Origin of the sequence: Stenotrophomonas maltophilia, from assembly GCF_001676385.1 — a bacterium.
GTDB classification, from domain to species: Bacteria; Pseudomonadota; Gammaproteobacteria; order Xanthomonadales; family Xanthomonadaceae; genus Stenotrophomonas; species Stenotrophomonas maltophilia_J.
Map to the genome: position 1 here is coordinate 54,874 of NZ_LYVJ01000013.1, position 54,070 is coordinate 108,943.

At 66.1% G+C, this 54,070-nt stretch carries 54 protein-coding genes, 1 tRNA gene, 4 pseudogenes and 1 riboswitch (1 of these 60 cut by a window edge); of the genes and pseudogenes, 41 read left to right on the forward strand and 18 right to left on the reverse strand.

The features are described from left to right. Positions 1–32: 32 nt before the first annotated feature. Positions 33–866 (forward strand): AraC family transcriptional regulator, encoded by an 834-nt coding sequence (locus tag A9K58_RS16240; protein ID WP_065200323.1) that lies wholly within the window; start codon positions 33–35, stop codon positions 864–866. Positions 867–869: 3 nt separating this feature from the next. Here the strand turns inward: A9K58_RS16240 and crcB are convergent, their stop codons facing one another. Both crcB and A9K58_RS16250 read right to left on the reverse strand, forming a co-directional pair. Next, complete coding sequence (crcB, locus tag A9K58_RS16245; protein ID WP_065200324.1) at positions 870–1,262, reverse strand: fluoride efflux transporter CrcB; 393 nt, start codon at positions 1,260–1,262, stop codon at positions 870–872. Positions 1,263–1,343: 81 nt separating this feature from the next. Continuing rightward, positions 1,344–1,407, reverse strand: a riboswitch (Fluoride riboswitch). Between the two features lie 22 nt (positions 1,408–1,429). Further along, positions 1,430–1,831, reverse strand: a complete 402-nt coding sequence (locus tag A9K58_RS16250; RefSeq protein ID WP_065200325.1) for a helix-turn-helix transcriptional regulator — start codon at positions 1,829–1,831, stop codon at positions 1,430–1,432. 111 nt (positions 1,832–1,942) lie between these two features. Here A9K58_RS16250 and A9K58_RS16255 point away from each other — a divergent pair, with 111 nt between their 5' ends. Both A9K58_RS16255 and A9K58_RS16260 read left to right on the forward strand, forming a co-directional pair. After that, complete coding sequence (locus A9K58_RS16255; RefSeq protein ID WP_065200326.1) at positions 1,943–2,152, forward strand: helix-turn-helix domain-containing protein; 210 nt, start codon at positions 1,943–1,945, stop codon at positions 2,150–2,152. A gap of 351 nt (positions 2,153–2,503) precedes the next feature. Beyond that, positions 2,504–2,740 (forward strand): hypothetical protein, encoded by a 237-nt coding sequence (locus A9K58_RS16260; RefSeq protein ID WP_065200327.1) that lies wholly within the window; start codon positions 2,504–2,506, stop codon positions 2,738–2,740. A gap of 1 nt (position 2,741) precedes the next feature. Here the strand turns inward: A9K58_RS16260 and A9K58_RS16265 are convergent, their stop codons facing one another. Further along, positions 2,742–3,791 carry a 4Fe-4S dicluster domain-containing protein gene (locus tag A9K58_RS16265; RefSeq protein WP_065200328.1) on the reverse strand — a complete coding sequence of 350 codons (1,050 nt, stop codon included), beginning with the start codon at positions 3,789–3,791 and terminating at the stop codon, positions 2,742–2,744. After that, complete coding sequence (locus A9K58_RS16270; RefSeq protein ID WP_065200329.1) at positions 3,788–4,075, reverse strand: hypothetical protein; 288 nt, start codon at positions 4,073–4,075, stop codon at positions 3,788–3,790. Before A9K58_RS16270 ends, A9K58_RS16265 begins: the two co-directional genes overlap by 4 nt. Positions 4,076–4,254: 179 nt before the next feature. Between A9K58_RS16270 and A9K58_RS16275 the strand changes: the two genes are divergently transcribed. Both A9K58_RS16275 and hemN read left to right on the forward strand, forming a co-directional pair. After that, positions 4,255–4,695 (forward strand): group III truncated hemoglobin, encoded by a 441-nt coding sequence (locus A9K58_RS16275; RefSeq protein WP_065200330.1) that lies wholly within the window; start codon positions 4,255–4,257, stop codon positions 4,693–4,695. Positions 4,696–4,739: 44 nt separating this feature from the next. Beyond that, the gene (hemN, locus tag A9K58_RS16280) at positions 4,740–6,149 is read left to right on the forward strand and encodes an oxygen-independent coproporphyrinogen III oxidase (protein WP_065200393.1); all 1,410 of its coding nucleotides are present in this window, start codon (positions 4,740–4,742) and stop codon (positions 6,147–6,149) included. A 122-nt stretch (positions 6,150–6,271) separates the two neighbouring features. Here hemN and A9K58_RS16285 read toward each other — a convergent pair whose 3' ends face one another. The 3 genes from A9K58_RS16285 to A9K58_RS16295 all read right to left on the reverse strand — a co-directional run bounded on the left by A9K58_RS16285 (position 6,272) and on the right by A9K58_RS16295 (position 9,189). Then, on the reverse strand, positions 6,272–6,508 hold the full coding sequence (locus tag A9K58_RS16285; RefSeq protein ID WP_065200331.1) for a hypothetical protein: 237 nt from the start codon (positions 6,506–6,508) through the stop codon (positions 6,272–6,274). A 561-nt stretch (positions 6,509–7,069) separates the two neighbouring features. Then, positions 7,070–8,554: an XVIPCD domain-containing protein gene (locus A9K58_RS16290; protein WP_065200332.1), complete on the reverse strand. Its 1,485-nt coding sequence runs from the start codon at positions 8,552–8,554 to the stop codon at positions 7,070–7,072. Next, a complete protein-coding gene (locus A9K58_RS16295; protein WP_065200333.1) occupies positions 8,551–9,189 on the reverse strand; it encodes a hypothetical protein in 639 nt (212 codons plus the stop codon). Before A9K58_RS16295 ends, A9K58_RS16290 begins: the two co-directional genes overlap by 4 nt. A 471-nt stretch (positions 9,190–9,660) precedes the next feature. Here A9K58_RS16295 and A9K58_RS19945 point away from each other — a divergent pair. Next, positions 9,661–10,009: pseudogene (locus A9K58_RS19945) on the forward strand (hypothetical protein); the annotation flags it as partial. Between the two features lie 128 nt (positions 10,010–10,137). Here A9K58_RS19945 and A9K58_RS16300 read toward each other — a convergent pair. Next, positions 10,138–10,224 (reverse strand) — tRNA-Leu (locus A9K58_RS16300). Positions 10,225–10,355: 131 nt separating this feature from the next. Between A9K58_RS16300 and A9K58_RS16305 the strand changes: the two genes are divergently transcribed. The 4 genes from A9K58_RS16305 to A9K58_RS16320 all read left to right on the forward strand — a co-directional run bounded on the left by A9K58_RS16305 (position 10,356) and on the right by A9K58_RS16320 (position 14,463). Further along, positions 10,356–10,790 carry a BLUF domain-containing protein gene (locus A9K58_RS16305; protein WP_065200334.1) on the forward strand — a complete coding sequence of 145 codons (435 nt, stop codon included), beginning with the start codon at positions 10,356–10,358 and terminating at the stop codon, positions 10,788–10,790. A 142-nt stretch (positions 10,791–10,932) separates the two neighbouring features. Then, positions 10,933–12,219 carry a nucleotide sugar dehydrogenase gene (locus A9K58_RS16310; RefSeq protein WP_065200335.1) on the forward strand — a complete coding sequence of 429 codons (1,287 nt, stop codon included), beginning with the start codon at positions 10,933–10,935 and terminating at the stop codon, positions 12,217–12,219. A 55-nt stretch (positions 12,220–12,274) separates the two neighbouring features. Next, positions 12,275–13,897 (forward strand): FMN-binding glutamate synthase family protein, encoded by a 1,623-nt coding sequence (locus tag A9K58_RS16315; protein ID WP_065200336.1) that lies wholly within the window; start codon positions 12,275–12,277, stop codon positions 13,895–13,897. 104 nt (positions 13,898–14,001) lie between these two features. Further along, positions 14,002–14,463 carry a GNAT family N-acetyltransferase gene (locus A9K58_RS16320; protein WP_065200337.1) on the forward strand — a complete coding sequence of 154 codons (462 nt, stop codon included), beginning with the start codon at positions 14,002–14,004 and terminating at the stop codon, positions 14,461–14,463. 89 nt (positions 14,464–14,552) lie between these two features. On the opposite strand, the gene A9K58_RS16325 is transcribed toward A9K58_RS16320, so the two are convergent. Further along, positions 14,553–15,800 (reverse strand): TIGR03862 family flavoprotein, encoded by a 1,248-nt coding sequence (locus A9K58_RS16325; protein ID WP_065200338.1) that lies wholly within the window; start codon positions 15,798–15,800, stop codon positions 14,553–14,555. Beyond that, positions 15,787–16,221, reverse strand: coding sequence for an FKBP-type peptidyl-prolyl cis-trans isomerase (locus A9K58_RS16330; protein ID WP_065200339.1), 435 nt, complete (start codon positions 16,219–16,221; stop codon positions 15,787–15,789). Before A9K58_RS16330 ends, A9K58_RS16325 begins: the two co-directional genes overlap by 14 nt. A gap of 68 nt (positions 16,222–16,289) precedes the next feature. Between A9K58_RS16330 and A9K58_RS16335 the strand changes: the two genes are divergently transcribed. The 3 genes from A9K58_RS16335 (at position 16,290) to A9K58_RS16345 (ending at position 18,784) form a co-directional block, all read left to right on the forward strand. Beyond that, positions 16,290–16,655, forward strand: a complete 366-nt coding sequence (locus tag A9K58_RS16335) for a DUF6164 family protein (protein ID WP_065200340.1) — start codon at positions 16,290–16,292, stop codon at positions 16,653–16,655. 175 nt (positions 16,656–16,830) lie between these two features. After that, positions 16,831–17,598: a sulfurtransferase gene (locus A9K58_RS16340; protein ID WP_065200341.1), complete on the forward strand. Its 768-nt coding sequence runs from the start codon at positions 16,831–16,833 to the stop codon at positions 17,596–17,598. A 190-nt stretch (positions 17,599–17,788) separates the two neighbouring features. Next, complete coding sequence (locus A9K58_RS16345; RefSeq protein WP_065200342.1) at positions 17,789–18,784, forward strand: LLM class flavin-dependent oxidoreductase; 996 nt, start codon at positions 17,789–17,791, stop codon at positions 18,782–18,784. A 27-nt stretch (positions 18,785–18,811) separates the two neighbouring features. Here the strand turns inward: A9K58_RS16345 and A9K58_RS16350 are convergent, their stop codons facing one another. Together A9K58_RS16350 and A9K58_RS16355 are read right to left on the reverse strand one after the other, a co-directional pair. After that, positions 18,812–19,471, reverse strand: coding sequence for an exopolysaccharide biosynthesis protein (locus A9K58_RS16350; RefSeq protein WP_065200343.1), 660 nt, complete (start codon positions 19,469–19,471; stop codon positions 18,812–18,814). After that, positions 19,455–20,759: a hemolysin family protein gene (locus A9K58_RS16355; RefSeq protein ID WP_065200344.1), complete on the reverse strand. Its 1,305-nt coding sequence runs from the start codon at positions 20,757–20,759 to the stop codon at positions 19,455–19,457. Before A9K58_RS16355 ends, A9K58_RS16350 begins: the two co-directional genes overlap by 17 nt. 292 nt (positions 20,760–21,051) lie before the next feature. On the opposite strand from A9K58_RS16355, the gene A9K58_RS16360 reads away from it, so the two are divergent. Together A9K58_RS16360 and A9K58_RS16365 are read left to right on the forward strand one after the other, a co-directional pair. After that, the gene (locus A9K58_RS16360; protein ID WP_065200345.1) at positions 21,052–21,678 is read left to right on the forward strand and encodes a DUF47 domain-containing protein; all 627 of its coding nucleotides are present in this window, start codon (positions 21,052–21,054) and stop codon (positions 21,676–21,678) included. Between the two features lie 13 nt (positions 21,679–21,691). Next, positions 21,692–22,813, forward strand: a complete 1,122-nt coding sequence (locus tag A9K58_RS16365) for an inorganic phosphate transporter (RefSeq protein ID WP_065200346.1) — start codon at positions 21,692–21,694, stop codon at positions 22,811–22,813. A gap of 179 nt (positions 22,814–22,992) precedes the next feature. On the opposite strand, the pseudogene A9K58_RS16370 reads toward A9K58_RS16365, so the two are convergent. From A9K58_RS16370 to parE, 3 genes and pseudogenes are all read right to left on the reverse strand, one after another. Then, positions 22,993–24,479 (reverse strand): annotated as a pseudogene (locus A9K58_RS16370) (S10 family peptidase). A 108-nt stretch (positions 24,480–24,587) separates the two neighbouring features. Continuing rightward, entirely contained in the window at positions 24,588–25,166 is a 579-nt protein-coding gene (locus A9K58_RS16375; RefSeq protein ID WP_065200347.1) for a GNAT family N-acetyltransferase, read from the reverse strand. A gap of 133 nt (positions 25,167–25,299) precedes the next feature. Continuing rightward, positions 25,300–27,188, reverse strand: a pseudogene (parE, locus tag A9K58_RS16380) (DNA topoisomerase IV subunit B). A 159-nt stretch (positions 27,189–27,347) separates the two neighbouring features. On the opposite strand from parE, the gene A9K58_RS16385 reads away from it, so the two are divergent. The 8 genes from A9K58_RS16385 (at position 27,348) to truD (ending at position 34,731) form a co-directional block, all read left to right on the forward strand. Continuing rightward, a complete protein-coding gene (locus tag A9K58_RS16385; protein WP_065200348.1) occupies positions 27,348–27,581 on the forward strand; it encodes a hypothetical protein in 234 nt (77 codons plus the stop codon). 404 nt (positions 27,582–27,985) lie between these two features. After that, positions 27,986–29,650, forward strand: coding sequence for a CTP synthase (locus tag A9K58_RS16390; RefSeq protein WP_065200349.1), 1,665 nt, complete (start codon positions 27,986–27,988; stop codon positions 29,648–29,650). An 86-nt stretch (positions 29,651–29,736) separates the two neighbouring features. Continuing rightward, positions 29,737–30,567, forward strand: coding sequence for a 3-deoxy-8-phosphooctulonate synthase (gene kdsA, locus A9K58_RS16395; protein WP_065200350.1), 831 nt, complete (start codon positions 29,737–29,739; stop codon positions 30,565–30,567). Positions 30,568–30,827: 260 nt separating this feature from the next. Next, positions 30,828–32,120 carry a phosphopyruvate hydratase gene (gene eno, locus A9K58_RS16400; protein ID WP_065200351.1) on the forward strand — a complete coding sequence of 431 codons (1,293 nt, stop codon included), beginning with the start codon at positions 30,828–30,830 and terminating at the stop codon, positions 32,118–32,120. Between the two features lie 4 nt (positions 32,121–32,124). After that, the gene (ftsB, locus tag A9K58_RS16405) at positions 32,125–32,478 is read left to right on the forward strand and encodes a cell division protein FtsB (protein ID WP_065200352.1); all 354 of its coding nucleotides are present in this window, start codon (positions 32,125–32,127) and stop codon (positions 32,476–32,478) included. Further along, entirely contained in the window at positions 32,475–33,173 is a 699-nt protein-coding gene (ispD, locus tag A9K58_RS16410) for a 2-C-methyl-D-erythritol 4-phosphate cytidylyltransferase (protein WP_065200353.1), read from the forward strand. Before ftsB ends, ispD begins: the two co-directional genes overlap by 4 nt. A gap of 32 nt (positions 33,174–33,205) precedes the next feature. After that, a complete protein-coding gene (ispF, locus tag A9K58_RS16415; RefSeq protein ID WP_065200354.1) occupies positions 33,206–33,703 on the forward strand; it encodes a 2-C-methyl-D-erythritol 2,4-cyclodiphosphate synthase in 498 nt (165 codons plus the stop codon). Continuing rightward, entirely contained in the window at positions 33,700–34,731 is a 1,032-nt protein-coding gene (truD, locus tag A9K58_RS16420; RefSeq protein ID WP_065200355.1) for a tRNA pseudouridine(13) synthase TruD, read from the forward strand. The genes ispF and truD overlap by 4 nt, the downstream gene beginning before the upstream one ends. A 69-nt stretch (positions 34,732–34,800) precedes the next feature. Here truD and A9K58_RS16425 read toward each other — a convergent pair whose 3' ends face one another. Next, positions 34,801–35,340, reverse strand: coding sequence for a Smr/MutS family protein (locus A9K58_RS16425; RefSeq protein ID WP_065200356.1), 540 nt, complete (start codon positions 35,338–35,340; stop codon positions 34,801–34,803). 207 nt (positions 35,341–35,547) lie between these two features. Here A9K58_RS16425 and surE point away from each other — a divergent pair, with 207 nt between their 5' ends. Genes surE through A9K58_RS16445 form a run of 4 tightly spaced genes read left to right on the forward strand, consistent with a single transcriptional unit; the run spans position 35,548 to position 38,416 of the window. Next, positions 35,548–36,327: a 5'/3'-nucleotidase SurE gene (surE, locus tag A9K58_RS16430; RefSeq protein ID WP_065200357.1), complete on the forward strand. Its 780-nt coding sequence runs from the start codon at positions 35,548–35,550 to the stop codon at positions 36,325–36,327. After that, on the forward strand, positions 36,324–37,001 hold the full coding sequence (locus A9K58_RS16435) for a protein-L-isoaspartate(D-aspartate) O-methyltransferase (protein WP_065200358.1): 678 nt from the start codon (positions 36,324–36,326) through the stop codon (positions 36,999–37,001). The genes surE and A9K58_RS16435 overlap by 4 nt, the downstream gene beginning before the upstream one ends. Positions 37,002–37,019: 18 nt before the next feature. Beyond that, a complete protein-coding gene (locus tag A9K58_RS16440; protein ID WP_065200359.1) occupies positions 37,020–37,634 on the forward strand; it encodes a YqaA family protein in 615 nt (204 codons plus the stop codon). After that, complete coding sequence (locus A9K58_RS16445) at positions 37,631–38,416, forward strand: peptidoglycan DD-metalloendopeptidase family protein (RefSeq protein ID WP_065200360.1); 786 nt, start codon at positions 37,631–37,633, stop codon at positions 38,414–38,416. Before A9K58_RS16440 ends, A9K58_RS16445 begins: the two co-directional genes overlap by 4 nt. Positions 38,417–38,593: 177 nt before the next feature. Here A9K58_RS16445 and A9K58_RS16450 read toward each other — a convergent pair whose 3' ends face one another. Further along, positions 38,594–38,968 carry an Mth938-like domain-containing protein gene (locus tag A9K58_RS16450; protein WP_065200361.1) on the reverse strand — a complete coding sequence of 125 codons (375 nt, stop codon included), beginning with the start codon at positions 38,966–38,968 and terminating at the stop codon, positions 38,594–38,596. A gap of 13 nt (positions 38,969–38,981) precedes the next feature. Continuing rightward, the gene (gene yhbY, locus A9K58_RS16455; protein ID WP_019658872.1) at positions 38,982–39,287 is read right to left on the reverse strand and encodes a ribosome assembly RNA-binding protein YhbY; all 306 of its coding nucleotides are present in this window, start codon (positions 39,285–39,287) and stop codon (positions 38,982–38,984) included. 65 nt (positions 39,288–39,352) lie between these two features. On the opposite strand from yhbY, the gene rlmE reads away from it, so the two are divergent. The 14 genes and pseudogenes from rlmE to alaS form a co-directional block, all read left to right on the forward strand. Continuing rightward, positions 39,353–39,985, forward strand: coding sequence for a 23S rRNA (uridine(2552)-2'-O)-methyltransferase RlmE (rlmE, locus tag A9K58_RS16460; RefSeq protein ID WP_065200362.1), 633 nt, complete (start codon positions 39,353–39,355; stop codon positions 39,983–39,985). A gap of 69 nt (positions 39,986–40,054) precedes the next feature. Further along, entirely contained in the window at positions 40,055–41,989 is a 1,935-nt protein-coding gene (gene ftsH, locus A9K58_RS16465; protein ID WP_065200363.1) for an ATP-dependent zinc metalloprotease FtsH, read from the forward strand. 99 nt (positions 41,990–42,088) lie between these two features. After that, on the forward strand, positions 42,089–42,277 hold the full coding sequence (locus A9K58_RS16470) for a hypothetical protein (RefSeq protein WP_065200364.1): 189 nt from the start codon (positions 42,089–42,091) through the stop codon (positions 42,275–42,277). A gap of 192 nt (positions 42,278–42,469) precedes the next feature. Then, positions 42,470–42,973: a hypothetical protein gene (locus tag A9K58_RS16475; protein ID WP_065200365.1), complete on the forward strand. Its 504-nt coding sequence runs from the start codon at positions 42,470–42,472 to the stop codon at positions 42,971–42,973. A gap of 199 nt (positions 42,974–43,172) precedes the next feature. Then, complete coding sequence (gene folP / locus A9K58_RS16480) at positions 43,173–44,069, forward strand: dihydropteroate synthase (protein WP_065200366.1); 897 nt, start codon at positions 43,173–43,175, stop codon at positions 44,067–44,069. Then, a complete protein-coding gene (miaA, locus tag A9K58_RS16485; RefSeq protein ID WP_065200367.1) occupies positions 44,069–45,022 on the forward strand; it encodes a tRNA (adenosine(37)-N6)-dimethylallyltransferase MiaA in 954 nt (317 codons plus the stop codon). Before folP ends, miaA begins: the two co-directional genes overlap by 1 nt. A gap of 96 nt (positions 45,023–45,118) precedes the next feature. Further along, positions 45,119–45,394: an RNA chaperone Hfq gene (gene hfq / locus A9K58_RS16490; RefSeq protein WP_057498314.1), complete on the forward strand. Its 276-nt coding sequence runs from the start codon at positions 45,119–45,121 to the stop codon at positions 45,392–45,394. A 14-nt stretch (positions 45,395–45,408) separates the two neighbouring features. Next, complete coding sequence (gene hflX / locus A9K58_RS16495) at positions 45,409–46,719, forward strand: ribosome rescue GTPase HflX (RefSeq protein WP_065200368.1); 1,311 nt, start codon at positions 45,409–45,411, stop codon at positions 46,717–46,719. A gap of 100 nt (positions 46,720–46,819) precedes the next feature. Continuing rightward, positions 46,820–47,314 (forward strand): CinA family protein, encoded by a 495-nt coding sequence (locus tag A9K58_RS16500; RefSeq protein WP_065200369.1) that lies wholly within the window; start codon positions 46,820–46,822, stop codon positions 47,312–47,314. A gap of 34 nt (positions 47,315–47,348) precedes the next feature. After that, the gene (ubiB, locus tag A9K58_RS16505) at positions 47,349–49,031 is read left to right on the forward strand and encodes a 2-polyprenylphenol 6-hydroxylase (protein ID WP_065200370.1); all 1,683 of its coding nucleotides are present in this window, start codon (positions 47,349–47,351) and stop codon (positions 49,029–49,031) included. Between the two features lie 214 nt (positions 49,032–49,245). Then, positions 49,246–49,881: a transcriptional repressor LexA gene (gene lexA / locus A9K58_RS16510; protein WP_065200371.1), complete on the forward strand. Its 636-nt coding sequence runs from the start codon at positions 49,246–49,248 to the stop codon at positions 49,879–49,881. A gap of 279 nt (positions 49,882–50,160) precedes the next feature. Continuing rightward, positions 50,161–51,122 (forward strand): annotated as a pseudogene (gene recA, locus A9K58_RS16515) (recombinase RecA). 110 nt (positions 51,123–51,232) lie between these two features. Further along, positions 51,233–51,724 carry a recombination regulator RecX gene (gene recX, locus A9K58_RS16520; protein ID WP_065200372.1) on the forward strand — a complete coding sequence of 164 codons (492 nt, stop codon included), beginning with the start codon at positions 51,233–51,235 and terminating at the stop codon, positions 51,722–51,724. Between the two features lie 109 nt (positions 51,725–51,833). Further along, positions 51,834–54,070 carry the 5' portion of an alanine--tRNA ligase gene (gene alaS, locus A9K58_RS16525; protein WP_065200373.1) on the forward strand. It continues 412 nt past the right edge of the window, so the window shows 2,237 of its 2,649 coding nt (coding positions 1–2,237); it begins with the start codon at positions 51,834–51,836; the stop codon falls past the right edge of the window.

Consider the following 54,070-nt stretch of genomic DNA (forward strand, 5'->3'; position numbering starts at 1 on the left):
TGACTGCTTGCCGCTTGACCCGGAGTCCCGCCATGGTCGACCGCCTTGCCATCCTGCTTGAACGCTTCGCGGTGACTGCCTCGGTGTTCCATGCCGGCGCGCTGTGCGGCATCAACACCCTGCAGGGCGAGGATGACGCTGGCCAGCTGCACCTGGTGCGGCGCGGCCCGCTGCAGGTCAGCCACGGCCAGCAGACCGTGCAGGTCGAGGTGCCCAGCCTGCTGCTGTATCCACGGCCGATGCCGCATCGATTCAGCACTGATCCGCAGCACGGCGCCGACATGGCCTGCGCTAACCTGCATTTCGAAGGGGGGCGGCTCAATCCGATCAGCGCCGCGCTGCCGGATTTCATCTGCCTGCCGCTGGCCGATCTGTATGGCGGCAACGCTGCGCTGGAGCTGCTGTTCGAAGAAGCCTTCGAGCAGCGCTGCGGGCGGGCGGCGATGGTCAACCGCCTGTTCGAGGTGGTGATGATCCAGGTGCTGCGCCAGCTGATGGAAGGCGGCGAGATGCGTGGCGGCCTGTTCGCCGGGCTCGGTCATCCGCGGCTGCGGCTGGCGCTCGTGGCGATGCACGAAGCGCCGGCACAGGCGTGGACGCTGGAAGACCTTGCCGACGTGGCTGGCATGTCGCGCAGTGTGTTCGCCGCCAGCTTCCGCGAGGCAATGGGTACCACGCCGGGCCAGTACCTGCAGGGCTGGCGGGTGGGCCTGGCACAGCAGGCGCTGCGCCAGGGACGACCGCTGAAGCGGATTGCCAACGAAGTGGGGTACGGCAGTGAAGCTGCGCTGTCGCGCGCGTTCAAGGCGCACACCGGGCAGTCGCCGCGGCAGTGGCGCGGACAGGCGCGCGCTGGCGCGGCCTGAGCCTCAGCCCAACACCAGCCGGGCCAGTTTCATGCCACCGAACAGGCCCACCAGGCCCAATGCTACCGAGCCACCGGCGTAGAGGACTGCCAGCCCGTGCTGGCCCCGCTGCAGCATCACGCCGATTTCCAGCGCGTAGGTAGAGAACGTGGTGTAGCCGCCCAGTATGCCGGTGGCCAGCAGCAGGCGCAGTTGTGGCGAGGCGCCGTTGCGCAGGGCGAAAGCCTCGACCACCACACCCATCAGCAGCGCGCCGCTGATGTTGATCAGGAAGGTAGACCACGGCCAGGGGCTGCCGGCCGCCACCCGGGCGCCGATCAGGTTGCAGGCGTGGCGCAGGCACGCACCGAGGCCGCCACCGATGAAAACCAGGAAATAGTTGTTCAGAGCTTGCATCGCGTGCCTCGAGTGCGCTTCGCAGGGTCGATGGCGAACGCCGAGGGCAGGCACGGCCCGCCATCGACGAACACCGGGTTCGTCTTGGCAGGAGCCATCAGCCTTCTCAGGCGGTTATCGGGGGAGCCCCATCCCCATCGCGGTCCATGCTACCAGTGGCGGTGCATTCACGTCATCGAGGTCATCAGCACGCGGGCCACCTTGCTGCGGCTCAAGCCATCCATCAGCAGTTCGAAGGCCAGCAGGTCCAGTGCTGCATGGCGACGGTGGTCGATCTCAAGGCCGTTTTCCGCGACCAGGTGGCTGACCAGTTCGTAGGCGTCCTGCCAGACATCCAGATGTGCCTGGCTGGGAATGTAGGCGTTGCCGCGTTCGCCGACACCGCGCCCGCTCACGCCGTACAGGAGTTCGCGCGCATCCAGCTTGGCCGCATCGGCGATGCGGAACAGCTGTTCGGCCTTCACATGGGCAGGGCTGACGTGGTCGTTCAGCCAGTTGCTGATGGTAGCCGTCGTCGAATCGGCGGCGCGGGCCAGATCGGCTGGGCGTGGATGCCCGGCTTTCTTCATGGCGATGGCGAGTCGTTGGCCAAGAGTATTCATCTATGCAAGCCAGCTTAACGCGTGGATTGCAAAGAATCCTTGCCGCAAGAATAAGTCTGGTTAACAGAAGGACCGACCGTGACCGAATTCTGGAGCAAACGGCAGGTGCGCACCCGGCTGGGGTTCCGCACCGACGCCGAACTGGCGCGCTTCTTTGGCATCAGCCGATCTGCGGTGTCGCAATGGCCGAAGGACTTCCCGATCCCGGCGCTGCGACGGTACATCCTGCATCAGCGCTATCCCAACCTGTTCCCCGCAACGAATGCGACGGGACATGAACCGGCCTGAACTGCGTCATTGTTTGTCGCATCTAGCACGCTAAGCGTGATCTGCTAAGAGTGCTTAGCAAAATAGAGAGATTCGATGAATTCGAGCGTCGCGATCAGTTCCGTTTACCGGTCGCGAACGGTCAGCGGCTACGGCCTGTCGGGATCAGCCCATCCGGCCCCACCCGGCTGGCGTATGTAGTTTCGTGAACGATTAATAATTTCGATCGCGAAAGTTGCCGCATGTAATTGACCTGTCGTGAAATCTGTGACTAATTGGGATCAACCGGGTGTGAAGCCCGGGAATCTTTCAGTAGCACGCAAGTGAGTCGGTAGACCGTTAACGATGCAGAACAAGTCCAACGGAGGTCGTATGGAATACGGCATGCATGGCTTGGCTGAACGGGTACGCCGCGAACTGGAAGCCAGTTACCACAAACACGGATGCGGTCCGGCGTTCTGGGATACTTACCAGCAGGTGCTGGACCGCTTGGTTCCGCAGGGAACCGAGCGTACCGAAGTCACCAATGAAATGGCGCTGATCATCGAGCAGTTGGGCATCGTGCGGCGTGCACAGCTGGTGCCGCCGCATGCCAGCGGGGCGCGCTGACTCAGAGCAGGCGCCACGCGCCGCAGGCAAGCAGCGCCAGCAGCATCGACAGCAGGGCAAGGGTTCGCGGGCGCCACCAGCGCCGCGGTTGCCCGGCCATCGACTGCGGACTGCAGTAGTGAACCAGCCCCGGACCGAAACCGGCCTGGTGCTGTTGCTGTGCACAGGCTTCCAGGCAGGCACCGCAGGCCAGGCAATCGGCCTGTGGTCCCTGGCGGATGTCCAGTTGCATCGGGCACGCGCGGACGCAGGCTGCGCAGTCGGTGCAGTCACCAAGGCGGTCGGCACTGAAGGTCGGCATCGGTCCTGCCAGCAGCGGGTGCGCGGCGCGGAACACGTAGTCTTGCGCGGTGGTCGGATCGAGCAGGCCACGACCGCGGCCGAGCACGCCGCCCAGGCCGGAGGGGCGCGGCCCGCGAGGTTCACCGCGACGAGCGTCATACAGCATGCGCGGCGTGTGCGGATCGGTCAGCAGCGGCTGCATGCGCGCGAACGGGCACAGCGAACGGCAGACCTGCTCGCGCAGCTGGCCTGCGTTCCCCCACGTGGCCGCTGCATAGAACAGCACCCAGAATGTTTCCCAGCCGCTCCAGCCCGCACTGGGTGCGGCCGCCAACAGCTCCCGGATCGGGCTGAACAACCCGACGAAGGTGATGCCGGTCCACAGCGACAGCAGTCCCCAGGCGACCTGTGTGGCCGGGCGCGCCACGCGTTTCGGGAACACCTGTGCCACGCGGCGGGCACTCCAGTCGAAGGCGCGGCGCCAGAGCGTCTGCGGGCAGGCGTACCCGCACCAGACCCGGCCAGCCAGGTGGGTGAGCAATGCGAGGCCGACCGCAAGCACCGCGAGCAGGCCGATCATCACGCCCGCGTCGCCCGGCCACAACGTCCAGCCAAACACATCGAAGCGCCGCGCGTTGATGTCCAGCAACAGGGCCTGCCGTCCATCCCAACGCAGCCATGGCAGCGCGTAGAACGCCAGCAGGAAGGCTGCACTGAGCGCGCCACGCCAGTGCCGGGGAGGCGGGGAGAGGGTACACACCGTGCTCATCCCAACGGCAGCTCATCGTCGTCGTTGCCCGGCATCGGCCGCTGCAGATGCCAGGTGACTGCGCTGGACAACGCTGTCACCGTCCAGAACATGAAGAATCCGACGGTGTAGCCCAGTTCGCGGCTGATCGTTGTGCCCGGGAAGCTGATCGACTGCAGGCGCAGCGGGTCGACGAAGGCGAAGAACACCACGCTGGCCCCGCCAGCGGCGATGAAGCTGGGCCAGAGGATGGCACCCCATTGCTGGATCAGCCGTTGACGGCGGCTTGGAGAAGGTCTGTTCATGCTGTCCCGGATCAAAAAATGGGCGGCGCGTATACTCTGCCGAGGCCGGCGTGGCATCCGCAGGGCATGCTTCCTGCAAGCGTGCCAGCCTAGTTGGCGAGGCCGGTGCCGGCATTGATCTGGATCAACGGCCGTGCCGGCCATCTGCGGCACAGTGCCAGCGAGCTTTGAGTGACCCCATGAACACCCCCTCCCCACCTGTCCTTCCCGTTGCCTCGCCCGGCTTGTGCACCGAGCAGGAAGTGACCCGCCTGGTCCATGACTTCTACGCCCGCGTACGGAAGGAAGAACGTTTGGGGCCGGTGTTCGAGTCGCACGTGCATGACTGGCCGGGGCATCTGGCGCAGCTGGTTGATTTCTGGTCGGCCATGCTGCGGGGCACCCGCCGATTCAAGGGCTCGCCGATGTCCAAGCACATGGCCATCGAACTGGACAAGGACTTGTTCGATCGCTGGCTGGCGCTGTTCCGGCATACCACGGCCGAATGCGGCAATGCGCCGATGCAGGAGCTGGCCGACGACGTCGCGGCGCGCATCGGCGAAACCTTCTGGCGCCGCTACCAGATGCTGCGCTGGCCGCAGGTCGGGCTGCCGGTGCTGGGCAGGCCCGCCGGGGATTGATCTGGGTCAAGGCGGTGGTGGCTGCTTGGCGCGATGCTGGCGCCATGGACACGTTCTCTCCCGCCGCCGGTGGCTTGGCCTGGACTTTCGACCCTGACCTGCTGCGTCGGCATGATCGGCCGGGCCCGCGCTACACCTCCTACCCGACGGCACCGCACTTCCACGATGGCTTCGGTCCAGAGGCGCTGCGCCAAGCAATCACTGACAGCAACCCGTCGGCGCGCGCCCTGTCGGTCTATGTGCATGTTCCGTTCTGTTCCAGTCCCTGCTTCTATTGCGGCTGCAACCGTGTCATCACCCGTGATCGCAGTCGCGGGCACCGCTATGTCTCGCGTGTGCTGGCCGAGGCGGACCTGCTGGCGCCGCTGTTCGAACGTGGGCGCGAAGTCATTCAGCTGCATCTGGGGGGAGGAACCCCCAATTTCCTGGACGAAGAAGCAATGACCACCCTGGTGGACGGGTTGCATCGTCGTTTCAGCTTCAGCGATTCACCGCAGCGTGATTTTTCGATCGAGCTTGATCCCCGCTTCATCGATCCCGGTGACGTGGCGACGCTGGCACGCCTTGGCTTCAACCGTGCCAGCCTGGGCGTGCAGGATTTCGATCCGCAGGTGCAGGCGTCGATCAACCGCGTGCAGGGGGTGCAGCAGACGCTCGACGTGCTGCGCGCCTGCCGCGACAGCGGCATGCGTTCGGTCAACGTGGACCTGATCTATGGCCTGCCGGGGCAGAGCCTGGAGGGCTTCGGTCGCACCCTGGAGCGCGTACTCGCGCTACGCCCGGACCGGTTGGCGGTCTATGGCTACGCGCATCTGCCGCATCTGTTCCGTGCACAGAGGCAGATCGACGAGCGTCGGCTGCCCTCGCCGGACGCCAAGCTGGCGCTGCTCGGCCTGGCGGTGGAGACGCTGTCGGCGGCCGGTTACCAGTACATTGGCATGGACCACTTCGCGTTGCCGGAAGAGGACCTGTCGCGTGCGCAGCGCGCTGGCCAGCTGCATCGGAACTTCATGGGTTACACCACGCATGCCGACACCGATCTGCTGGGCCTGGGCGTCAGCGCGATCAGCCACGTCGGCGCCACCTACAGCCAGAATCCACGTGACCTGCCGTCGTGGGAGAACGCAGTGGACCAGGGTCGGCTTCCGGTCTGGCGTGGGGTGGCCCTGAGTGCCGACGACCAGTTGCGCGCGGAACTGATCCAGCGACTGATGTGCCAGGGCGAGGTTGATGGGGTGACGTTCGGCCAACGCCATGGCGTGGATTTCGAACGGTACTTCGCCGAGGACCTGCGCTCGGTGCAGCAGCTGCAGGCGGACGGCCTTGCCGAATACCGCAATGGCGTGGTGCGCGCCAGTGAACCGGGACGGCCACTGCTGCGCCTGCTTGCAATGTGCTTTGACCCCTACCTGCGTGCGGCGCACGAACAGCCGCGCTATTCGCGTGCAATCTGACGGGCGCGATGTCCAGTGCTGCCTTGGTGCCCGGAGCTGGAATCGGGTCCGCCGCGACGCGATATGAACTCCCGCGTCAACAACTTCCAGCGTAACGGATCACACGTGGCTCCATAAGGATGTCAGTCGATCTTCGCCCCAATATCTGCACTGGACTTCCGGCCATCACATTGCCGCTCCAACATTGCCTCGGCGCGATGAGGTGCGGACCAAGCCAGAACTCCAGGTGCGGACCCTACATAATCGATCAGGGCCAACATGTCCCTGCGGGATTCTTCTGGACCGACCAGTAAATTCTGCATGCTCCCCTTGTCACCCGCGATTGCGTTCATCGACAAGTGCAGCAGCTGCTTCAGCATACGAATGGCATTCCTCAACGCTGTAGTGTTCTGGCACCTCCTCGGGGTTGAGGGTTTCACCAGCACATCCAGCAGCCGAGCAAGCGACACCAAAGGCCAGTACAGCCGTAGTCATGGATATCATCGGAATCTGTCACATTCAGAGGCGAACGGAAATCAGTCTAGACATGGGGCGTTGAGGGAAGCAAAGCGCAGCCGCCCCTGGAAAAGTGAACGGAGTCGGCACGCGGCACGGCCTACATATCTTGTTCGTTCGCTTGAGCTGGGGAAGGCTGGCCGGTCCAGCACCGCACGAGCAGGTGCTCGCAAGCCAGACATTTGGGTTCACTGTCGTATGCACTACGAAGGACGGCACCGCAAATCGCAGCAACGAGCCTCGAACAATTCCGGCTGAATGCAGGTAGCAGCATAGTGGACCCGGCCGACGCCGGGTCCATTTCCCCTGATGGATGGCGCAGCTTTGCGCGATAGCATCGGGTGCTGCCTCCTCCCGGCCATGCCTCTTTTCGCCGGCTTCCTCCGCACGACCTGGGCAGTCAACTGGTCTGTGATGGACTGCTCCTACCCCATGCGCATCGCGGCGGGTGCCTGCTCCTGGGCGTGATTCTGCTGAGCAACCTGCTGTTGTGCTTGTGAGTGCTGCTCGAGCTTGGCGAACGACTGCTCCACGGGTGTCTTCGCCGCTTCGTTGATCGCCACCGATACCAGCCGGTGTGCACCGTCGAGTCTGCCCTCAACAGCGAACATGTGCTGGTCTGAGCCGTCGCGGGGAGGGTTGCCCAGCAGGACGTGATCGACACGTTCCAGACCCTGGCTCTTGGCCGTCGCGAACAGGCTGGTCGTCATGCGCTCGCTGGTTTCATCAAAGTCGCGCCCGTGCGTGGCATCCACGGCGGATACGCCGTCGCGAATCTGCTGGTAGAGCGTATGGTCAGGGTGGCCTGGCTTCCTGGGATCCAGGCCTGCCTTGTCCAAGGTGGATTCGATGCTTTCCTGCAACGGACTCTTGGGTGAAAAGCCCGGATTGCTCAGAGAAGGCGAGCCCTTGTCGGCTGCGTCGTGGACCAGTCGCTCACCGGGCTTCAGCGCAGTGTGGGGCCGTTGCTCTGCCTCGGCCTCGCGGCGAGCGTACGCACCGACTTCCTCGGTGCCACGCAGATAGTTGACGCCATCACGCAGGAGTCCAGGCCCGCCGCCGACAAGCACGGTCACTCCCGCGCGTAGTTGATGAATGTCGCTGCGGTACTCGGCAATCCGGCGCAGGTCCTCGGGATCTCTGATCCGGGCGTTGGGGTCGTCCAGCACGGATTGCACGGGCCCCTTGTCGGTCATGTGGTCAAGGAAATGGATCATTCGATGGGAGTCACCCAACTGGACCGCCACGGCGGCCGACATGACATGGCCGCTTTTCATCCCAAGTGACCCGAGAGAGGCGATGCGCTGGCCCTGCTCGGCATGGCGCAGAACCTCCAGTTCCTTGGGGAGCGCGTACATCTCCACCTTGCCGTAGTGCGGGCCACCAGCGCTGACCAGGTCGCCTGCCATGACATGGTTGGTGAACGGTGCCGCATTGGCCGGCTGGCCTTCAGGAAGTCGATACGCGAGTCCGGCAGCACCGTAAGGATTGAAGGCGTCGCCGGGGAGGTTGTAGCGGTGCGCGCTGATCTGTGCCAGCGCGCCGCCCAGGGAGTGGCCGGTGACGTAGACCGGACCATACCCATTCTCTTCAGCCAGCTTGATGGCCTGCTTGGTCAGGGCGAGGGCATCGCCGAGTTGTGCATTGACTCTGGCGGTGACCATCGCCGCATCGATGCCGCCGTCAATCAAAGGCTGGCGGTCGAACTCCGTTCCGCGATGGGCGACGATGACTTCGTTGGTTTGTCGGTTGTGGTAGATGGCGCCTTGGTATCCGCTGGAAGAATCCATGCGGGCCAATACCTCATATCTCGCTCCATCGATGATGGCGAACTCTGGTCCCTTCGGATCCGGGGCTGGGGCTACGTCGTAGATGTGATTTGAAATCGCAGCGCTCGTTCTTGGGTTCATGGCGCTTTTCCGTCAGTCCTTGAGGAAATTTCTATTGGAAAGTACTTCTGGCGATCGGCCATTGAGAGCCTGTCGAACAAGGTCTGCGACCAGGTATGTGCTCGCTCAGGGACCTGACCATCGATCAGGGGTGTTAGTGCTTTTTCTACGTATGTGGTGGAGGGGACGCCATCTCCGATTTCTGGAAAGAAGGCAGGTGCGGCGGTGTAAATCTCTCGGCCATCAATGACGATGGCAAACGATGCTTGCACGAAGCTCGGCGTCCATGTGCATGGGCCGCGCCCGTAATAGTCAGCGACCTCCATCCCATCCTTGAACACTGTAGTGGTGAACTCGCTCTCGCTGATGCGCTTTACTGGGAACTCAACTGACTGTCGCTTCGGAGCGTATTGCACACCCTCGAAGTTGTTGATCGGGGGGAGACAGAGTGGATCTATCTCGTACGAGACAAGAACCTTGGGAGTTGGGATATCCACAGGTGCATCATGGACCCGGATCACAATCGGTAGCGCATCCTTGGGTGCAGGATTCTCGCGGTAAACCGGGTATATGCGCTCCTTGCTGCAGCCTGAAATGGCTAGCGTCATCAAGGCGATCAACGCAATATGAGGAAGGGTTGGGAGGGATTTCAGCATGAGCGGTCCATGTCGCTGATTGAGGTGCTACGGGGCACGCCTGCACAGGGTTACTACGGAACATTGTTCTCGGCGCGTGAAGCTGCCGGCAGAGCTGCCCTGATTGTGATCGGCTGCACGATGGGTCTGGTCCTGGGAGGCGACACTTCGGGCAGATGCGACAACCGGCGCGCTGCAATCCGTCCGATCCCAGGACATCTATTCTTGCACATCGGTGGCATGGGGCCTTGCGATGTAATGTTCATCGGCCGTCCATTGCTCTGCGTCATCGACTATACGAGCCGTTCCGTGCTCTATGGTCCCGGGCTTGCGGGCCCTGGTATGCCAGCCAGGTCGGCTCTGCGCTTTAGTCGAGCTGGATCACGTCAAAGTCCGGGGCCAAGGTCAGCCAGCCCCGGCTGGCCGACGTCGATCACGGGGAGCTGGACGAATCTGCCGCACATGGCCGTAGCGTAGCCGGGCCGGTCGTGGCGGAAGATGTGGCAGACCATGGACGTCCGGGCGGCCAGCATCGCCCAAGGCAAGCGGTTTGCCGAGCGGTAGTGCGTGGCCAGGCTCTACCCGGAGCCGAAGCTGCGCGCGGCGGCAGCTCCCCTCACCGACAGCACCCCGATCCAGCTGGCGCCGGAGCCGCCCGGCCCGCCGCCGACGCGAGAGCGGCAGCAACAGGCCCGTCGGCTGGCTGACACCTCGGTCGCCGCCACGGCGCGGGTCAGGGAAGCGCTGGAACCCCCGGCCGCTGGCCGAGACCAAGCCTCGCCCGAAGGACGCCCGCAAGGCGTGGTTGAGGGCAGGGTCGGAGCAGTTGCGGCGAGGTGTTCAAGGCAGACGCGACATTGCGTCGCAGACGTCATCGGTTGCTCGCTTGGCATCATGTGCTAGAGCAGATTGCGGAGCATCGCGAAAATTGCGGGTCGGAACGACGAACCATGATTGTCGCGAAAGCCTTGGTGCCCGGAGCCGGAATCGAACCGGCATGGGGTTGCCCCCGGCGGATTTTAAGTCCGATGCGTCTACCAGTTTCGCCATCCGGGCCAGCAGCGCCGCGCCGATTGTAGCCGACCTGGCGCTGGACGGCCGGATGGCGTCTGCGTGGCGGGATGCTTAACTGTTGTTCCTGTTCATGTCATAGTCCCTGCCACTGTTCCCAGGGGGGGAGCCGCCCGATGTCGCTGCACGCGATTGCCTATGCCAGTGAGGCCAGTGCCGATCTGCAGACAACCGATCTTGATCGCCTGCTGGCCGACGCCACGGCATTCAACCGTGTAGCCGGTGTCACCGGTGTCCTGATGTTTGATGGCAACCGCTTCCTGCAGTACCTGGAAGGTCCGGAGGACGGCGTCGATTCGGTGTTCCAGCGCATCGTCAACGCGCGCAGCCACGGCCAGCTGAAAGTCCTGTGCCGCGCGCCGGTGGCGCAGCGTGCGTTTCCGCGCTGGTCGATGGGAACCCGGCGCATCGATGCGGATCTGCTGGCGCAGATCGTCGAAGCCGCGTGGCCGGGCTTCCTGCTCGGCAGTGGTGGTTTCGAGCGCCTGCTGCAGGCCTGGACCGGTGCCGATGGCGAACTGGAGCCGGCGGCGGTCGCGCTTGGTTCCTGAGCCTGCCTTGGCGGCACGGCGTCGGGACCGTTAGGCTGTAGCCTTTATCGCCTGGTCCCGGCGGGATGGTATTGCGAATGAGTGTGTTGACCGAAGCCATGATGGCGGGCACGTGGTTGCGTCCGCCGTGCAGGAGGGGCCGATGAGCGCGCGGATTGCCGCTGCCGAGGCGCCGCGTTTCGCGGTGATCGGCCTGGGATACGTCGGCTTGCCGCTGGCAGTGGCATTTGGTCGGCAGTGGCCGACCCTGGGCTTCGACATTGATACCGGCCGCATCGCCGAGCTGCGCAGTGGCAATGACCACACTCTGGAAGTGGAGGCCGACGAACTCGCCAGTGCGCAGTACTTGCAGTATGGCAGCGATCCCAAGCTGCTGGATGCGTGCAACGTCTACATCGTGACCGTGCCGACTCCGATCGATGCTTACGAGCAGCCCGATCTGGAGCCATTGCGTTCGGCTACGCGGCTGATCGCCAGCCACCTGCGTCCCGGTGACCTGGTGATCTATGAGTCTACGGTCTACCCCGGGACCACCGAGGAGGTGTGCGTGCCGTTGTTGGAGCAGGGGGCCGGCCTGCGCTTCAACCAGGACTTCCATTGCGGCTACAGCCCGGAACGGGTCAGCCCCGGTGACCGCCAGCGGCGCCTGGCCGACATCCGCAAGATCACCTCGGGATCGACACCGGAGGCGGCTGCGGTGATCGACGGCCTGTACCAGCGCATCATTGCCGCCGGTACCTTCCCCGCGCCGTCGATGCGCGTGGCCGAGGCGGCCAAGGTGGTCGAAAACATCCAGCGCGACGTCAATATCGCCCTGGTCAATGAGCTGGCACTGATCTTCGACCGGCTCGGCATCGATACCCAGGACGTGCTCGATGCGGCGGGCAGCAAATGGAATTTCCTGCCGTTCCGGCCGGGCCTGGTCGGCGGCCACTGCATCGGCGTCGACCCGTACTACTTGCTGCACAAGTCCGAGAGCGTGGGCTATCACCCGGACCTGATCCACACAGCGCGGCAGGTCAACAACCGAGTCGGCGAGCACGTTGCCGCCCGCGTGCTGGCCATGCTGGCCGAGCGCGGGCGCGTGCCGGCGCAATCGCGCATCCTGGTGCTGGGCGTGACCTTCAAGGAGGATTGTCCGGACCTGCGCAACAGCCGCGCGCTGGAGCTGGCGCAGCGCCTGCGTGATGCCGGTGCGCGGGTTGAGGTCAGCGACCCGTGGGTTGGCCCGGCGGCGCTGGCCGACGCGGGCGTGCACTGGTTGGCCGAGCCGGCGCCCGGAAGCTACGACGCCGTCGTGCTGGCCGTGGCACATGGCCACTTCAAGGCAATGGACGAAACCCGGATCCGGAGCCTGTTGGCACCCGGTGGCCTGGTCTACGACGTGAAGTCCGCCTGGCCACGCGCCGTGGTTGATGGCCGGCTGTAGGTTCCGGTGGCGGGAGGCGCGGTAGACTCGGGAACAGCTGCAACCAAGGAACGCCATGCATCGGTATTTCGTCTACCTGCTCGCCATCCTCATGTTTCCAGTCTGCCTGTGGCTGGCTTCGATATGGCCCGCCTGGTACTGGGGCGTGGGCCTGACGGCCGCGATGGTGGCGCTGGGGACCTGGGACCTGCTGCAGAAACGCAGCACGCTGCGCCGCAATTATCCGGTCATGGCGCACTTCCGCTATGGGCTGGAATCGATCGGGCCGGAGATCCGCCAGTATTTCGTGCAGAGCGACCTGGAGGACGTGCCGTTCTCGCGCCAGCAGCGTGCACTGATCTACCAGCGTGCCAAGAACGAGATGGACACGGTGCCCTTCGGTACGTTGCGCAGCACCTATGCGGTTGATTACGAGTGGATCAATCATTCGCTGGCACCCACGGCCATCGCCGGGCACGACTTCCGCGTGCTGATCGGCCCGGACTGTGCCAAACCCTATTCGGCCAGCGTGTTCAACATCTCGGCGATGAGTTTCGGTTCGCTGTCGGCCAACGCGATCCGCGCGCTGAACGAAGGTGCGCGCCGGGGTGGCTTCTACCACGATACCGGCGAAGGCTCGATCTCGCCCTACCACCGCGAGATGGGCGGCGATCTGGTCTGGGAGATCGGTTCGGGTTATTTCGGCTGCCGCGACGAAAAGGGCGGTTTCAGCGAAGAGCGCTTCATCGCCAACGCTACCCACGACCAGGTCAGGATGATCGAGATCAAGCTGTCGCAGGGCGCCAAGCCGGGCCATGGAGGCGTGCTGCCGGCGCCGAAAGTGACCGCCGAGATCTCGGCCACGCGCGGCGTGCCGATGGGCGTGGACTGCGTATCGCCGTCGCGCCACTCGGCGTTCTCCACACCGGTTGAACTGCTGCGGTTCGTGGCCCGCCTGCGCGAGCTTTCCGGTGGCAAGCCGGTCGGGTTCAAGCTGGCCATCGGCCATCCGTGGGAGTGGTTCGGCATCGCCAAGGCGATGCATGAGACCGGCCTGCTGCCGGATTTCATCGTGGTCGATGGAGCCGAAGGAGGGACCGGTGCGGCGCCGGCCGAATTCGTCGACCATGTCGGCGTGCCGATGCATGAAGCACTGCTGCTGGTGCACAACACCCTGGTCGGCCTGGAGCTGCGCGAGCGCGTCCGCATTGGTGCGGCCGGCAAGATCACCAGCGCGTTCGACATCGCGCGCACCATCGCGCTCGGTGCCGACTGGTGCAATGCCGGCCGTGGCTTCATGTTCGCGCTGGGCTGCATCCAGTCGCTGAGCTGCCATACCGACAAGTGCCCGACCGGCATCGCGACCCAGGACCCGGCACGCTGGAAGCACCTGGATGCGCCGGACAAGGCGACACGCGTATACAGCTACCATGAGCACACGTTGCATGCATTGAAGGAGCTGCTGTGCGCGGCTGGCCTGAACGACCCGGCCGAACTGGGGCCGGAGCATATCCTGCGCCGGGTTTCGCCGGTGGAAATCCGCTCGCTGGCATCCTTGTACCGCTACCTGGAGCCGGGCGAACTCCTGCACAGGGTGCCCGATCATGCGGTATTCCACGCTTACTGGGCTGAAGCGCGCAGCGATTCGTTCCAGCCGCCACCGAAGATCCAGGCGCTGCGCGCCAGCAAGTCGCGGTAATGTGTGGTTGCAGGGCCGAACCATGCCCGCCTGGCGCTTGGATCGGGCATGATGGCGCAGGAATGAAACCCGCCGGGCGTGGCTCGGCTCCACAGGGAGATGCCATGCAGTTCAGGACCGGGACGCTGGATGACGTGGACACACTGTGGGCCCTGCGTACGCGCTGCGTGCGCGAGACCTGCAGCAGCCACTACCCCCCAGAGGTGATCGATCCATGGTCGGCCTCACCGCCGCCGTCGCAGTACGCGCGGCTGCTGGGGCAGGGGGGATGCGTCGTGGTTGAAGATGCGCAGGGTGGCGTGCTCGGCTTCGGCGTGTTCGATATCGACGCCAACGAAGTCGATGCATTGTTCGTTGACCCGGACCGCGGTGGGCAGGGCATCGGCCAGGCCCTGATGCAGCGGTTGCTGGCGATGGCAGACCGCGGGCGCGAGGTGGTGCTGTCGGCCTCGCTCAATGCCGTGCCGTTCTATCAGCGGCAGGGCTTCGTCGCCGTGCGTGAAGAGGCCTACCCGCACCCCAGCGGCGTGGCGCTGGCCTCTGTGAGCATGCGCAGGCCCTGGTGACTGCCCGCATCCTGCTTTCTGTAGAGCCGAGCCCATGCTCGGCTGCCTTTGTCTGAAGCCGAGCACGGCGCGACGCTACGGCGCGGATCCTATCGCCCGGCCAACCAGCCGATCACGCCTTCGGCCGCACGCAGGCCACTGGCGTAGCACGCGGTCAACAGGTAGCCCCCGGTCGGGGCCTCCCAGTCGAGCATTTCGCCGGCACAGAATACGCCGGGCAGTGCCTGCAGCATCAGGCCATCGTCCAGTGCTTCCAGGCGCACGCCACCGGCGGTACTGATCACTTCGGCCATTGGTCGCGGCCGCAGCAGCCGCAGCGGCAGGCGCTTGAGCGTGGCAGCCACGGCCGGCAGGTCCTGGCCTGCATCCTTGCCGAGGATCTCGAATACCAGCGCAGCCTTCACTGCATCCAGGCCGGCCTGGCGGCGCAGGTGCTCGCCGAAACTGCGGCCCTTCCGCGGGCGCGACAGGTCGGCCAGCAGGCGTGCTTCGTCGCGGCCCGGCACCAGGTCCAGGCACAGCATGGCGTGGCCATCACGGTTGATGGTCTCGCGCAGGTCCGCCGCCAACGCGTAGATCAGGCTGCCCTCGATGCCGTACGCGCTGGCTACGCACTCGCCCTGCAGTGACTGTTGCCGTCCGTCCAGGTCGATCCAGTGCGCGACCACCGGCTTCAACGGTGCACCGGCATTGCGCTGGGCGAAGAACGGGGTCCAATCCACATCGAAGCCGCAGTTGGCCGATTGCAGCGGCGCAATGTCCACGCCTCGTGATTGCAATGGGGCGACCCACGCGCCATCGCTGCCCAGTTGCGGCCAGCTGCCACCGCCCAGTGCAAGCACGGTGGCATCGACGGACACTTCAACCGGGCCTTCCTCGGTTTCAAAACGCAGCGCGCCGCTTTCTCCCCAGCCGCTCCAACGGTGGTTCGCGTGCAGGTGCACGCCCTGTTCCTTCAGCCTGCGCACCCACCCGCGCAGCAGCGGCGCGGCTTTGCGGTCGACCGGGAAGACGCGGCCCGAGCTGCCGACGTACGTTTCCACGCCGAAACCGGCGGCCCAGTCGCGAAGCGCCTGCGCGTCGAAGCCGTCCAGCCAGCGTCCGACCGCGGCGGTCCGCTCGCGGTAGCGGCTGTCGAACAGCGGGCGCGGGTCGGAGTGGGTGAGGTTGAGCCCGCCCTTTCCGGCGATCAGGAACTTGCGGCCCGGTGAGCCCTTGGCCTCGTACAGGTCCACGTCCAGGCCAGCCGCGCGCAGGCGCTCGGCGGCGAACAGGCCCGCCGGGCCACCGCCGACGACTGCGACCCGACCCGGTGAAGCAGTATCACGGTTTGACATCGAGCAGCTCGACATCGAACACCAGCGACGAACCCGGCGGGATCGAGCCGGCCCGGCGCTCAGCATAGCCATAGGCCGGCGGAATCATCAGCGTGCGCTTGCCCCCCACCTTCATGCCGGCCACGCCCTCATCCCAGCCACGGATGACCTCGCCGGCGCCCAGCGTGAAAGTGAAGGGTTGGCCGCGGCTGACCGAGCTGTCGAAGGTCCTGCCGTGCTTGTTCCCGGTGCGGCTGTCGTAGATCCAGCCGGTGTAGTGCACGGTCACCCGGCTGCCGGGAACGGCTTCGGCACCGGTGCCGGGCACGCTGTCGATGCGCTCGAACGCGGCCAGGGTACCGCCCGGCGGCGGGCCGGCGGGTTCGCTGGAACAGCCAGCAGCGACGAGGGACAGCAGCAGGGGAATCAGCAGGCGGCGCATCGGCGTCTCCGGACGGTTCAGGACGAGGGCCGCAAGGGTAGCGCATCGGCGCCGGGTATCATGGCGGCATGGCCAAACTTCTGCTCAACCTGCGCAATGTCGGCGATGACGAGTATGCCGATGTCTGCGCACTGCTGGACCGGCATGGCATCGCCTGGTACCGCACCGAACCCAGTCCGTGGGGCATATCCAATGGCGGCCTGTGGCTGCGTGAGGATGCCGATCACCCGCGCGCAAAGGCAGTGATGGCGGAGTATCAGGCCGAACGGGGCGCGCGCATCCGTGCCGAGCGCCAGCAGGCGCTGCGTGACGGCACGGCCGAGACCTTCGGCAGCCTGTTCCGGCGTCGGCCGGTGTTCGTGGTGCTGGTGCTGCTGGGAATGATGGCTGCGGCCGCGCTGGTCCTGCTGCCGTTCATGCTGTTGCGCGGATAGGTCGGCGGCCGCATTGCATCCGGCGCCCGCAGCGGCGACGGCAACTTCAACAGCGGCAGAACCGCCCCTGGCAATGCATCGGTGCCCGCCTCGGGTGGGCGCCGGTCCCGCTGCGGCGCGGAGGACCTGGGCACCGGATCCTGCCGGTGGGTGCCGGAGGCGCTAAAATGGCCGGATGATCGCCAATACCGCTGCCTATCATTTTTCCCACATCGATGCTCCCCAGGTCCTGTGTGACCAGCTGCTGGCGCGCGCCGAGGCGGCGGAACTGAGGGGCACGATCCTGGTAGCGGGCGAGGGGCTGAACCTGTTCCTGGCCGGCGAGCCGGGCGCGATCGAGGGGTTCTACGCGACGCTGCGCGAAGACGCGCGCTTTGCCGACATGCGGATCAAGGCCAGCTTCAGCGAGCATCAGCCGTTCGCGCGCCTGAAGGCCAAGGTCAAGGATGAGATCATCAGCTTCCGTCGTGACGACGGCCAGCCGCTGGATTATCCGCGTGCGCCGGCGGTCGATCCGGCCACCGTGCAGCGCTGGCTGCGGCAGGGCCATGATGATGCCGGCAAGCCGGTAGTGATGCTCGACACCCGCAACCTGCAGGAAGTGGAGTACGGCACCTTCAAGGATGCGCTGGTGCTGCCCATCCGCAGGTTCACCGAGCTGCCCGAGGCGCTTGCACCGCACCGCGAAGCACTGAAGGACAGCACCGTGGTCAGCTTCTGCACCGGGGGCATCCGCTGCGAGAAGGCGGCGCTGTGGATGGCCAATGACGGCATGGACAACGTGCTGCAGCTCGACGGCGGGATCCTCGGCTACTTCGAGGAGGTAGGTGGTGAAGGGTACGAAGGACGCTGCTTCGTGTTCGATGAGCGCGTGGCGCTGGATGCCGAGCTGAAGCCGCTGGTCGACCAACCGTTGCCTGCGCCGCGGCCCAGCGCGTTCTGACCCGCTTGCTGCACAGCCGGGCCCGGCCCGGCTGCCTTTCGTCGACCAGCAGCAGCCGGGCATGGGTTCGGCCCTGCACGATCCGGCGGCCGCTGGCCTCGCTTCACGGGAATCAGCGTCCCGCCACCGTCACTGGCCGTCGCGCCCGGTCGACCCCATGCAGGGGAAATCCTGTGACGGAAATGACCTGATGATCCCATTGTCGATCCTTGACCTGGCCCCTGTCTGCGAGGGAAGTGATACCACCGCTGCCTTTGCCAACATGCTGGACCTGGCCCAGCATGCCGATGCGCTTGGCTATCGCCGCTACTGGCTGGCCGAGCACCACAACATGCCGGGCATCGCCAGTGCCGCTACCGCCGTACTGATCGGGCACGTGGCGGGCGGCACGAAGCGCATCCGTGTCGGTGCCGGCGGCATCATGCTGCCCAACCACGCACCGCTGCAGGTTGCCGAGCAGTTCGGCACGCTGGCGTCGCTGTATCCGGATCGCATCGACCTGGGACTGGGGCGGGCACCGGGGACCGATCAGCCCACCGCGCGGGCGCTGCGCCGCTATTTCGACAGCGCCGACCAGTTCCCGCAGGACGTACGCGAGCTGCTGCACTATTTCGAGCCGGTGCAGCCCGGCCAGGCGGTGCAGGCAGTTCCTGGCGGTGGCCTGCGGGTACCCACCTGGATCCTCGGGTCGAGCTTGTTCGGGGCGCGCATGGCGGCGTCGATGGGCCTGCCGTATGCGTTCGCCTCGCACTTCGCACCGGACGCCATGGACGAGGCGCTGGCGATATACCGCCGCGAGTTCCGCCCCTCGGCGACGCTGAAGCAGCCGCACGCGATGCTGGCCTTGAACGTCGTTGCCAGCAGCAGCGAAGCGGAATCGCGCCGCCTGTTCACCAGCCAGCAGCAGAGCTTCGTCAACCTGCGTCGCGGTCGCCCGGGCAGGATTCCGGCGCCGATCGACGACATCGAAGCCTTCTGGGAACCCCACGAAAAGCTGGGTGTCGAGCGGGCGCTGGCGTGCACCGTGCTGGGCGATCCACAACAGGTGGCTGAAGGCATCGCCGCCTTCGTCGAGCGGCACAGGCCGGATGAGCTGATGCTCACCGCGAACCTGTACGACCACCGTGCGCGCCTGCGCTCGTTTGAACTGGCGATGCAGGCCTGGCATGCCCGGCACGCGGGCTGAACGAAGGCGACGGGGGTTCTCCCGTCCTCAGAGCCAACCCTGGAACAGCTCCATCGTGTAGCCAACCAGTTGGCCGGAGCTGAAACCGAAGAACGTGATCGCCGCCAGCGCGGCGATCCAGTTGAACAGCATCAGCGCGCCATCGCGCTCAAGAAGCGCCAGCGAGAACAGCAGCAGCTGGAAGCCGAACAGGAAGTTGGTGAACGGGATCGGCAGTGACAGCAGGACGCCCAGCAGCACCAGCAGCAGGCCGGTGAACGCATGCGCGGGCAGCGGCTTCAGCAGATGCGGCATGCGCGGCTTCAGCATGCGGTCCAACCGCCGCAGCGGGCGGTCGATGCGGTCAAGGAAGCGGTGCATGGTGCCGCGCTTTGGCCCGCGGCGCGCAATGAGCCCGGGCAGCCACGGCCGGCGCAGGCAGCACAGCATCTGCAGGCCGATCAGGACCACCAGCGGGCCGCTGACCGCGCCTCCCATGCCCGGGATCGGGATGAAGGAGGGAAGGATCGCCACGAACAGGAACACACCGAACGCGCTCTGCTGCAGGTTGCAGAGGATCTGGCCGAGCGGCATGTGCTCGGCCGGATCACCAGAGGCGAACATCTCCAGCAGGGTGCGGATACCCTCGTTGCGGTAGGCCGGGCGCCCGTGGCCCGGGCCCTGGCCGGCCTCAGGCGGTGAGCTCATCGGCCTGCTCGTCGGACAGGGTGCGCAGCAGCAGCTTGTCCACGCGCGCGCCATCCAGGTCGACCACTTCAAAGCGCCAGCCTGCCCAGTCGAAGTACTCGCCCGCGTGCGGAATGCGGCCGAAATAGTGGATGCACATGCCGGCCAGCGTGTAGTAGTCGCCGTCCTCCGCATCGGGCAGGTCATTGCTTCCGATCAGTTCGCGCAGGTCTTCGATCGGCAGCGATCCGTCGACCAGCAGCGAGCCGTCCTCGCGGGTCACCACCAGCGCGTCCTCGTCGGCATTCTCGACCGCCTGCAGGCGGCCGACCACGGCGCCCATCAGGTCGCTGATGGTCACCAGGCCCTGGATCTCGCCGTACTCGTCCACCACCAGCGCCATCGACTGCTGTTCCTCGCGGAAGATCTCCAGCAGCTTCATCGCATGGGTCGACTCGGAGACGTACAGTGGCTCGCGCAGGGTCTGGAACAGGGCGTTGTCGCCACGCGCCATGCGCGTAGCCAGCGATTTCAGTTCCAGCACGCCGACCACATCCTGGTCGTTGTCGCGGTACACCGGGTATCGCGAGAATTCGTGCTCGGCCATGATCTCCAGGTTCTTCTCCTGGCCAGCCTGGGTATCGAGCCAGGCGATCCGGTTACGCGGAGTCATCAGGCTGTCGGCCGTGCGGTCGCCCAAGCGCATGACGCGGTTCATCATGTCGCGCTCGTGGGCATCGATCACGCCGGCCTCATGGCTCTCGGCCACCAGCATGCGGATCTCTTCCTCGGTCACCTGCGCGGCCTCGTCCTTGCCCAGGCCGAGCACCTTCAGTACCAGTTGCGTGGTTTTGGACAGCAGCCAGACAAAGGGCAGGGCCAACCTGGCCAACCAGCTCATCGGCATCGCCACCAGGCCGGCGATGGCCTCCGAACGGGTCAGTGCCAGGCGCTTGGGCACCAGTTCGCCGAAGATGAGCGTCACGAAGGTGATCAACGACACGGCCAGTGCCGTACCGACTTCACGGGCGTAGGCGAACCCCGGCATCATGCCCTGCAGCCAGCCGGCGATGGCATCGCCGATGGCGTCACCACCCAGGTAGCCGGTCAGCACGCCGATCACGGTGATGCCGATCTGCACCGTGGACAGGAAGCTCTCCGGCTTCTCCGACAGCTCCAGCGCCTTGGCCGCGCGCTTGGAGGTAGCGGCCAGCTGCTTCAGGCGGCTCTTGCGCGAGGTCATGACCGACATCTCGGACATGGCAAAGAAGCCGTTAAGCAGAACCAGTGCAAAGACAATCAGGATCATTTCAAACACGGGCGTCGTCCCCGGTTGGTGGCAGGGAGGGCGGGTGCTTGCGATGGCGGCAGGCGCTCAGGAATGGGGTCCGGCGCGGCGCGGGGGGATTAGGGTCGTCGTCCATAAGGTGCGCCCGGAGGCGCGCTGGCATCTTAGCAAAGGGGCATGGCGCGGTGGCAACCGCCTGTTCAGGTTTGGGGCCCGGACCGCCCGGAAGGGGGCAGGGATACCCGTGATGGTCATCTAGCCGTCATAATTCCGCCTGGTGCCGTCCTTCCCGCGACGGCTGACAGGTTTCTCAATGTTCTCTCTGCAGACCATTTTCGGTTCCGGCAAACAGTTCTACACCCTGCTCGATGAGGCTGCCGTCGCGGCCTACGATGCTGCCAAGGCGCTGCATTCCATGCTGCGCGAGGCCGATCGCCAGCCTGCGCTGGACGCCTTCAAGTTGGCCCGCCTGCGCGAACGCGCGGCCTCGGACAAGATCAGCCAGGCGCTGGTGGACAGCTTCATGACGCCGATCGAGCGCGAAGACATCGAAGCGCTGGGCTCGGCGCTGTACAAGATTCCCAAGCAGATCGAGAAGTTCGCCGATCGCTATTCGCTGGCGACGACCCACCTCGAGCACATCGACTTCGCGCCGCGCGCGGCGATGCTGGAACAGGCCGCCGGCGTGGTGGTGGAGATGGTGGCCGACCTGCGGAACATGAACCTGGACCGGATGACCGCGCTGAACGAGAAGCTGCGCTCCCTGGAGAACGAGGCCGACCGCCTGATGCTCGAACTCTACCGCGACATCTATTCCGGCCGCCTGGACAACCTGCAGATGTTCCTGCTGAAGGAGTTCTTCGAGATCCTGGAGAAGGCCATTGATCGTTGCCGCGAGGCCGGTGTGGTGGCGTACCAGATCGTGTTGAAGAACAGCTGACGGACGCCGCCGCATGTTGACCCTTGTCCTGGTGGTGATCCTGGCCGCGCTCGTCTTCGAGTTCATCAACGGCTTCCACGACACCGCCAATTCCATTGCCACCGTGGTTGCGACCAAGGTGCTTTCGCCTGGCTGGGCGGTGATGCTCGCCGCCCTCATGAACCTCATTGGTGCGCTGACCGGCACCGCTGTTGCGCTGACCATCGCTTCGGGCCTGCTCAACACCAACGTGGTCGACGTCACCCCGCAGGTGATCCTGTGCGCGCTGCTGGGCGGCATCATCTGGAACCTGATCACCTGGTGGAAAGGCCTTCCGTCGTCGTCCTCGCACGCATTGATCGGTGGCCTGTGCGGCGCTGGCCTGGCCGCGGCCCACAACAACTGGGATGCGCTGATCTGGTCCGAACGCCTGGGCAGCTGGGCGCAGAACAAGGGCCTGCTGTGGAAGGTGTTCGTGCCGATGATCACCTCCCCGGTGGCCGGTTTCCTGCTGGGCATCGTGGTGATGGTGCTGCTGTGGGCGCTGATCGCCGGCCTCGCCCGGGTCGGCGGTGCCATCGGCCGCCTGGCCCGGCCGCGCATCGTCAATGCATTCTTCGGCAAGGCGCAGATCGCCTCGGCGGCTTACATGGGCTTTGCCCATGGCCACAACGATGCGCAGAAGACCATGGGCATCATCGCCATGACCCTGATCGGTGCCGAAGCCACCGGTGCGCTGGATGACCTGCCGTCGTGGCTGGCCTTCATGCACCCGGACGCGAGCGCCGGCGACGGCATCGCGATGTGGATCGTGCTGACCTGTGCGGTGGTGATGGCCGCCGGTACCGCCTCCGGCGGCTGGAAGATCATCAAGACCCTGGGCCACAAGATGGTCAAGCTGCACCCGATCCACGGCTTCGCCGCGGAGACCAGCTCGGCCACCATCCTGACCCTGGCCGCGCACTTCGGCATGCCGGTCTCGACCACGCACAGCATCTCCACCGCGATCATGGGCGTGGGCTTCGCCAAGAACCCGCGTTCGCTGAAGTTCGGCGTGATCGAGCGCATCGTCTGGGCCTGGATCCTTACCATCCCCGCTGCTGGCGGCTGTGCCTACCTGATCCTCAAGCTGTTCGCGCTGGCCGGTTGGCTCTGATCCACCGTAGCGCAGCAGACAAGAAGCCCGCCGTCCTCCGGCGGGCTTTTTCCATGGGCAGATCGTTGCTGCATATTCACGCATGGCGGGGATCCAGCGTGTCGACCAGGGGCGGCACCCACCCACCGTAGCGGGAGCTGTCAGCCGCAGGGGAAGGCCGGCTGCCCGACCGAACCCGTTCAATTGCGCTGGAACAGCGCCTGTACATCCTTGCGGAACGCTGCCTGGCTGTCGGCCCGGCTGTAGAACATGTGCCCGCCGGGATAGCTGCGCACCTGTACCCGGTCCGGATTGCGGCCCATCGCGGGCATCTGGTCCACGGTCAGGATCGACCCCATGAACGGGCATGACAGGTCGTTCCAGCCGTGTGCGATCAGCACCTGCAGGTTCGGATCAATCGCGACCGCCTGGCGGAGCTGGGTCACGGCGCCTTGGCGCAGGTCGCCATTGCGGTCCCACAGCCGGTTTACGTCATAGTTGAGCGCCTGGTAGCGCGCGTCCACCTTCCAGCCGACCACGCGGGTGACGAAGTCGACCATTGCGGTCGTGGTCGGCGCGATGATGCTGTCCAGCAATGGATCGTTCGCGCGCTGCTCCGGATCGTTCGGGAACGGATCGAACGCGGTCACGTTGGAGTCGTAGCGGCTGCCCAGCGTGCCCTTGTCGCGGAACACTTCGCGCAGATAGGCCTGGGTTTCCAGGCGGCCACCGGCACGGCGCACGAACTGCGGGTCCAGCCCGGTCAGCTCGGTCACCCGTCGCAGCATCGCCTCGGTCGCCTGCGGGTCACTGCGGCCCTTCATCAGCGCCGTGGCGTAGTCACCGCGGGTGTACTCGATCACCTCGCGCATCGCCGCATCGGTCAGCTTGCCCTGGCGCTCCAGGTGCGCGGCGGCGATCGACGGCAGGGTCTGCATCCACGCCATCGGCGACACATCGGCGTTGTCTTCCAGGGTCGGGCTCAGGTACGGCGAAACCAGCACCAGGCCGTTCATCGCCACACCCAGCCGGGTCTGCAGGAAGTGAGTGATGCGCGGGCCACGATAGCCCCCGTAGCTCTCGCCGGCCAGGTACTTGCGCGACGCCATGCGCTGGTGGCGCAGCAGCCAGTCGTAGATCGAGCGTGACAGGTACTCGATATCGGCACTGGGGTTGTACAGCTGCTTCTTCGCCTCGTCGTCGCCGACGCGGGCACGGCTGAAGCCGGTGCCGACCGGATCGATGAACACCAGGTCGGTGAAATCCAGCCAGGTGCCCGGGTTGTCGCGCAGGGTGGCCGGTGCGATGCGCTGTCGCCCTCCGAACCGAAGGCCACTACCTTTGGTCCGATCGCGCCCATGTTGAGGTACACCGACGATGCCCCCGGCCCGCCGTTGAGCGCGAACGTGACCGGACGGTCCTTGCCCGGCACCGTGTAGGCGGTGAACACCACGTCGGCGATCACCTTGCCCTTGGCATCGCGTACCGGCAGGGTGCCGACGGTCGCGGTGTACTCGAGGGTGCGGCCTGCCAGGCGCATGCTCTGGCGAGCCGACGCATCGGCCGGCAGCGCTGGCGCTTCGGTCTTGTCGTCTTTCGGATCGTCGGCGTCGGGCGCGGCCAGCACGCTGGCAGGGGCGATGAGCAGGCCGACGCAGAGCGCGGCAGTGTGCAGCAGGGACTTCATGGCAGCGGATCGGCAGCGGAAGGGGTTCCGATGCTAGGGCGGTGGCGGGCATGCCGTATGTGTCCAAAGCCATGGCAGCGCATCGGCGCCGGCAACGGCCAGATCCGGTCAAGCGGGCAGGGTGGCCGCCGCTTCGTCATCCGCCAGCAGGCCGTAGACGGCCGAGTCGGACAGTTCGCCCTGGATGCGCCAGCGCTGGCGCAGCACGCCCTCGCGGCGGAAGCCCAGCCGCTCGAGCACGCGTGCGGAACGTGCATTTCGCGGATCGATCTCGGCTTCAACGCGGTGCAGGCGCAGGGTACGGAACAGGTAGGCCAGCACTTGCTTCAGCGCTTCGTGCATATACCCCTGGCGCTGGTGGGCGGGCGCGAGCAGGTAGCCGATCTCGGCGCGCGCCGCGTCGCGATCCACCGCGAACACCACGCAGATGCCGAGCAGCGGGCCGTCCAGTGATTCGCGCAGGGCCAGCTTCAGCTGTGTGCCAGTGGCATGGGCGGCGAGGTCATCGTCGATCTGCTCCCTGGCCTCGGCCGGGCGCGTCCATGCCGGGTGGTTCCACCAGCGCATCACCTCTGCGTTGGATTGCAGCGTGAACAACGCGGCGGCGTCGTCGCGGCGGATCGGGCTCAGGACCAGCCGCGCGCTGTGCAGCGGCAGGCCGGGAAACAGCAGCGAGTGGCTGGCCAATGCGAGGGTCCGCGCGGGTAGGCGCGCATTATCGCGCTACCGGGTTTGCCGATGGGGGCGCAATGCCGCGCGGGGCGGCAGGATGGGGATGGATCCGTTTCCCGGCAGGAAACGGATCCGTCCCCCTGCCGGATCAGACTTCCAGCGACGCCAGGTCGCCCTTGGTCTCCAGCCAGCCCTTGCGGTCGGAGGCGCGCTTCTTGGCCAACAGCATGTCCATCAGCGAGCGGGTCTGCTCGCCGTCGTCCACGGTCAGCTGCACCAAGCGGCGGGTATGGGGTGGATGGTCGATTCGCGCAGCTGCTGCGGGTTCATTTCACCCAGGCCCTTGAAGCGGGTCACGCTGACGGCGCCCTTGATCTTCTCGCGCTCGATCTTGTCCAGCATCGAACGCTTCTCTTCCTCGTCCAGGGCATAGAACACCTGCTTGCCCACGTCGATGCGGAACAGCGGCGGCATCGCCACGAACACGTGGCCGGCATCGACCAGCGCCGGGAAGTGCTTGAGGAACAAGGCGGTGAGCAGGGTGGCGATGTGCAGGCCGTCGGAATCCGCGTCCGCCAGGATCACCACCTTGCCGTAGCGCAGGCCGCTGATGTCGTCCTTGCCCGGGTCGCAGCCGATGGCCACGGCGAGGTTGTGCACTTCTTCCGAAGCCAGCACGCTGTTGGACGAGACTTCCCAGGTGTTGAGGATCTTGCCGCGCAGCGGCAGGATCGCCTGGAAGTCCTTGTCGCGGGCCTGCTTGGCGCTGCCGCCTGCCGAGTCACCCTCGACCAGGAAGAGTTCGGTGCGCGACAGGTCCTGGCTGATGCAGTCGGCCAGCTTGCCGGGCAGGGCCGGGCCCTGGGTGACCTTCTTGCGGACGACCAGCTTCTCGGTTTTCAGGCGGGCACTGGCGCGCTCGATGGCGATCTGCGCGATCTTCTCGCCCAGCTCCACGTTCTGGTTCAGCAGCAGGCTGAAGGCATCGTGGGCCGCGCCTTCGACGAAGCCGGCCGCCTGGCGCGAGGACAGGCGCTCCTTGGTCTGGCCGCTGAACTGCGGGTCGGTCATCTTCAGCGACAGCACGAACGATACGCGGTCCCACACGTCTTCCGGGGCCAGCTTGACGCCACGCGGCAGAAGGTTGCGGAAGTCGCAGAACTCGCGCAGCGCCTCGGTCAGGCCGGTGCGCAGGCCGTTGACGTGGGTGCCGTGCTGGGCGGTGGGGATCAGGTTGACGTAGCTTTCCTGCACCAGCTCGCCTTCCGGCAGCCAGGCCACCGCCCAGTCCACCACCTCGGTGTCTTTCTTCAGGTTGCCGACGAACAGGTCGGCCGGCAGCGATTCGCGTTCGCCCAGTTCGAGCTTCAGGTAATCGCGCAGGCCGTCTTCGTAGTACCAGGTATCGACTTCGCCGGTGGCTTCGTCGGTCAGCTTGACGGTCAGTCCCGGGCACAGCACGGCCTTGGCGCGCAGCAGGTGCTTCAGCGCGCGCACCGCGAATTTCGGCGTGTCGAAATACTTCGGGTCCGGCCAGAAGCGCACGCGGGTACCGGTGTTCTTCTTGCCGACGCTGCCGACCACCTCCAGCGGGGAGGCACGGTCGCCGTTGCGGAAGGTGATGCGGTGTTCGGCGCCGTCGCGCTTGATGTGCACTTCCACCAGCGTCGACAGCGCGTTGACCACGCTGACGCCGACGCCGTGCAGGCCGCCGGAGAAGGTGTAGTTGTTGTTGCTGAACTTGCCGCCCGCGTGCAGGCGGGTCAGGATCAGCTCGACGCCGGGGATCTTCTCTTCCGGATGGATGTCCACCGGCATGCCGCGGCCGTCATCGCTGACCTCCACGCTGCCGTCCTTGTACAGGGTGATCTCGATCGAGCGGGCGTGGCCGGCGAGGGCCTCGTCCACGGAGTTGTCGATCACTTCCTGTGCCAGGTGGTTCGGGCGCGCGGTGTCGGTATACATGCCGGGACGGCGCTTGACCGGGTCAAGACCGGACAGGACTTCAATATCGGCGGCGTTATAGCGGGCGTTCATCTATCTTCTAAAGCGCGGAGCGACGCGCAAGTGTGCGGTCTGGACGGCGATTTTGCACGCCTGCGGTTCAGCCTCGGCACGGGGGAGGGGGTAAAATGGCGGCTGCTGGAATCCGGACGCCGGCATCCCACAACCCGGTCATACCGCGAGGAAGACTCCATGAAGAAGCTGCTGACCATTGCAATCCTGGCCGCCGCCGCCGTTGCGGTGCCGCTGGTGATGGCCCAGAACGCCGGCCAGCCGGCCCCGCAGCAGGGCGACCAGGCCGACAAGGCCCAAGCCGAGGCAGACGCCAAGGCCAAGCGCCGCGCCCAGGCCAATGCCGAAATGAAGGCCAAGGGCCAGCCCGTCCCGCAGAAGGAAGAGGAAGAAGAGGCGCGGAAGAAGCGCTGATCCCGCGGCCTGCCAGGCGCCCCCTTGCGAAAGGGGGCTTCCAGACACCAGACGCCCCCACGCCGGGGCGTTTTTGTTTGGGGTGGTCGCACAAGGCCCTTGGGTTGGCGGCCATCAATCTGTAAACTATGGCTTTCCGGGAGCAAGTGCGTGTCCACCCTTTGCGAATGGGCTGGCACGGCCACGCGTGGTCGCCAGCAATGTGGGTCGCAGGTGACGGTCGATTTGGCCGGCACGGTCGCCCCGACCTCGCACGAGGGCTTCCGTCCGGCGCCCTCCGCCGTGCGGGCCAGCGCCTCCCTCGCTGTCCCAGCGAACCGGAAAACCCCCTCCGAGCACCATGCCCGCCCTCCGGGTGCGCGTGGTGCTGTCGTTTTCCATTTCCAGACAGGATGCTTGCAGCCATGACTCCCTTGATTTTCGTAACCGGCGGCGTGGTGTCCTCGCTCGGCAAAGGCATTGCCGCTGCGTCGCTGGCCGCCATCCTCGAAGCCCGTGGCCTGAAGGTCACGATGATGAAGCTCGACCCGTACATCAATGTCGATCCGGGCACGATGAGCCCGTTCCAGCATGGTGAGGTCTACGTCACCGACGATGGCGCCGAGACCGACCTCGACCTGGGCCACTACGAACGCTTCGTCCGCACCCGGCTGAGCCGCAAGAACTCGGTCACCACCGGCCGCATCTACGAGAACGTGATCCGCAAGGAGCGCCGCGGTGATTACCTGGGCGCGACCGTGCAGGTCATCCCCCACATCACCGATGAGATCCGCCGCTGCATCGACGAAGCCACCGAAGGCTACGACGTGGCCCTGGTCGAGATCGGCGGCACGGTCGGCGACATCGAGTCGCTGCCGTTCCTGGAAGCCATCCGCCAGGTGCGCACCGAACGTGGCCCGGAGAAGGCACTGTTCATGCACCTCACCCTGGTGCCGTACATCGGTGCGGCCGGTGAGCTGAAGACCAAGCCGACCCAGCACTCGGTCAAGGAACTGCGCTCGATCGGCATCCAGCCGGACGTGCTGCTGTGCCGTTCCGAGCAGGCTGTGCCGGATTCGGAGCGTCGCAAGATCGCCCAGTTCACCAACGTCTCCGAACGCGCCGTGATCAGCGTGCCGGACGTGGACGTGCTGTACCGCATTCCGTCGGGCCTGCACGCCCAGGGGCTGGACGATATCGTCGTCAACCAGCTGAAGCTGGCCGACAAGGCAGGTCCGGTGGATCTGTCGGTGTGGGAGGACGCCGTGGACGCGACCCTGCACCCGCTGGATGAAGTGACCATCGCAGTGGTCGGCAAATACGTCGACCATCAGGACGCCTACAAATCGGTCGGCGAAGCGCTCAAGCACGGCGGCCTGCGCCAGCGCACCAAGGTCAACCTGAAATGGCTGGAAGCGCAGGACCTCGAGGGTACCGACATGGCTGCGCTGGCCGATGTCGACGGCATCCTGGTGCCGGGTGGTTTCGGTGACCGGGGTTTCGAAGGCAAGGTGCTGACCTCGAAGTTCGCCCGTGAACAGCGCGTGCCGTACTTCGGCATCTGCTATGGCATGCAGGCCGCCGTCGTCGATTACGCACGCAACGTGGTGGGCCTGGACGGCGCGAACAGCACCGAGAACGACCGCCAGTCGCCCAATCCGGTCATCGGCCTGATCACCGAATGGCGTACCGCCAGCGGCGACGTCGAGAAGCGCGACGACAAGAGCGACCTCGGCGGCACGATGCGCCTGGGCCTGCAGGAGCAGCGCCTGAAGCCGGGCACACTGGCGCGTGAGCTGTACGGCAAGGACGTGGTCGCCGAGCGCCATCGCCACCGCTACGAGTTCAACAACCGCTACCGCACCCAGCTGGAAGATGCGGGCCTGGTGATCGCCGGCAAGTCGATGGACGACACCCTGGTGGAGGTGGTCGAGCTGCCGCGGGAGGTGCATCCGTGGTTCCTGGCCTGCCAGGCGCACCCGGAATTCCTGTCCACGCCCCGTGACGGCCACCCGCTGTTCATCGGCTTCATCCGTGCTGCGCGCGAGCGCAAGGCCGGCGGCAAGCTGCTGGCCGAAGCCCGCGCCTGACTTGTGAAGGGGGGCGCCGGCCCCCATCCTCCATGCTTCAACCCAGTGCGCTGGTTTCCCGGCGCAGCGGACAACAAGGAAACGCCATGAAACTGTGTGGATTCGAAGTCGGGCTGGACCAGCCCCTGTTCCTGATCGCCGGCCCGTGCGTGATCGAGTCGATGCAGCTGCAGCTCGACACCGCTGGCAAGCTGAAGGAGATCACCGGCAAGCTCGGCGTCAACTTCATCTTCAAGTCCAGCTTCGACAAGGCCAACCGCACTTCGGGTACCGCCTTCCGCGGGCCGGGCATGGAAGAGGGCCTGAAGGTCCTGGCCGAAGTCAAGAAGCAGATCGGCGTGCCGGTGCTCACCGATGTCCACGAATACACTCCGATGGACGAAGTGGCCTCGGTGGCGGACGTGCTGCAGACCCCGGCGTTCCTGGTCCGCCAGACCGACTTCATCCGCAAGGTGTGTTCGGCCGGCAAGCCGGTCAACATCAAGAAGGGCCAGTTCCTGGCGCCGTGGGACATGAAGCCGGTCGTGGAGAAGGCCAAGGCCACCGGCAACGAGCAGATCATGGTCTGCGAACGCGGTGCCAGCTTCGGCTACAACAACCTGGTCAGCGACATGCGTTCGCTGGCGGTGATGCGCGAGACCGGTTGCCCGGTGGTGTTCGACGCCACCCACTCTGTGCAGCTGCCGGGCGGGCAGGGCACCAGTTCCGGTGGCCAGCGCGAGCACGTGCCGGTGCTGGCCCGCGCTGCCGTTGCGGTGGGCATCTCCGGCCTGTTCGCCGAAACCCACCCGGACCCCTCCAAGGCCCTGTCCGACGGTCCGAATGCATGGCCGCTGGACCAGATGGAAGCGCTGCTGGAGACCTTGATGGAGCTCGATGCGGTGACCAAGAAGCACGGCTTCTCGCGTTTCGCCTGAGTCATCTCCCTGGCGGCACGGGTAGCCCGCGCCGCCAGCGGTGCCAAAGAGCGGTCGCGCCTGTTCTTTGCGCAGGCTGGCCTGGCGCCTGCCGGGCCGTGTGTGCGCAGCGCCCCCGCAGGCACCGCGGCGCGCGATCATGAACCGGGGGCCAGCAGGGCTGGCGCCACCCGGGCCATTTGGCAAGCGGCGGGCTGCCGGGGATAATCACGCGGCATTCGTTTTGTCGCCCCCTCTCCAGACAGGTAACCGGCCCGACCATGAGTACGATCCGCAGCATCCATGCCCGTGAAATCCTCGACAGCCGTGGCAATCCCACGCTGGAGGCCGAAGTCATCCTCGAGGATGGGTCGTTCGGTCGCGCCGCAGTTCCCTCTGGCGCCTCGACTGGCACCAAGGAAGCGGTCGAGCTGCGTGACGGTGACAAGACCCGCTACCTGGGCAAGGGCGTACGCAAGGCCGTCGACAACGTCAATACCACCCTTGCCAATGCCCTGAAGGGTTTCGAAGCCAGCGACCAGGCCGGCCTCGACCGTCGCCTGATCGATCTGGACGGCACCGAGAACAAGGGCCGCCTCGGCGCGAACGCCCTGCTGGGTGTTTCGATGGCCGCCGCGCATGCCGCTGCCGCGTCGAACAAGCAGGCGCTGTGGCAGTACCTTGCCGGCAAGACCGGCGTGATCCCGTCGCTGCCGGTGCCGATGATGAACATCATCAACGGCGGTGCGCATGCCGACAACAACGTCGACTTCCAGGAGTTCATGGTGCTGCCGGTGGGCTTCACCTCGTTCTCCGAAGCGCTGCGCGCCGGTACCGAAATCTTCCATTCGCTGAAGTCGGTGCTGAAGGGCCACGGCCTGAGCACGGCGGTCGGCGACGAAGGTGGCTTCGCGCCGGACTTCCGCAGCAACGTCGAAGCACTCGACACCATTCTCGAAGCGATCGGCAAGGCCGGCTACACCGCCGGTGAAGACGTACTGCTGGGCCTGGACGTGGCCTCCAGCGAGTTCTTCGAGAACGGCAAGTACAACCTGGTCGGCGAGAACAAGCGCCTGACCTCCGAGCAGTTTGTCGACTTCCTCGCCGACTGGGCCGCGCAGTACCCGATCATCACGATCGAAGATGGCCTGGCCGAGAACGACTGGGCAGGCTGGAAGCTGCTGACCGAGCGCATCGGCAAGAAGGTGCAGCTGGTGGGTGACGACCTGTTCGTGACCAACCCGAAGATCTTCCAGGAAGGCATCGATTCGGGCACCGCCAACGCGATCCTGATCAAGGTCAACCAGATCGGCACCCTCAGCGAAACCCTGGAGGCCATCGCCATGGCCGACCGCGCCGGCTATGCCGCCGTGGTCTCGCACCGCTCGGGTGAAACCGAAGACACCACCATCGCTGATATCGCGGTGGCCACCACCGCCACCCAGATCAAGACCGGCTCGCTGTGCCGCAGCGATCGCGTGGCCAAGTACAACCAGCTGCTGCGCATCGAGGAAGCCCTCGGCGCTGGCGCGCGTTACGCAGGCCGTGACGCGTTCGTTTCGCTGAAGCGCTGAGCCGATGCGCGACTGGCGCTGGATGCTGCTGGTGCTGGCCCTGCTGCTGGGCTGGCTGCAGTACCGCTTCTGGTTCGGCCCGGGCAATTCGGGTGAAGTGATGATGCTCGAAGCCCAGGTCGCCAACCAGGAGCGGGACAATGAGGGCCTGCAGCAGCGCAATGATGCGCTTGCTGCGGAAGTGAAGGACCTCAAGGAAGGCCAGTCCGCCATCGAGGAGCGCGCGCGCAGCGAGCTGGGCATGATCAAGCCTGGCGAGAAGTTCTACCGCGTGGTCGAGGATGCACCGGCGCAACCGGTGCAGCCAGCCGTGGGTGTCAGCGCCCAGGGCGGCGAACACCCGGCAGACGTGCCATGAGTGCGGCGATCTGGGTGGTGGTTCCGGCTGCCGGCCGTGGTACCCGCTTCGGCGCACCGCTGCCCAAGCAGTACCTGCAGGCGGGCGGGCAGATCCTGCTCGCCCACACGCTCGACGCGCTGCTGGCACATCCGGCCGTGGCCGGGGCCATGGTGGTGATCGGGCAGGACGACGCCGACTGGCCGGGCTGGAGTGAATGGGCCGGCAAGCCGGTGCTGACCTGCATCGGTGGTGCTACCCGTGCCGCCTCGGTGCTGGCCGGGCTGCAGGCGTTGCCGGATTCGGTGCGCGCCGACGAGTTCGTGCTGGTGCACGACGCTGCGCGCCCGAACCTGTCGCCGGTGGATCTCAGCCGCCTGCTCGAGGTCGGTCGTGCCGACCCGGTTGGCGCAATCCTCGCGGCACCAGTGCGCGATACCCTCAAGCGAGCAGGGGATGATGGCGGCATCGATGGCACCGAGCCGCGCCAACGCCTGTGGCGTGCACTCACGCCGCAGCTGTTCCGCCGGCATCAGCTCAGCCGCGCGCTGTCCGAGGCGGCTGCCGCCGGCGTCGAGGTCACCGACGAAGCGATGGCCATGGAGCGCCAAGGCCAGCGCCCGCTGCTGGTGGAAGGCAGCGAGGACAACTTCAAGGTCACCACCCCGGCCGATCTCGACCGGTTCGAATTCGTACTTTCCCGCCGCGCTGGCTGAACGCCCGCGGCCCAGCAGCAAGGGTTGCATCCATGAGCACCGCACCGTTCCCGCCCGTCCGCATCGGCCAGGGCTACGACGTCCATGCCTTCGGCGGAGGCGACCACATCATGCTGGGCGGGGTGAAGGTGCCGCACAGTCGTGGCGTGCTCGCACACAGCGATGGCGACGTGATCCTGCATGCCTTGTGTGATGCCATGCTCGGCGCGCTGGCGCTCGGTGACATCGGCCAGCATTTCCCGCCGACTGACGATCGCTGGAAGGGCGCTGACAGCAGTGATTTCGTCCGCCACTGTGACAGCCTGCTACGCGAGCGTGGCTGGCGTGTCGGCAACACCGACATCACCGTGATCTGCGAGCGGCCCAAGGTCGGCCCGCATGCGCTGGCCATGCGTGAGCACATCGGTGCGCTGCTGCAATTGCCGCTGGACGCTGTCAGCATCAAGGCCACGACCTCGGAGAAGCTGGGCTTCACCGGTCGTGGTGAAGGTATTGCCGCACAGGCGGTCGTGCTGCTGGTGGCAGCATGATCCCGCTGCCACTGGCGTTCGGTGCGCCGTTGCTGACGGCGCGCATCCGCACCACGCCGGAAGATTTCCAGGTCGACGAACTGCCGGCCTTCGAAGCCACCGGCGAAGGCGAGCACCTGCTGCTGCACATCCGCAAGCGCGGTGCCAACACCGTGCACGTGGCCAAACTGCTGGCCAAGTGGGCGGGCCTGCCGGAAATGGCAGTGAGCTATGCCGGCATGAAGGATCGCCACGCGGTCACCACCCAGCGTTTCAGCGTGCACCTGCCCAAGCGCGTGGCGCCGGACCTGACCGAGCTGGCCAGTGACGAGATCGAAGTGCTCGAAGCGACCTGGCACAATCGCAAGCTGCAACGCGGCGCATTGGCAGGCAACCGCTTCAAGCTCGTACTGCGCGAGGTGCAGGGGGATGCCGCAGCGATCACCGAGCGCCTCCAGCAGATCGCCGCGCGTGGCCTGCCGAACTGGTTCGGTGAACAGCGCTTCGGCCGCGATGGTGGCAATGTGCCGGCAGCATTGGCGATGTTCGGTGGCCGCCGCATGCGCAAGGACCAGCGTTCGCTGCTGCTGTCGGCTGCCCGTTCGGCGCTGTTCAACCGTGTGCTGGCCGCGCGCGTGGAGCAGGGCAACTGGGACCAGCCGATGGAGGGTGAAGTGTGGATGCTCGATGGCAGCCGCAGCGTGTTCGGTCCTGAGCCGTACACCGATGTGCTGGCCGAGCGCCTGGCGCGCTTCGACATCCATCCCAGCGGGCCACTGTGGGGTGAAGGTGAGCTGCGCAGCGCCGATGCGGCACGTGCCCTGGAACTGGCGGCGCTGGATGACGACGAGTCGAAGGCACTGCGCGCGGGCCTGGAAGACGCACGCCTGAAGCAGGAGCGCCGGGCGCTGCGCCTGCGCCCGGCATTGTTGCAGCATCAGTGGCTGGCCGATGACGTGCTGGAACTCTCGTTCGCTCTGCCGCCAGGCTGCTACGCCACCGCGGTGCTGCACGAACTCGGGCCGGTCGAAGACGCCTCGCAGGCCTGACAGAAAAGGGGACGGAGGGGATTAAGTCGTTTGTGCCACAAACGACTTAATCCCCTCCGTCCCCTTTTTTCAGCGCCGTGCCAGCAGCACCAGTACTGCGCCGGTACCGCCTTGCCCGGTCGGCGCCGAGTGGAACGCCAGCACGTCGTTGCGCAGCCGCAGCAGGCGGTCGACCAGGTTCTTCAGCACCGGCGCCCCGCCATCGGACTGCAGTCCCTTGCCGTGGATGATGCGCACGCAGCCGTAGTCGTGCGCCTGCGCTTCCAGCAGGAACTGGCGCAGCAGGTGTTCCGCCTGTGCGGCGGTTGCGCCGTGCAGGTCCAGTTCGTCCTGCACCGAGTACTGGCCGCGCTTGAGGCGCTGGAACAGGCGCGGCGGCAGATTGTCGCGGCGATAGCTGGCCACGTCGCCGGCTTCCAGCGGCGTGCTGTCACGCAGCAGGCGGGCAAATTCACCGACCGCTTCAGCCTCGTCACGCTCGGCCATGCGCGCGCGCGGCTTCGGCCGCGGCGCGGCGGGCGCCGGATCGACCTCCTTGCGCAGCGGCTTCACTTCGCCAATGGCCGCACGGAACAAGGCGGCCGGATCTTCGTCTTCAGGGTGCGACATGCGGACAGGGTAACCCTCGGGCAGTGCTCTGCCTATGACGACCCGAAGTCCGTCGTGACCGCAGGCAGGGTAGGACCGGCGGCTCGCATGCGGCACAATAGACAATGCCCTTGCAGGACCGGTCGCTTCCGCAGGGAAGCGCGACGGTCCCGCCTACTGCACGGTGATGGAATCGAATTCTTGGAAAATCAAGCGGTTAAATCGAAGATGCGAATTCTGGTCAGCAACGACGATGGTGTCGACGCCGCAGGCATCCGGATGCTTGCCGCGGTACTGCGCGAGGCTGGCCATGACGTCACCGTGGTTGCTCCCGACCGCGACCGGTCCGGCGCCAGCAATTCGCTGACCCTGGATCTGCCGATCCGCCTCAAGCGCATCGATCATTACACCGTTTCGGTGGCCGGCACGCCGACCGACTGCGTGCACCTGGCCCTCACCGGCCTGCTTGAATTCGAGCCCGACATTGTCGTGTCCGGCATCAACAATGCGGCCAACCTCGGTGATGACGTGATCTATTCCGGCACCGTCTCAGCGGCGATGGAAGGCCGCTTCCTCGGGCTGCCGGCAGTAGCGGTCTCGCTGGTCAGCCGCAACCATGACCCGAAGCACTTCGAGACCGCCGCACGTGCTGCGGTCGAGATCGTCGCCCGGCTCAAGGCCGATCCGCTGCCCGCCGACACCATTCTCAACGTCAACGTTCCCGACCTGCCGTGGAGCGAGGTCAACGGCTTCGAGGTCACCCGGCTTGGCAATCGCCATCGCGCGGAGGGCTGCATCGCGCAGAAGGACCCGCGCGGCAATGAGGTGTACTGGATCGGCCCGGCGGGCCGCGAACAGGATTCAGGTCCGGGCACGGATTTCCACGCCGTGCGCACCGGCTTCATCTCGATTACGCCGATCCAGGTCGACCTGACCCGTTACCAGGCCCTGGAAAAGGTGGCCAGCTGGGTCGGCGGCCTCAGCGCCGCGTTGGACGCGCCCGCATGAGTCCACGCCTTCGCCTGCAGCCGGAAGCCGTCGGCATCGGCATGACGTCGCAGCGCGTGCGTGATCGCCTGGTCGAGCGCCTGCGCGAAGCCGGCATCATCGACGAGTCCACCTTGAATGCGATCCGGGTAGTGCCGCGCCATCTGTTCATCGATGAGGCGCTGGCTTCGCGTGCTTACGAGGACACCGCGCTGCCGATCGGCCACGGCCAGACCATCTCGCAACCCTGGGTCGTCGCACGCATGACCGAGGCAGTGTTGCAGGTGTCGCCGAAAAAGGTGCTGGAAGTAGGCACCGGCTCCGGTTACCAGGCCGCCATCCTCGCCGCGCTCGGCCTGGAGGTCTACACCGTCGAACGCATCGGCGACCTGCTGCGGCAGGCGCGCAAGCGCTTCCGTGCGTTGGGCATGAACATCCGCACCAAGCATGATGACGGCCGTGTCGGCTGGGCCGAGCATGGTCCGTTCGATGCCATCGTGGTCACGGCTGCCGCGCCGGCCCTGGTCGATGAACTGATCGGGCAGCTGGCCGAGGGGGGACGCCTGGTGGCCCCGGTCGGTGGACCGGGGGCGCAATCGCTGGTCCAGCTGGACCGCAAGGCTGGCGGCAGCATCGAACAGCGCGTGCTGGCTCCGGTCACGTTCGTGCCGCTGCTGTCTGGCATGCTTGACTAACCCACGGAGCAGGGCTGCATGAGAATTTTCGGGCCGCTGTACGAGCGGGCGATGAAGTGGTCGGCGCATGAGCGTGCGCCGACCTACCTGACAGTGTTGAGCTTTTTCGAGGCGATCATTTTTCCGGTGATGCCGGAAGTGATGCTGGCGCCGATGTGCGTTGCGCAGCCCAAGCGTGGCTGGTGGTTTGCCACCCTCAGCCTGGCCGGCTCGATGGCTGGCGCACTGGTCGGCTACGCACTGGGCCACTACGCTTTCGAGGCAATCAAGCCGTTGTTCGAGGTGCTGGGCATGCTGCCGGCAATCGAGCAGGGCATCACCACCGTGCAGGCGAAGATGGCCGAGTCGCCCTGGGCGGTGTTCACCTTCCTGGTGCTGGGCGGCTTCATGCCCATCCCGATGAAGGTTTTCACGTGGGCATCGGGTATCGTCGGCGTACCGCTGCCGCAATACCTGTTGAGCATGCTGATCGGTCGCGGCAAGCGCGTGTACGTGCTGGCCGCGGTCATCCGTCTCGGGGGAGCGCGTGCCGAAGCGGCGCTGCGTCGCTGGATTGAACCGTTGGGCTGGATCGCCACCGCACTGGTAGTGGTGCTGATCGCCTGGCTTGTATGGAGGTCGAAGTTCGCATGAGTCCTGATCGTCTGAGCAAGGGAGTGCGCATCGGCGCGCTGGCGTTGCTGGTTTCCACCCTGGCCGCCTGCGGCACCGCCACGGTGGTCCGGCCGGGCGGCAGCAGCACCAGTGGTGGCGCAAGCACGCCGAAGACCTCGGTACCCAAGCCGGGGCAGACCGTGGTCGTGCGCAAGGGCGACACGATCTACGCGCTGGCCCGCATCCATGACATCACGCCGGCCGATCTGATTGCCTGGAACCGGCTGGACAATCCCTCCACGATCTATCCGGGGCAGGTGATCCGCCTGTATCCGCCAGGCGCAGTCAGCGGGCGTGCACCGACCACCGTGGTGACGCCACCACGTTCCGGCGGCAGCTCGGCGGGCAGTGCCACGTCGACCCCTGCGCCCGCTGCTCCCGTGAAGAGCAGCATCGCCTGGCGCTGGCCAGCCGATGGTGCGATCGTCGGCCGCTATGTGGCGGGCGACGCGACCAAGCAGGGCGTCGACATCGCCGGCACCAGCGGCCAGCCGGTCAAGGCCACCGCCAATGGCGTGGTGGTGTACTCCGGCGCGGGCCTGGTAGGGTACGGCGAGCTGATCATCATCAAGCACAGTGACCAGTGGCTGTCGGCCTACGGCCACAACCGCAAGCGCCTGGTGAATGAAGGCCAGAACGTCAAGGCCGGTGAGCAGATTGCTGAAATGGGCCGCACCGGCGCGAACCGCGACATGGTTCACTTCGAAATCCGCTACAACGGCAAGCCCGTCGATCCGCTGCAGTACCTGCCGGCGCGCTGATCGCTGGATGCATCGCCGCCCGGGCATGGGCCCGGGCGCTACGGAGTCCGTGATTGCCGGGTAGGTGTAGAGCCGAGCCGATGCTCGGCATCCTTGCGCCACGAAGCGGCGCGGCATCCTCGCCCCGTGTGGGGTTGGGGGCGGCGCAGCGCCAGGCTGCGCCCCAAGGCCCCGGTCTCAGCCTTCCAGGATGAAGGCGGCAGCGACCTTGCGGCCTTCGCCGGCCAGGATGTTGAAAGTGCGCGCTGCGGCTGGATTGTTCATCACTTCCAGGCCGATACCCCGCGACAGGCACGCTGCCATCACCGCTGCCGCCGGAAACACCTGGCGGTCGCCGGTGCCAAGCACGATCAGCGCCGGATTCAGAGCCAGGATCGGTTCCAGGTCGGCTACCTGCAGCTCCGTCGCGTGCGTGACCGGCCAGTGTTCGACCAGCTGGTCCGGGGTCAGGAAGAAGCTGCTGCCCAGCATCTGCTCGTTGACCTTGGCCGAGCGACCGTCGGCGGCGCGCAGGCTGTAGGCGTAGTCAGGCGGTTCGTGGTTCAGCTGCATGGCAGTAGGGCGATCAGCCGCGCGGCAGCACGATCTGACGCTGTTCCCTGCTCGGGCGGTACAGCACGGCGACGTGGCCGATGCGCTGCACCAGCGCGCTTTCGGTGGCTTCGACGATCTCGCCGATCATCACGTCACGGGCCTCGCGGTCCTCGGCAGCGACCTTCACCTTGACCAGTTCGTGGCGTTCCAGCACTTCGTTCAGCTCAGCGATGAAGGCCGGGGTCACGCCCTTGCCGCCAGTCTGCAGCAGGGCCTTCAGATCGTGGGCTTGGCCGCGCAGGAAACGGGTCTGGGAGGCGGTCAGGGCGATGGACATGCAGGAAAAGACGGTTGAATGGGGGGATCAGGGTATCATGAGGACCCCATCCACCCCCATTTTCAATGGCTACCCGCAGCAAAAGCAGCCAGCGCTGGCTCAAGGAACATTTCTCCGACCCCTTTGTGAAGAAGGCGCAGGCCGAGGGCATGCGCTCGCGCGCCGCGTACAAGCTGGAAGAGCTGCTTGAACGTGACCGCCTGCTGAAGCCGAACATGGTCGTGGTCGATCTCGGTGCCGCTCCGGGTGGCTGGTCTCAGCAGGTGCGGAGACAAATGGGCGACACGGGCCGGGTGCTGGCCCTGGACATTCTGGACATGCCGCCGTTGGCGGGCGTGGAGTTCCTTCACGGAGACTTCAGGGAAGAAGCCGTCCTATCGCAGTTCGAAGCCATGCTCGGGGATCAGCCGGTAGACCTTGTGCTATCGGACATGGCCCCCAATAAGAGTGGTGTGGGCGCGGTCGACCAACCGCGGATGATGCACCTGGCGGAGCTGGCTCTGGATTTTGCCGACAACCACCTCAAGACGGGTGGGGCGTTCCTGATCAAGCTGTTCCAGGGCGAGGGCTTTGACGACTACGTGCGCGAAATGCGCCGCCGCTACGACAAGGTTTCCATCCGCAAGCCGGAAGCCTCGCGCAGGCGCTCTCCCGAGGTGTATGCCCTGGGTCAGGGAAAACGCGCCCACATGAAGTAAGCTCGCACTGTACGCAAGCTCGACCCCAACGCAACGCCAGCACTGAGAGGAACACCGGAGCCAATGAGGATGAACGACTTGACCAAGAACCTCCTGCTATGGGTGGTCGTCGCCGTCGTGCTGATGGTGGTCTTCCAGAGCTTCTCGCCCAGGACCTCCGGAGCCGGGGTTCAGGGCGCGTCGTATTCGCAGTTCCTGGACCAGGTGGACAGCGGCAACGTGCAGAAGGTCGCCTTCGGCGGTGACATGCGCGGCGGCACCAGCCAGATCACTTATACGACCCGTGGCGGGCAGACCTCCACCATTACGGCGCCGTTCGATCGTGACCTGATCAACGTGCTGCGTACCAAGAACGTGGAAATCGTGCAGGAAGAGCCGTCCAGCGGCATTTCCCTCGGCGCGATCCTGATGAATTTCCTGCCGGTCATCCTGATCATCGGCTTCTGGCTGTTCATCATGCGCCAGATGCAGGGCGGTGGCGGCGGCGCCAAGGGTGCGATGTCCTTCGGCAAGTCGCGCGCCAAGCTGCAGGGCGAGGACCAGATCAAGGTCACTTTCGCCGACGTCGCCGGCTGCGACGAAGCGAAGGAGGAAGTGGGCGAGCTGGTCGACTTCCTGCGCGACCCGTCCAAGTTCACCAAGCTGGGCGGCAAGATCCCGCGCGGCGTGCTGATGGTGGGCCCGCCGGGTACCGGCAAGACGCTGCTGGCCAAGGCCATCGCCGGCGAAGCCAAGGTGCCGTTCTTCTCGATCTCCGGTTCGGATTTCGTGGAAATGTTCGTCGGCGTCGGCGCCAGCCGCGTGCGCGACATGTTCGAGCAGGCCAAGAAGCACGCCCCGTGCATCATCTTCATCGATGAGATCGACGCCGTCGGTCGTCACCGTGGCGCCGGCCTGGGCGGCGGCCATGATGAGCGCGAGCAGACCCTGAACCAGTTGCTGGTGGAGATGGACGGCTTCGAAGGTGGCGAAGGCGTGATCGTGATCGCCGCAACCAACCGTCCTGACGTGCTGGATCCGGCGCTGCTGCGCCCGGGTCGTTTCGACCGCCAGGTCGTGGTCGGCCTGCCCGACGTGAAGGGGCGCGAGCACATCCTGAAGGTGCACATGCGCAAGCTGCCGTTGGCCGATGACGTCGAGCCGATGGTGATCGCCCGCGGTACCCCGGGCTTCTCCGGCGCAGACCTGGCCAACCTCTGCAACGAGGCCGCCCTGTTCGCCGCGCGCGGCAACGAGAAGGAAGTCCGCATGGACCACTTCGACCGTGCCCGCGACAAGATCCTGATGGGTGCCGAGCGCCGCTCGATGGCCATGAGCGAGGACGAGAAGACTCTGACCGCGTACCACGAAGCAGGTCACGCCATTGTGGGTCGCCTGGTGCCCGAGCACGATCCGGTCTACAAGGTCACCATCATTCCGCGCGGCCGCGCGCTGGGTGTGACCATGTACCTGCCGGAAGGCGACAAGTACTCGATGAACCGCGTGGCGATCCAGTCGCAGCTGTGCTCGCTGTATGGCGGCCGCGTCGCCGAAGAGCTGATCTTTGGCGAGGACAAGGTCACCACCGGTGCCTCCAACGACATCGAGCGCGCCACCAAGATGGCCCGCAACATGGTCACCAAGTGGGGCCTGTCCGAGCAGCTCGGCCCGATCGCCTATGGCGAAGAGGACGACGAGGTGTTCCTGGGCCGCTCGGTCACCCAGCACAAGAGCGTGTCCAACGACACCGCGCGCCGGATCGACGAGGAAGTGCGCAACATCCTCGACAAGGCCTACGCCCGCACCACCCAGCTGCTGACCGAGAACATCGACAAGCTGCACGCGATGTCCCAGTTGCTGCTGCAGTACGAGACCATCGACGCGCCGCAGATCGACGCGATCATGGAAGGTCGCGAGCCGCCGCCGCCGGCGGGCTGGAGCAAGTCCAACAAGGACGGTGGCAACGACAAGGGCGGCGACGCGCGCCCGCTGCCGCCGATCGCAGGCCCGGCCGAATCGCACTGACGGCCCGTTGCACGTGACACCAGACGAGGCCGGGGCAACCCGGCCTTGTCGTTTCCGGGCCATCGGCCCCTCCCGAACCGAACTGATGCTGGAGTCTGCATGTCCACCCCCAGGCCCGAACCGATTTCCCACACTGCCGAAATGGTCATCGCCACAGTGGTCGGCGTGGGTGTAGGGCTGGGCGCCGACAACCTGCTGCTGGGCTGCGTGGTGGGCATCGCGGTCGGCATCGTGCTGAGCATCGCCAGGACGCTGTACGTCGACCGCAAGCGCCGCCGCGCGCGGTGACGCAGGCCCTGGCGGGACTGTGTTCCCGCCCGGAACGGCGGCGGCCAGCGGATCCGTGCCCTACGCGGGTGATGTCCTGCGGGCAATGGAAACGCCCTTGGGCGGGGCAGGCCTTGCATCGCAGCGCCCGTGCACGTCAGGATGCACGACCACGGCCGCCATAGGGGGAGGCCGGATTGACAGGGGATCACCATGAAACTGCTGCTTCCGCTGGCCCTGGCAGGGCTGGCCACCACCACTTTGCCCGCCGCTGCCGCCGAAATACGCGTCGCGCAGCCGGTTCCTTTTGCCGAGTCGGCGATCATTGCCGACGCCATCAGGAACGAGTGCACCATCGGCACCACATTGGCGCAGTCGCTGGCCGGTCATGCCATCGCTCACGGCAACACCGTGGTATCCGGGCCGGTGGGTGCCGACAGTGGCAACGGGCGTTCGTTGAAGCTTGAGCTGGTCGAAGCGCAGAGCGCAGGCAACGCCTTTACCGGGCACTTCAAGTCTGCCGCGGTGCGTGGCGTGCTGTTCGAGGATGGCCGCCAGGTCGCGACGGTCACCGCGCGCCGCATCTCCCGCGGCGGGGCATTTGGCGGCTTCAAGGGGTCGTGCACCGTGCTCGATCGCACCGTCAATGCGATCGGCGAAGACCTGGCGGGCTGGTTGGCTGCCCCGGTGGACAACGCGCGCCTCGGCGATTTCTGAGGACGCGGCCGCCGCCGTGGATGTCCGTGCGCGCTGGTGGCACGGACATCCACGCAGGCTGTCATTGGCCTGGGAGGCGCGCCGGAGAGCCTGTGGCGAAGTGGCTCCGCGGGAAACCGGCAAGTGCGGGAACAAGGCGCGCATGCGATGGTACGGACCGGGGCTTAAACTACCTTTCGTTGCCCCAGCAGGATTGCCCATGTTCGATACGTCGCCCCAGCTCGATTGCGCCGGCCGCATCCTGCGCCTCGACCGTGCCCGGGTCATGGGCATCGTCAACGTCACCCCGGATTCGTTCTCGGATGGTGGCGCGCACGACACCACCGACGCGGCCGTCGCGCATGGCCTGAAGCTGGTGGAGGAGGGCGCCGACCTGCTCGATATTGGTGGCGAATCCACCCGCCCGGGCGCCGCGCCGGTACCGGCCGAGGAAGAACTGCGCCGGGTCATTCCAGTGATCGAACAGTTGGCCGCCCGGACCCAGGTGCCGATCAGCATCGATACCTTCAAGCCGGAGGTGATGCGCGCCGCAGTGGCGGCCGGGGCCGGCATGATCAATGACATCTTCGGCCTGCGCCAGGACGGCGCGCTGGACGCCGCCGCTGAAGCCGGCGTACCGGTGGTGCTGATGCACATGCAGGGGGAGCCGGGCCACATGCAGGCCGATCCGCACTACGACGATGTGGTCGCCGAAGTCCACGGCTTCCTGGTCCAGCGCCTGTTCGCCGCCGAGATGGCCGGCATCGCGAAGAAGAACCTGCTGATCGATCTTGGTTTCGGCTTCGGCAAGACCACCGCCCACAACATGACCCTGCTGGCGCGCTCGGAACGCTTCCTCGAACTGGGCGTGCCGATGTTGGCCGGCCTGTCGCGCAAGCGCAGCCTGGGCGAGCTGACGGGGCGCGATGCGCCGTCAGCGCGGGTAGCGGGCTCGGTGGCGGCGCACCTGATCGCGGTCCAGCGCGGTGCGCGCATCGTACGCGTGCATGACGTGGCCGCAACGGTCGATGCACTGAAGATCTGGCAGGCCGTGCAAGCGGTACCTGCGCCGCGTGCCGATGCCGTGGCGGCGATCCGCTGGCCGGACGAAGACTGATGGGCATCGACCGGCGGCCACTGGCGATTGCCGTGATGGGGCCGACGGCCAGTGGCAAGACCGCTACCGCGATCGCCCTGGCGCGGAAGCTCGATGGCGAGATCGTCAGCGTCGACTCGGCGCTGGTCTACCGCCATCTGGACATCGGCTCGGCCAAGCCGGACGCGGCCGAGCGCGCGCAGGCACCCCATCACCTGCTCGACCTTCGCGATCCGTGGCAGACCTACTCGGCGGCCGAGTTTGCTGCCGATGCCCGCCGGGCGGTGGCCGACATCGTGGCGCGCGGCAGGATGCCGATCCTGGCCGGTGGTACCGGCCTGTACTTCCGCGCATTGCTGCAGGGCCTGTCGCCGATGCCGGAGGCCGATCCGGCGACGCGCGAGGCGCTCAGCGCCGAGGCCGCCGAGCGCGGCTGGCCGGCACTGCATGCTGAACTGGCGCGGGTGGATCCAGCTGCGGCGGCACGCATTCACACCACCGACCCGCAGCGCATCCAGCGAGCGCTGGAGGTCCATCGCCTGACCGGCATCCCCATTTCTGAATGGCAGCGGCGGCCGGGCGTGGCACCCTTGCCGGTACGTACCCTGAAGTTGATCCTGGCCCCGCGCGACCGGGCAGTCCTGCACCAGCGCATCGAGGCACGCTTCGACGCCATGCTGGCGCAGGGCTTCCTCGACGAGGTACGGGCACTGCGCGCGATGCCGGAAATGGCCGCCGTGCAGGCACCACTGGACCTGCCCGCGGTGCGTGCGGTCGGCTACCGCCAGGCCTGGGAGTACCTGGATGGGGAGGGCGATGCAGCCCGGTTCCGTGACAAAGCGATCTTCGCCACCCGCCAGCTCGCCAAACGCCAGTTGACCTGGCTGCGTGGCGAGCTTGATGCGCGCTGGTTCGACCCCCATGTCGACAACGAACGCCTGGCCGGCGCGGTATCGACCTTCGTCGCGCGCTGAACCCCTGCCAGCCGTGTAACATCGTCGGTCGGCGCGCGGCCCCAGGGCCGCGACAACCGTCGGCAACCCAATAAGAACAATAATCAGGAGTGTGCAATGTCCAAGGGGCAATCGCTGCAGGATCCTTTCTTGAATGCACTGCGGCGCGAACGCGTGCCGGTTTCGGTGTACCTGGTCAACGGCATCAAGCTGCAGGGCACCATCGAGTCGTTTGACCAGTTCGTGGTCCTGCTGCGCAACACGGTCAGCCAGATGGTCTACAAGCACGCCATTTCCACGGTGGTCCCGGCACGCAATGTGAAGGTGGGCCCGGGGGGCGGCTACGTGCAGTCGAGTGAAGGTGGTCAGGCGGGTGATGAAGCAGACGAGTAAGACCGGAGCGGTGAATGTTTGACCGCTCGAAAAAGGGCGAGCACGCCCTGCTGATCCAGCCCCATTTCGGCAAGCTGGAAGATGATGTGCTGGAAGAATTCGGTGATCTGGCCCGCTCGGCCGGGGCCAGCATCGCCGCGACGATTACCGCGCGCCTGGACCGTCCCAACCCGTCGACCCTGATCGGCAGCGGCAAGCTGGACGAGATCAAGGCCGCCGCCGATGCGACCGGTGCCGACCTGGTCCTGGTCAATCATGCATTGAGCCCGGGCCAGGAGCGCAACCTGGAACGCTTCCTCGAGCGCCGGGTGATCGATCGTACCGGCCTGATCCTGGACATCTTCGCCCAGCGTGCACACAGCCATGAAGGCAAGCTGCAGGTCGAGCTGGCGCAGTTGCGCCATCTGGCCACGCGGCTGGTGCGCGGGTGGACCCACCTGGAGCGCCAGCGCGGTGGTTCGATCGGCCTGCGTGGCCCGGGCGAAACCCAGCTGGAAACCGACCGCCGCCTGCTGCAGAAGCGGGTGGAGCAGCTGCAGAAGCGGCTTGAGAAAGTGGAAGTGCAGCGTACCCAGATGCGCCGTGCGCGCGTGCGCAGCGAACTGCCGCGCGTGGCACTGGTCGGTTACACCAACGCCGGCAAGTCCACGCTGTTCAACGCGATGACCGGTGCCGAGGCGTACGCTGCCGACCAGCTGTTCGCCACGCTGGATCCCACCGTGCGCCGCATCGCGGTGCCGGGCGGCAACGTGGTGCTGGCCGACACCGTCGGTTTCGTCCGTGACCTGCCGCATGACCTGGTTGCCGCATTCCGTTCGACGTTGTCCGAGGCGCGTGAGGCCGACTTCCTGCTGCATGTGGTCGATGCCGCCGATCCGCACCGCGAGGAGCGCATCGCCCAGGTCGACGAGGTACTGGCTGCGGTCGGTGCCGGTGACCTGCCGCAGTTGCTGGTGTTCAACAAGATCGACCGGATCGACGGCGCCGAGGTCCGCCACGATGGCCAGGATGGCATTCCGGACGAGTCGCGCCGCGAGCGGGTATGGATCTCCGCGCGTGACGGGCAGGGCCTGGAACTGCTGCAGGCGGTGCTGGGCAAGCGCCTGGGTCTGCAGCATGTCACTGGCGAGCTGCGCCTGCCACCGGATGCCGGCCGCCTGCGCGCGCGCCTGCACCAGCTGGAAGTGATCCGCAGCGAGCAGGCCGACGAAGAAGGTTGGCTGTTGCAGGTCGACCTGCCGATCGCCGAAGCCGAAAAGCTGGCCGCCAGCGCCGACGGCGCGCCGATCCGGGCCCTGCTGCCGGAAAAGCTGCCGGAGTGGTGAGGGAGCGCCGGGCCATGCCCGGCGGCGGTCCCGGCGACGCGCGACATCTGGCTGTCATCTGCGGTACAACGTGCAGGTTCTTCACCCGATCCTCATACCCATGCCCATCCCCACCGACGCTGATCTCAATGCCCAGTCCGCCGCGCTCGGGCAACGCCTGCAGCAGGCCGCGCTGCAGCTGGTGACGGCTGAAAGCTGCAGCGGTGGCTGGATCGCCAAGTGCATGACCGACATCGCCGGTTCCTCGGCATTCTTCGACTGCGGCATGGTGGTGTACAGCTACGAAGCCAAGCAACGCCTGCTGGGCGTGCGTGCACAGACGCTGGAACAGTTCGGTGCGGTCAGCCGCGAAACCGTGCTGGAGATGGTGTCGGGTGCGCTGGTCAATTCCGGTGCCGGCGTCGCGGTGGCGGTGACCGGCATCGCCGGCCCCGGTGGCGGCAGCCCGGACAAGCCGGTCGGCAGCGTCTGGATCGGCTGGAAGCGCCGTGGCGGCTACGCCCGTGCCGAGCTGTTCCAGTTCGATGGCGACCGCGAAGCCATCCGCCGGCAGACCGTGGCGGCGGCATTGCGTGGTATCGACGCCCAGCTGTGACATGCTGCGCCGGTAATCGTCCGGAGCACGCAAGATGTGGGAAACGCTGGGCACGGTCCGTGACCTGGGCCGACTGCAGGAAATCGCCGTCGTCCTGATCCGCTACGGCTTCGGTGACGTGGTGCGGCGCATCGGCCTGGCCACGACGCTGGAGCGGGCAGGCCGGCTGCTGCACTGGAACGAGGACCGCCAGGAGCTGCTGCGGATGACCGCGCCGGTGCGCGTGCGCAGCGCGCTGCAGGATCTCGGTCCGACTTTCGTCAAGCTTGGCCAGGTGCTGGCCACCCGCGTCGACCTGCTGCCGCCGGATTGGATCGCCGAACTTTCCGAACTGCAGAATGCGGTGCCGGCGCTGCCCTATGCGGCCATTCGTGGGCAGCTGGAAGCCGACCTGGGAGCGCCACCGGCAGAGGTGTTCGCCTTCCTCGACGAGGTGCCCATGGCCGCTGCTTCGCTGGCGCAGGCCCACCGCGCGCGCCTTCATGATGGGCGCGAAGTGGTGCTCAAGGTGCGCCGCCCCGGTATCCGTGATGTGGTCGAGGCCGATCTGCGGCTGCTGGCGAGGCTGGCCGAGATCGTCGAAGCACGCTTGCCGGACCTGCGCCGCTATCGCCCGGCGGAGGTCGTGCAGCAGTTCACGGTATCGCTGCGCCGCGAGCTGGATTTCGCCGCTGAGTGCCGCAACGCAGAGCGCATCGCGCGCAACTTCAGCGGGCGCGACGACATCCTGATTCCTGGCGTGCATTGGCAATGGACCAGCGAGAGCCTGAACGTTCAGGACTTCGTCGGCGGCATTCCCGGCCGCGACCTGGCAGGCGTGGATGCAGCGGGGCTGGATCGGCGTGAACTGGCCCGGCGCGGTGCCGGCATCGTGCTGAAGATGGTGCTGGAGGATGGCTGCTTCCATGCCGATCCGCACCCGGGCAACATCATCTACCTGCTCGACGGCCGCATCGGCGTGATTGATTTCGGCATGGTGGGCGCGCTGCCCGAGGTGCGCCGTTTCCAGGTGGCGCAGCTGCTGCACGGGCTGGTCGAGCAGGACCCGCAGAGCGTGGCGGACGTGCTGCTGGACTGGGCCGGCGGGGTGGAAGTGGACGAGTACCGGCTGCAGCACGACATCAGCCAGTTCGTCGACCAGTACCGGGGCGTGCCGCTGAAGGACCTGCGCATCGGCCTGATGCTGGGCGACATCACCCAGCTGCTGCGCAGCTACAGCCTCACCCTGCCGGCCGACCTGGCGTTGATGATCAAGGCGTTCCTCACGCTGGAAGGCATGGGACGCCAGCTCGACCCGGATTTCGACATGGCCAGCGCTGCACGCCCGTTCCTGGAGCGGGTCGTGCTCCAGCGCTACGCGCCGCGGGCCCTGCTCAAGCGGGGGCGGCGCAGCCTGCTGGGCCTGGTCGATATTGCCGGCGAGCTGCCCCGTGACCTGCGCAAGCTGGTCCAGGCCGCGCGCCGCGGACGCCTTCAGCTGAAGGTGGAAACCAGTGCCCTGCAAGGTTTCGGCGAGCAGGTCAACCGCGCGGCGAACCGGCTGGTGATGGGTATTGTCACCGCTGCGCTGATCATCGGCTCGTCGATCGTGATGCACAGCGTAGGTGGCGTTTCCAGCCGCTGGCTGCTGGCGCTGGGCGTGTGTGGCTTCATCGGCGCGGGCATCTGTGGTGTCTGGATCCTGTACTCGATCTGGCGGAGCGGCAAGCACACATGATGTGCTTGCCGCAGCGGCTTCCGGGGGAAGCGCGGAATCACGAAGCGATTCCTGTGGAGCAGAGCCATGCTCGGCTGCTCTTCGATCCGCTGTCTCTGATGCCCTGTCCCGCGCCTACGCAGGACCGCCAAGCATGGGGCCGCGGGCGTCCCGATGGCAGGCTTGTCGTTTCCGGCACTTGCAGTCCTGGCAATTAGTAGTAATACTACTAACCATGGACCTGACCGACACCCAGCAGGCGATCCTGCAGTTGATCGCCGAGCGTATCGAGAGCGAGGGCGCGCCGCCGTCGCAGACTGAAATCGCCCGTGCGTTCGGCTTCAAGGGCGTGCGCGCGGCCCAGTACCACCTGGAAGCCCTGGAGCAGGCGGGTGCGATCCGGCGCATCCCCGGCCAGGCCCGAGGCATCCGCCTGGTGCAGGCACCCACGGTGGAGAAAGTGGCCGAGCCGGAGTTGCCCGAGGGCGTGCTCCGGCTGCCGGTGCTGGGCCGGGTGGCGGCGGGCCTGCCGATCGGCGCCGATATTGGCTCGGATGACTTCGTGGTGCTGGACCGGGTGTTCTTTTCGCCGGCGCCGGACTACCTGCTGAAGGTGCAGGGCGATTCGATGATCGACGAGGGCATCTTCGACGGTGACCTGATCGGCGTGCACCGCACCCGTGACGCCCGTTCCGGGCAGATCGTGGTGGCCCGCATCGATGACGAGATCACCGTCAAGCTGCTGAAGATCGCCAAGGACCGGATCCGCCTGTTGCCACGCAATCCGGACTACAGGCCGATCGAGGTGCTGCCGGACCAGGACTTTGCGATCGAAGGCCTGTACTGCGGCCTGTTGCGACCCAACCGTTGATCGGATCCATAGCGCATTACTCCGCGGTCTTTTGTGGCGATTCTCTGGTTCCACTGAGGTTGGTACGGATGTCCGATAATTCTTTTCAGAGCGCCGGGCAGAATCTCAGCCTGTGCGATACGTCCGACCTAAAGTGAGCCCATGGCAAAGAAGACCGCGAAAGACAGCACCCCCAACGACATGACCTCTGCAAGGACCAATACGATGGACGAGAACAAGAAGCGCGCCTTGGCTGCTGCTCTGGGCCAGATCGAAAAGCAGTTCGGCAAGGGCTCGGTGATGCGCATGGGCGACCGCGTGGTCGAGCCCGTCGAAGCCATCCCGACCGGGTCGCTGATGCTCGACATCGCACTGGGCATTGGTGGTCTGCCGAAGGGCCGTGTCGTCGAGATCTACGGGCCGGAATCCTCGGGCAAGACCACTCTGACCCTGCAGGCGATCGCCGAATGCCAGAAGATGGGGGGCACTGCGGCCTTCATCGACGCCGAGCACGCATTGGACCCGATCTACGCCGCCAAGTGGGCGTGAATGTGGATGACCTGCTTCTGTCGCAGCCGGACACCGGTGAGCAGGCGCTGGAAATCGCCGACATGCTGGTCCGTTCGGGTTCGGTCGACATCCTGGTGGTCGACTCGGTTGCCGCGCTGACCCCGAAGGCGGAAATCGAAGGCGAGATGGGTGACCAGCTACCGGGCCTGCAGGCGCGCCTGATGAGCCAGGCGCTGCGAAAGCTGACCGGCAACATCAAGCGCTCCAACACGCTGGTGATCTTCATCAACCAGCTGCGCATGAAGATCGGCGTGATGATGCCGGGCCAGAGCCCGGAAACCACCACCGGCGGCAACGCGCTGAAGTTCTACGCCTCGGTGCGCCTGGACATCCGTCGCATTGGTGCGATCAAGAAGGGCGATGAGATCATCGGCAACCAGACCAAGATCAAGGTGGTCAAGAACAAACTGGCGCCGCCGTTCAAGCAGGTCGTTACCGAGATCCTGTACGGCGAAGGCATCAGCCGCGAAGGCGAACTGATTGACATGGGCGTGGATGCGAAGCTGGTCGAGAAGGCCGGTGCCTGGTACAGCTACGGTGATGAGCGCATCGGCCAGGGCAAGGATAATGCCCGTGGCTACCTGCGCGACAACCCGACCGTCGCCGCCAAGCTCGAAGCCGAGCTGCGCGAGAAGTTCCAGCCGGCCGAAGCGGCCCGCGAGGAAGGCGACGACGAAAGCGACGACGAGTAAGGCTTGCTGTGGGGCAGGGTGGCGCCGTCAGTGACGTCGCCCTGTCCCGCAGGTTCGAATCGCCCACGGATGGGCAGGGCGCCACGGATGGCGCCACCCCTGGAGCACCAATGTCCGACGCCGACGACATTCCCACCGGCCGCAAGCGCCGGCCGCGCGAGCAGACGCCTGTACAGAGGGCTCTGGGCCTGCTGGTCCGCCGCGAGCACTCGCGCAAGGAGCTCACCCGCAAGCTGACTGCCCGTGGCATTGAAGGCGAGGCCGCACAGGCCGCTGTCGCCAAGCTGACCGAAGCCGGGTGGCAGGACGACACCCGATTTGCCGAGAACCTGGTGCGGATGCGCGCCAGCACCGGCTATGGCCCGATCCATATCCGTGCCGAGCTGGGAACCCACGGCCTGGACAGTGGCGCGATTGCGGCGGCAATGGACAGCTACGAAGGCGACTGGCAGGAAAACGCCCGCGACCTGGTCCGCCGACGTTTTGGCGAGGCCGGCCCGCAGGACCTGGCGCAGCGGCGCAAGGCCGCCGATCTGCTGGCCCGGCGGGGCTTCGACGGCGACAGCATCCGTCGTGCAACCCGCTACGATTCGGATGACTGAGACTGGCGGCGCCGGGCCTGATACCCTTTAGGTTTTCGGCGGTCCCTCGTGACCCTGGCCAGTGCGGCCGGTGGTCCGGAGCCGCCGGCCCGCAGACTGCCAGCCCCCAATGAACGCATCCGCCAAATTCACGACCTCCCAGATCCGCAGCGATTTCCTTGAATTCTTCAAGGGCAAAGGCCACACCATCGTGCCGTCGGCGCCGCTGGTGCCGGGCAATGATCCGACCCTGTTGTTCACCAATTCCGGCATGGTGCAGTTCAAGGACGTGTTCCTGGGCGCGGAAAAGCGCAGCTACGTGCGCGCGGCTGACGTCCAGCGCTGCCTGCGCGCGGGCGGCAAGCACAATGACCTCGACCAGGTCGGTTACACCGCGCGCCACCATACATTCTTCGAAATGCTGGGGAACTGGTCGTTCGGCGATTACTTCAAGAAGGACGCGATTGCCTGGGCCTGGGAGTTGCTGACCCAGGTCTGGAAGCTGCCGGCCGAGCGCCTGCTGGTCACCGTTTACCAGACCGACGATGAAGCCTACGAGCTCTGGCGGGACATGATTGGCGTGCCGGAAGAGCGCATCGTGCGCATCGGCGACAACAAGGGCGCGCCGTTTGCCTCGGACAATTTCTGGCAGATGGCCGATACCGGCCCGTGCGGTCCGTGCACCGAGATTTTCTACGATCACGGCGACCATATCGCCGGCGGTCCCCCGGGTTCTCCGGAGGAGGACGGCGACCGTTTCATCGAAATATGGAATCTGGTGTTCATGCAGTTCGACCGCCAGCCTGACGGCACCCTGGTGCCACTGCCGGCGCCGTGCGTGGACACCGGCATGGGCCTGGAGCGCCTGGCGGCGATCCTGCAGCATGTCCACACAAACTACGAGATCGACCTGTTCCAGGCACTGATCCGCAAGGCCGCCGAGCTGACCGGCACCGCCGACCTGGAAAACAAGTCGCTGCGGGTGATCGCCGACCACATCCGGGCCTGCTCGTTCCTGATCGTTGACGGCGTGCTGCCCTCCAATGAGGGACGCGGCTACGTGCTGCGCCGCATCATCCGTCGTGCCCTGCGCCATGGTTGGATGCTGGGCGTCCGCCAGCCGTTCTTCAGCAGGCTGGTGCCGACCCTGGTCGAGCAGATGGGGGAGGCCTATCCGGAATTGCCGGCGGCGATGGACACCGTCGTCCGCGCACTGCAGGCCGAGGAGGAGCGTTTTGCCGAGACCCTCGATGCGGGCATGAAGATTTTCGAGGATGTTGCTGGCAAGGCCAGCAATGGCGTGATTCCCGGAATTGACGCCTTCCGCCTGTATGACACCTATGGCTTCCCGCTCGACCTGACCCAGGACATCGCCCGCGAGCGCGACCTGACCGTCGACATTGCCGGCTTCGACGCGGCGATGGAGCAGCAGCGCCAGACGGCGCGCGCTGCAGGCAAGTTCGGCGGAGGCGTGACCCTGCCGGCCGAGCTGGTGGCGACTCTCAGCCCGACCGTGTTCCTCGGTTACGACCGCCTGCGGGCTGATGGCCTTACCGTGCTGGCCCTGCTCAAGGATGGCCGGCCGGCGCAGTCCGCCGAGGCCGGCGACGCGGTCATCGTCATCACCGACCAGACTCCGTTCTACGCCGAGTCCGGCGGCCAGGTCGGCGATACCGGCGTGCTGACCGGTGGTGGCGTGCGCCTGGAAGTGGAAGACACGCAGAAGTTCGCCGGCCAGTTCCATGGCCATGTCGGCACCCTGTCCGAAGGTGGCCTGAAGGTCGGCGATGTGCTGTCCGGCCAGGTCGATGGCGAGCGCCGTGGCGCCACCATCCTGAACCATTCGGCTACCCATCTGCTGCACGCCGCCCTGCGCGAAGTGCTGGGTACCCACGTGCAGCAGAAGGGCTCGCTGGTGGCGCCGGACCGGCTGCGCTTTGACTTCTCGCACTTCCAGCCGATCAGCGCCGACGAATTGGCGGTGATCGAGCGCAGGGTCAACCAGCAGGTGCGTGCCAACAATGCTGCCGAAGTGCACACCATGGGCATGCAGGAAGCCCTGGATTTCGGTGCGATGGCCCTGTTCGGCGAGAAATATGGCGAGCGGGTGCGGGTGCTGAAGATGGGGGACTATTCCACCGAGCTGTGCGGTGGCACCCACGTCAACCGTACCGGCGACATCGGCCTGTTCAAGATCACCTCCGAAGGCGGTGTTTCCGCCGGCGTGCGCCGTATCGAGGCGGTTACCGGCCAAGGGGCCCTGGACTATGTGGCGGCCGAGGAGGCCCGACTGGCCGAGGCCGCTGAACTGCTCGGCGGCAGTGCCGCCGACGTGGTCGAGAAGATCCGTGCCCTCGGCCAGCGGCA

Excerpts from the sequence above, each read along its gene's own strand:
- A9K58_RS16240 (WP_065200323.1), top strand. The coding sequence starts at position 33 with ATGGTCGACCGCCTTGCCATCCTGCTTGAACGCTTCGCGGTGACTGCC.
- crcB (WP_065200324.1), bottom strand. The coding sequence starts at position 1,262 with ATGCAAGCTCTGAACAACTATTTCCTGGTTTTCATCGGTGGCGGCCTC.
- A9K58_RS16250 (WP_065200325.1), bottom strand. The coding sequence starts at position 1,831 with ATGAAGAAAGCCGGGCATCCACGCCCAGCCGATCTGGCCCGCGCCGCC.
- A9K58_RS16260 (WP_065200327.1), top strand. The coding sequence starts at position 2,504 with ATGGAATACGGCATGCATGGCTTGGCTGAACGGGTACGCCGCGAACTG.
- A9K58_RS16265 (WP_065200328.1), bottom strand. The coding sequence starts at position 3,791 with ATGAGCACGGTGTGTACCCTCTCCCCGCCTCCCCGGCACTGGCGTGGC.
- A9K58_RS16270 (WP_065200329.1), bottom strand. The coding sequence starts at position 4,075 with ATGAACAGACCTTCTCCAAGCCGCCGTCAACGGCTGATCCAGCAATGG.
- A9K58_RS16275 (WP_065200330.1), top strand. The coding sequence starts at position 4,255 with ATGAACACCCCCTCCCCACCTGTCCTTCCCGTTGCCTCGCCCGGCTTG.
- hemN (WP_065200393.1), top strand. The coding sequence starts at position 4,740 with ATGGACACGTTCTCTCCCGCCGCCGGTGGCTTGGCCTGGACTTTCGAC.
- A9K58_RS16285 (WP_065200331.1), bottom strand. The coding sequence starts at position 6,508 with ATGCTGAAGCAGCTGCTGCACTTGTCGATGAACGCAATCGCGGGTGAC.
- A9K58_RS16290 (WP_065200332.1), bottom strand. The coding sequence starts at position 8,554 with ATGAACCCAAGAACGAGCGCTGCGATTTCAAATCACATCTACGACGTA.
- A9K58_RS16295 (WP_065200333.1), bottom strand. The coding sequence starts at position 9,189 with ATGCTGAAATCCCTCCCAACCCTTCCTCATATTGCGTTGATCGCCTTG.
- A9K58_RS16305 (WP_065200334.1), top strand. The coding sequence starts at position 10,356 with ATGTCGCTGCACGCGATTGCCTATGCCAGTGAGGCCAGTGCCGATCTG.
- A9K58_RS16310 (WP_065200335.1), top strand. The coding sequence starts at position 10,933 with ATGAGCGCGCGGATTGCCGCTGCCGAGGCGCCGCGTTTCGCGGTGATC.
- A9K58_RS16315 (WP_065200336.1), top strand. The coding sequence starts at position 12,275 with ATGCATCGGTATTTCGTCTACCTGCTCGCCATCCTCATGTTTCCAGTC.
- A9K58_RS16320 (WP_065200337.1), top strand. The coding sequence starts at position 14,002 with ATGCAGTTCAGGACCGGGACGCTGGATGACGTGGACACACTGTGGGCC.
- A9K58_RS16325 (WP_065200338.1), bottom strand. The coding sequence starts at position 15,800 with ATGTCAAACCGTGATACTGCTTCACCGGGTCGGGTCGCAGTCGTCGGC.
- A9K58_RS16330 (WP_065200339.1), bottom strand. The coding sequence starts at position 16,221 with ATGCGCCGCCTGCTGATTCCCCTGCTGCTGTCCCTCGTCGCTGCTGGC.
- A9K58_RS16335 (WP_065200340.1), top strand. The coding sequence starts at position 16,290 with ATGGCCAAACTTCTGCTCAACCTGCGCAATGTCGGCGATGACGAGTAT.
- A9K58_RS16340 (WP_065200341.1), top strand. The coding sequence starts at position 16,831 with ATGATCGCCAATACCGCTGCCTATCATTTTTCCCACATCGATGCTCCC.
- A9K58_RS16345 (WP_065200342.1), top strand. The coding sequence starts at position 17,789 with ATGATCCCATTGTCGATCCTTGACCTGGCCCCTGTCTGCGAGGGAAGT.
- A9K58_RS16350 (WP_065200343.1), bottom strand. The coding sequence starts at position 19,471 with ATGAGCTCACCGCCTGAGGCCGGCCAGGGCCCGGGCCACGGGCGCCCG.
- A9K58_RS16355 (WP_065200344.1), bottom strand. The coding sequence starts at position 20,759 with ATGATCCTGATTGTCTTTGCACTGGTTCTGCTTAACGGCTTCTTTGCC.
- A9K58_RS16360 (WP_065200345.1), top strand. The coding sequence starts at position 21,052 with ATGTTCTCTCTGCAGACCATTTTCGGTTCCGGCAAACAGTTCTACACC.
- A9K58_RS16365 (WP_065200346.1), top strand. The coding sequence starts at position 21,692 with ATGTTGACCCTTGTCCTGGTGGTGATCCTGGCCGCGCTCGTCTTCGAG.
- A9K58_RS16385 (WP_065200348.1), top strand. The coding sequence starts at position 27,348 with ATGAAGAAGCTGCTGACCATTGCAATCCTGGCCGCCGCCGCCGTTGCG.
- A9K58_RS16390 (WP_065200349.1), top strand. The coding sequence starts at position 27,986 with ATGACTCCCTTGATTTTCGTAACCGGCGGCGTGGTGTCCTCGCTCGGC.
- kdsA (WP_065200350.1), top strand. The coding sequence starts at position 29,737 with ATGAAACTGTGTGGATTCGAAGTCGGGCTGGACCAGCCCCTGTTCCTG.
- eno (WP_065200351.1), top strand. The coding sequence starts at position 30,828 with ATGAGTACGATCCGCAGCATCCATGCCCGTGAAATCCTCGACAGCCGT.
- ftsB (WP_065200352.1), top strand. The coding sequence starts at position 32,125 with ATGCGCGACTGGCGCTGGATGCTGCTGGTGCTGGCCCTGCTGCTGGGC.
- ispD (WP_065200353.1), top strand. The coding sequence starts at position 32,475 with ATGAGTGCGGCGATCTGGGTGGTGGTTCCGGCTGCCGGCCGTGGTACC.
- ispF (WP_065200354.1), top strand. The coding sequence starts at position 33,206 with ATGAGCACCGCACCGTTCCCGCCCGTCCGCATCGGCCAGGGCTACGAC.
- truD (WP_065200355.1), top strand. The coding sequence starts at position 33,700 with ATGATCCCGCTGCCACTGGCGTTCGGTGCGCCGTTGCTGACGGCGCGC.
- A9K58_RS16425 (WP_065200356.1), bottom strand. The coding sequence starts at position 35,340 with ATGTCGCACCCTGAAGACGAAGATCCGGCCGCCTTGTTCCGTGCGGCC.
- surE (WP_065200357.1), top strand. The coding sequence starts at position 35,548 with ATGCGAATTCTGGTCAGCAACGACGATGGTGTCGACGCCGCAGGCATC.
- A9K58_RS16435 (WP_065200358.1), top strand. The coding sequence starts at position 36,324 with ATGAGTCCACGCCTTCGCCTGCAGCCGGAAGCCGTCGGCATCGGCATG.
- A9K58_RS16440 (WP_065200359.1), top strand. The coding sequence starts at position 37,020 with ATGAGAATTTTCGGGCCGCTGTACGAGCGGGCGATGAAGTGGTCGGCG.
- A9K58_RS16445 (WP_065200360.1), top strand. The coding sequence starts at position 37,631 with ATGAGTCCTGATCGTCTGAGCAAGGGAGTGCGCATCGGCGCGCTGGCG.
- A9K58_RS16450 (WP_065200361.1), bottom strand. The coding sequence starts at position 38,968 with ATGCAGCTGAACCACGAACCGCCTGACTACGCCTACAGCCTGCGCGCC.
- yhbY (WP_019658872.1), bottom strand. The coding sequence starts at position 39,287 with ATGTCCATCGCCCTGACCGCCTCCCAGACCCGTTTCCTGCGCGGCCAA.
- rlmE (WP_065200362.1), top strand. The coding sequence starts at position 39,353 with ATGGCTACCCGCAGCAAAAGCAGCCAGCGCTGGCTCAAGGAACATTTC.
- ftsH (WP_065200363.1), top strand. The coding sequence starts at position 40,055 with ATGAACGACTTGACCAAGAACCTCCTGCTATGGGTGGTCGTCGCCGTC.
- A9K58_RS16470 (WP_065200364.1), top strand. The coding sequence starts at position 42,089 with ATGTCCACCCCCAGGCCCGAACCGATTTCCCACACTGCCGAAATGGTC.
- A9K58_RS16475 (WP_065200365.1), top strand. The coding sequence starts at position 42,470 with ATGAAACTGCTGCTTCCGCTGGCCCTGGCAGGGCTGGCCACCACCACT.
- folP (WP_065200366.1), top strand. The coding sequence starts at position 43,173 with ATGTTCGATACGTCGCCCCAGCTCGATTGCGCCGGCCGCATCCTGCGC.
- miaA (WP_065200367.1), top strand. The coding sequence starts at position 44,069 with ATGGGCATCGACCGGCGGCCACTGGCGATTGCCGTGATGGGGCCGACG.
- hfq (WP_057498314.1), top strand. The coding sequence starts at position 45,119 with ATGTCCAAGGGGCAATCGCTGCAGGATCCTTTCTTGAATGCACTGCGG.
- hflX (WP_065200368.1), top strand. The coding sequence starts at position 45,409 with ATGTTTGACCGCTCGAAAAAGGGCGAGCACGCCCTGCTGATCCAGCCC.
- A9K58_RS16500 (WP_065200369.1), top strand. The coding sequence starts at position 46,820 with ATGCCCATCCCCACCGACGCTGATCTCAATGCCCAGTCCGCCGCGCTC.
- ubiB (WP_065200370.1), top strand. The coding sequence starts at position 47,349 with ATGTGGGAAACGCTGGGCACGGTCCGTGACCTGGGCCGACTGCAGGAA.
- lexA (WP_065200371.1), top strand. The coding sequence starts at position 49,246 with ATGGACCTGACCGACACCCAGCAGGCGATCCTGCAGTTGATCGCCGAG.
- recX (WP_065200372.1), top strand. The coding sequence starts at position 51,233 with ATGTCCGACGCCGACGACATTCCCACCGGCCGCAAGCGCCGGCCGCGC.